A 57671-nucleotide genomic window follows, 5' to 3' on the forward strand; every position below is an offset into this window, starting at 1 on the left:
CCCCCGCCGACCACCCGGCCGACGAGGACGACGCGAACCACGACGTGGCCGACCTGGACGACCCCGACGGGGCGGACAGCCCGGTCGGGATGGACAGTGCTGGCGGCTCGGACGCCCCCACCGACTCCATGGATGACACTGCCGACCCGTACGATGCCGCGAACGCCGACGAACCCACCGACGATGCCGAGGATCACGCTGCGAACGCCGGCCACCTCACGGACCACGACGAGGCAAACGGCGCGGACGACGGCGAAGGCCACCAGGACCACGGCAGCGATGACGCCGCCCGTCGGCCGCGTGAAGGATCCGCGCACGCCTCCTCCCGGACCCGGCGCAGGCACCACGAGCAAGCGGACACTGCAGAAGCGGAACGCCGGTTGTTGCGGTGGAAGGTGCCCGGACTGTTGCTGTCTACCGGTCAACTGCTGTCGCTGGCCGACCTGGAACGGCTGGCCCGTACCTCCACGCTGGTGCGGCTGGTGATGGACGCCGACGGTCAAGTCCTCGACATGGGCCGGGGTGTACGGCTGGCCACCAAGCCGCAGCGCAAAGCCGTGTTCGCCCGATACTCCACATGCTGGATCGACGGCTGCCCGCTCCCCGCGACCCTGTGCCAGATCGACCACGCCGACAACTGGGCAGACGGCGGACTGACCGACCTCCAGCTTCTTGGACCGGCGTGCCAGCACCACAACCGTGATCGCTACCGGCATCCAGAACGCTATGTGCGGCGCAGGGAGGGCAAGGACCGGTGGGCTTTCACCTACACCGGCCCCCGCTACCGCACCAGACACCGCCGGACGACCACCAGCGGGATGACCACAGGGCCGCCCACCAGCGGAGACCCACTCTGACACCCACCGGGGCATGCGCTGCCGGTGATGATGGCGCGCCGTGTGACAGCCGCAAGGCGGGCTTGGCGGCGGCCGACACCAGACCGACCTCAATCGGTATGCAGATCCAGCCGCTACGTGCGCGTCGAGTCGCCGCCTTCGCCGAAGGGTTCGATTGTGGCTGCCGGAGGCCCACGCACTACGCGGTGAGCTCCGCGCGCGCCTTGAGGGTCGCCAGCCGGAACGCCGCCCGGAACGCCGCCCGGAACAGCGAGCCGGAACCGAGCCGGAACCGAGCCGGAACCGAGCCGGGATCGCCAGTCGAAACAGCTAGTCAGAACAGCCAGCGAAAGCCCGTGCCCAGACCCCCACCCGAGCCCTCCACGCCCCGATCCTCTCGCGCCATTGATCTCTCCGCGCGATGCGACTGGCGGGCGATGTCGCCGATGACTGCTTAGGGTGTGGCACATGGCGGTGTGGGATGACGTACGCCGGATCGCGCTGGCTCTGCCTGAGACGACTGAGCAGTCGTCGCGGGGTGTGCTCCAGTGGCGGGTCAAGGACAAGCTGTTCGCCTGGGAGCGGCCCTTGCGGCGTGGCGACCTCGAAGCGCTCGGGGAAGCCGCTCCCGACGGGCCGATCCTTGCGGTGCGCGTGCAGGATCTGGGCGTGAAGGAGGCCCTGCTGGCAAGCGGCGGGGACGCTTATTTCACTACGCCGCATTTCGACGGCTACCCGGCCGTCCTCATGCGGCTGGATCTCATGTCCGTGCCCGAGCTGGAAGAGCTGATCACCGAGTCGTGGCTGGATCGCGCGCCGAAGCGTCTTGCGGCCGCCTATTTGAGTACGTCGGGCTTCAGGGCATCGGACACGGGAGCGTCAGGCCTCAACGAGTCAGGCTGATCGCGGTGCCGCGCAGGAGACCGGTGGGGAAGTGATGCAGAGATCGCGCGCCGTCCGCGGTGATCTCGAACATCTCGCCGGTCTGCACACCGGCTTGCAGGTCGGGGGTGCAGACGTTCGGCTGTACGACGACCGTCATGCCCTCTTCGAGAGGAAGCAGGTCACGCCCGGACGGTTCGGACCGGTGGCTCAGCACAGGGGGCAGGTAGCCGCCGCCGAGTCCGTGCACGAGGTCGTCGACCGTGGTGAAACCCGCGTCGAGCACCAGGTCGGCGGCCGCGCGGAGCTCGGCAGGCCGGACACCGGGGCGGAGCAGGCCGGAGATGGCCGCGAACGCCGCGTCGGCGACGTCGTGCAGTTCCCGGTAGAGGGCGGTCGGCTCCGCGTCGACGGTGACGGTGCGAAGCAGCTGGCCCGGGTAGTCAGGGCCCCAGGTGGTGCTGAGTTCGAAGACCACGACCCATCCCGCGGCCAGCCGGCGAGAGGTGGCCCACTGGCCGGGGGCGCATCGGTCGGGGGCGTTCATCGGGGTGGAGGCCACATAGTGAATATGGTTTTCGGCCCCGGTTCCCGCGTACGCCGATTCGACCGCCGAGATCAGGTCGAGTTCGGTCGCGCCGGGCACAGCCGCCGAGACGAGCGCAGCGCCCGACAGGTCGGTGAGCGAGGCGGCATGCCGTAGCCAGGCCAGTTCCTCGCCGCTCTTGCGCGCCCGAAGCCCGCCGTACTCGGCGTCCAGCTCCACCACGGCCCCGACGGTGTCGAGCGCGGCGCGCAGGCGCACCGGCACGGGGCCGATCGTTCCGATGCGGCGTGCCGGTCCGAGGGCGGCCACGACCGTGTCCGGTGTGCGCTCGCCGAGCCCGGCGACGTGGCAGTCCCGGGCCAGCCTGCGCGCGTTCGGCACATGGTTGGGGAAGCCCACCAGGAGGGTCGGCTGCTCATCGGGCCGCAACACGACCACGGCTTCACGGGTCACCTGCCAGCCGGTCAGCCAGGGCACCGCGCTGCCGAACCGGTTGGCGCCGTAGGCGACCACCACGTCCAGTTCGTGCCGGGCGGCCAGTTCGTGCACCGCGGCGCTCCGGCGGTGGATCTCCGCGTCGGTGAACGGGGGTGGAGGCGTACCCACGCCGGGGGTGGCGATCAGCGGCATGCTCTGCACTGTAACGGCTATGCACTCGTTTGCAACAGCCCTGTTCCTGTCCCCGGGCAGGTGAGCCGGGATCAGCCCCGGCGGGCCCGGGCCCGCCGTTTCCCCTCGTGCATGGCCTGGACCCGGGCGATCGGGATGGTGTGTCCCTCCTCGATCAGGTCGGCGGGCAGCGCTTGCGGTTCGGGCATGAGATCGGCCCACGGATCGCCGTCGCCGACGAGGCGGGCCGCCGTGTGCAGGGTGAAGTCGGCGGGGGAGACCCGGTCGAGGTCGCCCCAGGCGATGGGGAACGACACCGGCACGCCGGGCCGTATGCGCGGGCTGTAGGCGGCGACCACCGTCGCGCCGCCGGCTCTGGTCGAGTCGAGGAACACCTTGCCGCCGCGGTCCTCCTTGATGAAGGCCGTCGTCGCGAGCGCGGGGTCGAGCCGCTCGGCCCGCGCGGCGAGCGCGCGGGTGGCGGCGGCCGCGTCCGCCATGTCCGTCTCCGGCGCGATCGGGACGAATACGTGCACGCCCTTGGCGCCACTGGTCTTGACCGCTCCGGCCAGGCCGGCGTCGGCCAGCGCCTGGCGCACCAGATGGGCTGCCCGTACGGCAAGGCCGAACGCGTCGCCCTCCGGAGGGTCGAGATCGAGCACGAGGTGCGTCTGCCGGTCCCACCGGCCCGCGAGCACGAGCCCGGGGTGATATTCGACCGCCCGCTGGTTGGCGAACCACAACAGGGTCCTGCGGTCGTCGCACAGGGCGTAGGAGACCTCACGTTTCGAGGTCTCCGCCCATACGGTGACCGTGCGCACCCAGGAGGGGGCGTATTTCGGGACGTTCTTCTGCATGAACGGCTCCTGCCCCGCGCGGACCCGGACCACCGAAAGCGGGCGGTCCCGGAGAGCGGCGACGACGCGGTCGCTCATGACGTCCAGGTAGTCGACCAGGTCGCGCTTGGTCGCGCCGGCCCCGTCGAACAGCGGCTGGTCGAGATTGGTGAGCGGCACGTCGTCCCGCACCTCGTCGGTCGCCATTCGTTCACCATGCCACAAGGCACCGACATGCCGTGAAACCCCCGTGAAACCGGTCCTCTGTACGTTTGCCTTGATCGCCACGGGGCGGCATCACCGGACACGGGGGTGCTGGTGATGCCTTTACGCCGCTCTCTCGGCCGCGCGTGCGGCCGGGAGAGCGGCGCGATCAAAGGCTGACCGACTCGAGAGGAACACCGATGAAGAAGAAGACGGCGGCGGCGCTACTGGCCCTCGTCGTGGCGGCGGTGCTCGGCGGGAGCGCCACCCCGGCCTCCGCGGTCGACAGCCCGTGCGCGTCCCAGAAGTACGGCTGCGACAGCCACTGGATGGAGCCCAATCCCGGCAACGGTCAGTGAGGCCGCGGGTCAGTGCGGGGAGACCGGCCGTGCCGTGCTGACGGCATGAAGCTCCTGCCTGGCACGTTCGCGCCAGACGGACAGGCCGATCTCCTCGAACGACTCGGCGGCCCGGCTGAGCAGCGTCATGGCCAAGCCGGGGTCGCCGCGAGAGGCGGCGACGCGTCCCGCGGCCAGCCTGGCCCGGGCCGCGAGGAACGGCTCGCCCACCTCGTCGGCGATCTCAAGGGCGGCCTCGAGCCGAGCGTCCGCGGCGTCGAGGTCGCCGGCCAGCAGGCGGGCCTCGCCGATCCCGAGCAGGCCGTACGCCTCGCCGATCTTGTCGCCGACCGACTGGGCGGACGTCAGGACCTCGTGGAAGGCGTCCCCCGCCTGTGCCGCCCTGCCCTGGGCCAGATGAAGCGTGCCGAGCCGGTTGAGGATCTGCGCGGCGCCCCGCACGTTGCCGAGGTCGCGGTAGATCGCCAGGGCGGTCTCCAGGAGCCCGGTGGCCTCGACGGCCCGGCCGAGCTCGATGTGAATCTGGGCGATGCTTCCGAGCACGTGGGCCTCGGCGTGCCGGTCGCGGGCCTCGCGGAGCATCCGCAGCGCGGGACGGTAACGCCGCAGCGCCGTTCCCGCCTGTCCTTCCACGCGTTCGATGAGCGCGGCGTTGCGCAGGGTCAGCGCCTGGCCGTGGCGGTCGCCGACGGTCTGGAACAGCGCGAGCGCGGCGTCCAGGTGTGGGCGGGCGGCCGTGTAGCGCTGCCGGAACAGGTCGAGTGTGCCGAGCGAATAACGCATCGCGGCCTCGCCGCGCACGTCGCCGGTGCGCCGTGCCGTGCTGAGGGCGATCTGGGAGGTGTGCCGCCAGTCGTCAAACAGGCCCTGCGCCTCGAAGAGCGTGATCGCGGTCATCGCGAGGTCCCAGCAGGTCTCGCTCAGCCCCAGTGCGGCGGCCTGCTCGACGGCGGTCACGAGGCCGAGCCGTTCCGCGCGCAGCCATCCGGCGGGGTCCTCCAGCAGCCGCGAGGCGGTGGTCTCGCCGCAACTCCAGCGCGGGCCGTCGCCGTGCAGCACCGTGTAGTCGCCGCCGTACTGCCGCCGGTGGGCCAGCTCGGCCAGCGCGAGGTAGGCCCCGGTCAGCCGGGTGAGCGCGGCGGCCGAGGCGCCCGGAGGCTCGTCGGCCTCCCCGCGTTCCCTGGCGTGCAGCCGTACCAGGTCGTGGACCCGGTAACGCGGCTCGCCGAGGTCGTCCATGCCGGCGTATTCGACGAGCCTGGCCTCCACCAGGCCTTCGAGCACGTCCTCCGCGGCACGCGTCTCGGCGTCGAGCAGCGGCCCGGCGACCCATCCCGCGAAGTCGGGGGTCTCCAGCAACCCGAGGCGGCGGAAGAGCACGCGGCTGCGCTCGGGCAACCCGGAGTAGCCGAGTGCCAGGCTCGCGCGCACCGAGAGGGTCCCATGGGTGAGCTCGTCGAGCCGGTCGCGCTCGGCGGCCAGCCGGGAGATCAGCCGTTCCACCGTCCAGTGGGGGCGCGCGGCCAGGCGTGCCCCGGCGATCCGCAGTGCGAGGGGGAGCCGTCCGCACAGCTCGGCCAGCCGGGTGGCGGCCTGCGCGTCTTCGGCCAGCTCGCCGCGCCCGGTGATCGTCGCGAGCAGTTCGACGGCGGCGGGGTCGTCCAGCACGCCGAGGACCATGCGGTGGGTGCCGGGCAGGCCGGGCACGGCCGTGAGTGCGGCCCGGCTGGTGATCAGCACCGCGCAGCCGCTTTCGGGCGGGATCAGCGGCTCGACCTGCGCCTCGTCGGCGGCGTCGTCGAGCAGCACCAGCACGCGCCGGCCGGCCAGCCGGGCGCGGAAGGCCTCGGCCCGCTCGTCGAGGCCGTCGGGGATCGCGGTGCCGGGCATGCCGAGCGCGCGCAGGAACCGGGCCAGCGCCTGCGACGTCTCGACGGGTTCGGCACTCGCCCCGCGCAGGTTCACGTACAGCTGGCCGTCGGGGAAGTCGCCGCGCACCTCGTGCGCGGCCTGTACGGCCAGGGCGGTCTTGCCCACTCCCGGCATGCCGGACACGGCGCAGATCACGGGCCCGCCGGAGGAGGGGCCGCGCACCATCGCGGTGAGCCGGCGCAGCTCGCGGCCGCGGCCTGTGAGGTCGCCGACCGGCGCGGGAAGCATGAACGGCGGCGGGTCGGGCGCGGGAGCCGGATCCTTGGTGGTCGCGGCGGGGCCGGGGGCCGGGCCGGCGTCCAGGGAGGCGTCCGCGTCGCCGCGCAGGATCGCCTGCTCGAGCGCACGCAGTTGCGCTCCCGGCTCCAGCCCCAGCTCCCCGGCCAGCGCGGCGCGGATGCGCCGGTAGGCGTCGAGCGCCTCGGTGCGCCGCCCGGCCCGGTGCATCGCCAGCATCAGCCGGGCTCCCACCGCCTCCGCCAGAGGGTTCTCCGCCACCATCGAGATCAGCTCGGGGATGATCTCGGCATGCCTGCCGAGGGCCAGGTCGGCGTCGATGCGCTCAGTCAGCAGCCGCCTTCGGTCCTGCTCCAGCCGTTCGGCGGCCTCGTCCAGCGAGGGGATGCCGTCCAGCCCCGCGAAGGGGCGGCCGTGCCACAGCGCGAGCGCGTCCCTCTGCAGATCGGCGGCGGACGGCAGGTCGCCTCGGTCGAGCGCGCGCCTGGCCTGCTCGGCCAGTTCAGCGAAGTGCCAGGCGTCCACCTCTTCGGCGAGCGCCGACAACGCGTAACCGGACCGGTCGTGCCTGATGCGGCCGGGGTCGTCGAGCGACTTGCGCAGCCGGTGTACGAGCACCTGGAGGTTCTTGCCCGCCCGCGGCCCGAAGTGGTCGCCCCACATGGCCTCGACCAGCGTCTCGGCGGGCACGACGCGTCCCCACGCGCAGACGAGCAGGGCGAGCAGTTGCTCCTGCCGCCGCGATGACAACGGGGCCGGATGCCCGTCGACGACCAGGGTCACGTCGCCGAGTACCCGGAAACGCATCGAAGCTTCCCCTCAGCCGGATTCGGCGAGGATAGCCCGGTTGATCCCGATCACGGTAGTGCGCGGAATACCGGTCAGCCGCTCCGCTTCCTCCACGCCCACACCAGCAGGGCGACGCCGATCAGCGCCACGATCGCGCCCAGCACGGCGTACTGCCCGTGGCCCGACATCATCGAGCCGCCGAGGACGCCCGTGCCCTGCGCGATCCAGATGCCCCCGACCAAGATGAAAAGGACGCCGACGACGCCGCGAACCCACATGATCCCGCTCCGATCCGCGCGGCACGCCGTGTCGCCCGCGCCAGCACACAGTACTTCCATGCTCCGGACAAACCTGGCCGAACAAGGCTTGGCGCTTCTTACAGGGTGATTACCTGTCGAGTACGACCAGGACGTGGATGCATGGGTGTAACGCGACCACCCTTTTGACCGGATTCCGTCATAACCTGTCAGGCATGGACGGCGAGAGCGTACTTGGCGAGTTCCTTCGCGCTCGGCGTCGGGTCACGACCCTCGACCAGGTGGGGCTGCGAAGCATCGGACCACGACGCCGGACGCCCGGGCTGCGCCGCGAAGAGGTGGCGATGCTGGCGGGGATCAGCATCGACTACTACACACGGCTGGAGCAGGGCAGGGAACGCAGCCCGTCCGACCAGGTCCTCGACGCCCTCGCGGTCGTCTTCCAGCTCGGGCACGAGGCGACCGAACACCTCCACGAGCTCGCGCGCGCCAAGCACTCCCGTCGCCGTCCGGCCTCCCAGGACCACGTGGTCGACTCGCGGCTCCTGCGGCTCATGGACGGCTGGACGCTCGCTCCGGCCTACGTGGTGAACCGCCGGCTCGACGTGCTGGCGAAGAACAAGGTCGCCGTCGCGCTCTACGAGGGGCTGCAGCACAGTGACAACCTGCTCCGGCTGGCCCTGCTCAACCCGGTCGCGCGCGACTTCTACCTGGACTGGGAGCACGACACCAGCTCGAAGGTGGCCCACCTGCGCGCGAACGCGGGAATGGACGGCGGCGACCCGTTCCTGCAGGAGCTGATCGACGAGCTGTCGGACGGCAGCGAGGACTTCCGCCGCATGTGGGACCGCTACGACGTGCAGGGCAGGACCCGCGCGCCCGTACGGTTCCACCACCACCGGGTAGGGGACGTGATCACCGACATGGAGGTGTTCAGCATCGACAGCGCACCCGGTCAGAAGCTGATCGTCTTCCAGGTGGAGCCGGGCAGCCCGTCGGAACGCGCGCTGGCCCGTCTGATCACGGGCCGGGGCTCGTTCACCGCGCTGCCCGGCTGAGCGTCATCGGCCGGTGAGCCGGGTCAGCAGCGTGTACGGCAGCAGCCGCACGACCGTGGCCGCCAGCTTGGCGTCCCGCCCGATGAGGAGGCGCGGCCGGAGCCGCGCTCCGGTCAGCGCGCCGACGACGAGGGCGGCGGCACGCTCGGGCGGGATCCCGCGGGCGGCGGACTTCATGGCGTCGGCGCGGGCCGCGCTGATCATCTCGGCGTAGCGTCCTGCCTCCTCCGGAAGCTCCTTGATCAGGTCGTCGCCCGCGGCCACGCCCCGATCCCAGATCGGCGTCGCGACCTTGCCGGGCTCGACCAGCACCACGCCGATCCCGGACGGGGCCAGCTCGGCCCGCAGGCTGTCGGTGAGCCCGGCCAGGCCGAACTTCGCCGCGTGATACGGCCCGAGCATCGGGCCGGCGATCCGCCCGCCGATCGAGCCGACCATCACGATCCGCGGGTGGGCGCCCGCGTCGCGGGCCTGCCGCAGCGCGGGCAGCATGACCTGGGTCACCAGGAGCTGGCCGGTCAGGTTGATCTCGATCTGCCGCCGGAAGATCTCCAGGGGCAGGTATTCCAGCGGCCCGGCCAGCGCCACGCCCGCGTTGTTCACCAACCCGTGCAACGGCCCCGCCTCCCGCACCCGCTCGCCCGCCGCGCGTACGGACGCCTCGTCGGTGAGGTCCATCCGCAGCACGCTCACCTGGCCGGGATGCTCGCGCAGCAGCGACTCCTCGTCCGCTGCGCTGCGCACCGCCGCCCACACGTGATGGCCCTGGCCGGCGAGCAGGGCGACGCAGGCGCGGCCGATGCCGGTCGAGGCGCCGGTGACCACGACCGACCGTTGTTCAGACGACATTGCGACCTGATTTCCTCGGGACTGTTGTCAGGACCCTATTTTGGGCCGTCCTGTCCCGGCCGGTCCTGTCCCGGCTGCCGCAGCGCCGTCCACAGGGTGCGGTAGAAGTCGGCGTAGGTGCGTTCGACGTGCACGGCGTAGGCCCGGGTCTCGTCGTGCCGCTCGGGCAGCCGGTTGATCGGGACGCTCATCGCGGCATGGTGCTCGATGTGGAGGTTGTTGCCGTTGGTGAACCACGTGCTCAGCCGGCTTCCGCGGATCGAGCGGGTGTTGCGCAGCACGTCGGTGCTCTCGGTGTCGCAGAGCACGTGCTCGGGCAGCTCCACGAGGAAGTGCATCGGCACGGCCACGATGAGGGGCAGCACCCACAACACCAGGGGGTACCTCCAGTAGCCCGCCAGGGCGACGCCGAGCGCCCCCAGCACGACCACGCCCAGGATCACGTGCTCGGTCACGATGCGGCGGCGCATGGCGGGGCTGACCGGGCCGAACTGGTAGGCCCAGCGGCCCGTGGCCGCGCGCACGACGTCCGCCAGCACCGAGCCGAGCCGCGGATAGTCGATCAGGCCGCGCAGCAGGTGGCCGACGGTGAGCGGCCCCCGGGTGTCGAATCCGAAGAACTCGGTGTCCTGCGGGGTGCCCAGGTAGCGGTGGTGCTGTAGGTGGCGCAGCCGGTAGTGGCTGTAGACGACCAGGAGCGGGATCCCGAGCGGCACCCCGATCAGGCGGTGCGGCCACGCCCGGCGGAAGGCAGAGTGGTGCAGGCACTGGTGCTGGAGTTCGACGGCGTGGGTGTACATGGCGGCCAGCACCACGACGCCCACGGCCACCATCAGCGGTTCGGGGCGCAGTGCCAGAACCACGCCGGCCGCGGTGAGCACGGCGAGCACGGCGAGTTTGACCACGAAGACGGCCTGGTCGGCAGAGGCCACCTTGGTCCGTGAGTACAGCAGCGCGGGGCCGGCGACGGTTGTTGCGGTCATGATTCCTCCCGATGGCGCGGAGCCGGTCAACGTCCGCTGAGCAGCACGACGTGGGTGCCGGACAGTCCGCCCGCGGCCTCGGCGTGGGCGAGCAGGCCGGCCATCGCGACCGACCCGGCGGCGGTGGGGTGGGCGCCGAAACCGGCCAGCGCGGCCCTGGCCGCGAGCAGCTGCTCGTCGTCGGCGCCGTACACCGTCCCGCCGGTGTCGGCGATCGCGGTCATCGCCTCGGCCCCCTGCAGGGCGTGCCAGTTGACCAGCGGCTGGTTGTGGTCGGTGGTGGTGACGCCGTCCGGCGGCAACATCGTGTATTCGCCGGGCCAGCTCGTCACGACCGGGTTGTTGCCCGCCGAGCACACCCCGTTGATCACCGTCGGCCAGCCGAGCGCCCGCACCTGCCGGTGCACGGCGATCGTCGTGGTGCCGTTGCCCACGGGGATCCACAGTGCGGCGGGCGGCTCGCCGAGGGCGGCACGCAGCGCGGGCACCACGACGCCGTGCCCTTCGAAGACCGCGTCCACGTACGGCCCGTCGACGTTGCCGTCGACCGCGCCGTCCGCTTCGGCGAGGCGGCGGGACTCGTCCACGGCGTCCTCGTAGCTGCCGGGCACCAGGTGCACGTTCGCGCCCTGCTCGCGCATCCACGCGCCGCCGTCGCTCCAGCCCTCGGGGAGGACGACCGTGCAGGCCATGCCCGCCGTACGGCAGGCCATCGCCATCGCCCGGCCGTAGTTGCCGCAGGTCGCGATGACGACGCGGCGGTGACCGTCGGCCGCCGCACGGGCGATGACGGCCCGGGCCGCGGGCTCCTTGTGGCTTCCGGAGGCGTAACGGGTCTCGTCCTTGACGAGGACCCGGGCGCCGGGGGCGAGCCCAGGGATGAGCGCGGAGGCGTCGATCAGTGGCGTGCCGTACGCGTCGACGGGCGCGACGGAGTTCGGCGGGGCTTGCGTGGACATGCTGCTCCTCAGATGCGGGCCCAGAGGGCCGGGGGGTTCGAAAGGAAGTCAGTCGCGGGTGGCGGCGGCGAGCAGGGCGTCCGCCTCGCGCTGCAGCTCGTCACGGTCGCCGATCTCGGCGGGCGGGAGCGCGTCGGGCAGCGCGTCCTCGACGAAGCGCAGCGGGCGGTTGAACCAGCCGCGTACGGCCCAGGCCAGCTGGAGCAGGCCGCTGACGACGACCAGCAGCGCGAGCCCGCGTCCGGGGCCGGTGCCGATCACGAGGCCGGCCGAGCCGGCGAGCGCGCCGCCGGGCTCCAGGAGGGGCTGGACGTAGTGGTCGGCAAGCGGCCCCACCACGAGGTAGCCGAGCGGCATGGTCAGCATCATCATCGTGATGAAGATCGACAGGACGCGGCCCTGCAGCTCGAAGCCGACCTTGGTCTGGATCAGCGCGATCCAGTGGCCCTCGGCCATCGACTCGCCGAAGGTCAGCAGGAACATGCCGGCCACGGCGAAGGCGGGGTGGAGGCCGACGCCGACGAGGGACATCGCCAGGCTGGCCACGCCCATGAAGACGATCATTCCGTTGGCGCGGCGCGCGGTGCCGCCCCACAGCCCCATGACCATGCTTCCGGCGAGGCCGCCGACCCCTCCCGCGGCCAGCGCGGCGCCGAGCGCGAGCGGCGACTGCTCGATCAGCAGCATCGGGGTGATCACCGCGAAGCCGAGGGTGTAGAAGGCGTGGTCGATGACGAAGAAGCGCAGGGCTGCCCGCAGGCCCGGCCTGCGGGTGATGTAGCGCCATCCGTTGGCGATCTCACGGCGGAAGGTCTCCTCCCGCCGCCGGAAGAGCAGGTCGGGGAACCGCACGGTCAGCAGGGTGGCCACGCCCACGCAGAAGGTGAGCACGTCGAGCAGGATCACCCCGGAGATGCCGATCAGGCCGATCAGCCCGGCGCCGAGCATCGGGGCGAAGACGAGTCCCACCCCGACCCCGAGTTGGGTGATGCCGGTGGCGTGCCCCAGATAGCGCTTCGGCACCAGTTGGGCCACCGCGGCGAGGTAGGCGGGGCGCTGGAACGCCCCGGCGATCGAGGTGACCGAGACGGCGAGGTAGACCTGCCAGAGCGCCAGGCCTTCGCCGAAGACCAGCAGGCCCAGCACGCCCATCGCGACGGCGGCCGTCGCGTCGCTGGCGAGCATGACCCTGCGCCGGTCCCAGCGGTCGGCCACGGCTCCGGCGAGCGGGCCCGCCAGGATGCCCGGCAGCATGCCGACGGCGCTGATCACGGAGAAGTCCGTGAGGGAACCGGTCCGCTGGAAGACCCAGATGCTCAGCACGAGCGTGCTCAGCCCGCTGCCGATCATCGAGATGAACTGCCCGAGGGCCACGATCGCGAACCGGGACAGGCTCGGCGCCACCCGCCGCGCGGGCTGCGGCGCGTCGGCGGCCGCCTCGGCGACAGGGGGTTCGGCCGGCTCCGGCTCCGTACGGCCACGCCACCGGTCGGCATGTTCGGTCAGCACGCCGGCCAGCGGCTCGGCGTGGCTCTTGACGAAGAAGTGGCCCGCCTTGGGCAGCACCGCGAGGCCGACCTCGTCGCCGAAGTGCTCCCACTCGTGGTGGCGCTCCTGGTAGTGCTCGGTCACGCGGTCGCGGGCCCCCACGACGCTGAGGATGGGCGCCCGCAGCCGCCGCTGGTCGCCGTCCTGGTAGGCCGCGGTGAAGTACTCCTCGGCGTCGCGGGCGTCGTGCCGGACGTTGCGCAGCACGAACGCCTCGTCCTCCGGGCTGTCCAGATCGGTGAAGCCCCCACGGCCCCGCAGGTAGGCCATGTATTCGCGGTCGGAGGTGAAGCGGTCGCTCGGGATGAGCCGGTAGAACCAGTCGAAGAAGCGCCCGGGCAGCCGTGCCGTCGGGAATCCGGCGCCGAGGGCGACGCCGAGGATCTCCACCCCTGACTCCTCCGCGAGCCTGGCGATCTCCACGGTGGCGGCCACACCGAGGCAGTGGCCGTACAGCAGGATCGGCCCGCTCAGCTCCTTGAGCTCGGGGAGCACCTGGGCGGCCACCTCGGCTCCCGGCAGCAGGGGCTCGTCGGGAAGGCCGCGATCGTGGCCGGGCAGCTCCAGGGCGTGCAGCGCCCACTCGTCGGGGAGTGCCGCCGCGAGGGGCTGGTAGGCGATCGCGCTGCCGCCCGAGTACGGCACGGCCACCACCGTGACGCCGCCCGGCCCGGGGTCGGCGGCGTCGGTGAGCCGGTGCAGCAGCCGCCGCGGCCGGTCGCCCGCCGCCGGGCGGGCGTCGAGCACGGCGGCAAGGCCGCGTACCGTCGGATGCTGGTAGAGCTCCACCAAAGTCGGCGCCGGCTCGATTCGCCTGACCAGCCGGAGCGCGGTGAAGGAGTCGCCGCCGAGGGCGAAGAAGCTGTCGTCGATCCCGACGTCCGGCAGGCCGAGCACCTCGCGCCACACCGCCGCGATCCGCCGTTCCGTGGCGGTGCGGGGCGCCGTTCCCGCGGGGGCCGCGCCGGTGTCGGGCGGCGCGGGGAGCGCCCGCCGGTCGAGCTTGCCGTTAGGGGTCAGCGGCAGCTTCGCCAGCGCGACCACCCGGGCGGGCACCATGTGCACCGGCAGCGTGGCGGCGAGCCCTTCGCGGACCGAGGTTTCCGTGACCTCGTCCTCCGGCCGTGCCACCACGTAGCCCACGAGCTGCGCGATGCCGGACGGCAGGGGGTGCACCGCGGCGGCGCAGGCCAGCACCCCGGGCAGCGCGCCGATGGCGGCCTCCACCTCGCCGAGCTCCACCCGGTAGCCGTTGACCTTGACCTGGTCGTCGAGGCGGCCGAGGAAGTCGACCGTGCCGTCACGGTGGAACCTCGCCGAGTCGCCGGTCCGGTACATCCGGGCGCCAGGCAACCACGGGTCGGGCACGAACCGGTCGGCGGTCAGCTCGGGGCGGTCGTGGTAGCCGGGCGCGACGCCGACGCCGCCGAGATACAGCTCGCCGACCACTCCCGGGGGCACCGGCTGCCGGTGCGCGTCCAGCACGTACACGCGGTTGTTGGGGAACGGCCGGCCGATCGGCAGTGGCGCGTCCTGAGGCAGGCCGCTCACGTCGCCGTCGAAATAGACGTTGTCGACCGTGACCTCGGTGACGCCGTACGCGTTGACCACCCGGCCGGTCTCCCCGACGAGCCTGCGGGCCAGTTCGTATTCGCCGACGTGCCATTTCTCGCCGCCGCCGATCAGCAACCTGACGAAGTCGAGCCGCTGCCCCTCGGCCTCGACGTGCCGGAGCAGGGTCCGCAGCACCGCGGGCACCAGCTCGGTGGACTCGACCCGTTCCCGGCGCATCAGCGCGTACAGGTCGGCGGGGTCGAGCAGCACCTCGCGCGGCACGACCACGAGGCGGCCTCCGGTGCACAACGCGCGCAGCGTCTCGCCGACGAACATGTCGAAGGAGAAGCTGGCCGCCTGCTGGTAGGTCCACGACGGCTCCAGCAGGTAGGCGTGCTGCCACATCGCCACCGCGTGCACGAGGTTGCCGTGACCGACCACCACGCCCTTGGCCTGCCCCGTCGAACCCGACGTGTAGATGACGTAGGCGGGGTCGGCCGCCGTGTTGACCGCCGGGAGGTCTTCACCGCCGAGCGCCTCGATCTCCGCGGCGTCGCGGTCGAGGGCGACGACCGCGACGCCGTCCGGCGCCGGGGGCGCTCCTGCCAGGTCGAGCCGGGTGATCAGGGCGAGCGACCGGCTGTCGGTCAGCATGTAGCGCAGCCGGTCGGCGGGGTAGGCAGGGTCCAGCGGCACGTAGGCGCCGCCCGCCTTGAGCACCGCCCACATCGCGACGAACAGCTCGATTCCCCGGTCGAGGCAGATCGCCACCCGCGTGCCCGGCTCGACACCGTGCGCGCGCAGCCTGCGGGCCAGCCGGTTGGCCCGCGTGTTGAGCTCCCCGTAGCCGATGGTCGTGTCGCGGTAGGTCAGCGCGGGTGCGTCCGGGGTCGCCGCGGCGCACCGCTCGAACAGCTCGTGCACGGTGACCGCCCGCGGCAGCGGGATCGCGCTGTCGTTCCACGCGTGCAGGATCGTGTCCCGCTCGGCCGCGTCGAGCAGCTCCAGCCGGGTGACCGGCGTCGAAGGCGTGGTGGCGCCCGCCGCCAGCAGGGTCAGCAGGTGGTCCAGGAGCGCGCCGGCCCGCTCGGCGTCGAACAGCTCGGCGGCGTAGTCGATGCTCATGACCGGGCCGTCCACGGGGAAGTCGAGCCCGACGGCGAGGTCGACCATGGTCGCCGCGGGAGGCACCTCGCCCGCGTACCGCAGGAGGCCGCCGGGCGCGGGCGTGTTGTGCACGGTCAGCATGACCGGGCTGAGCCGGTTGCGGTTGCCGCTGGCCGGCCGTCCCGTGGCGGTGATGACGTCCGGCAGCGCGAGGTCCTGGTGGTCGAGGTCGGCGACCACGGACGCGCGCACCCGGGCGAGCAGCTCGGTGAACGTCGGCTCGCCGCCGACGTCGCCGCGCAGCGGAAGGATGTTGAGGGCCGCCCCGATCAGCCGCTCCAGGCCGGCGTCGGTCCGCCCGGCGACGGGCGCGAGCACGGTCACATCCGACCGGCCGGTGTAGCGGTGCAGGACGGCCTGAAAACCGGCCAGCACCACCATGAAAAGACTGGCCTGATGGTCCCGCCCCACCTCGCGGAGCCGGTCGACCAGGCCGGGGTCGAGCGTCCGGGAGACCCGGCCTGCGGCGAAGGACCGCACGGGCGGACGGGGCCGGTCCGCGGGCAGTTCCAGGTCGAGGTCGGCCCCGGCGAAGCGGTCCCGCCAGTAGGCGGTGAGGGCCGCGTCCGCGGCCCGTTCGGCGTGGCGGCGGGCGAGGTCGGGCGCCAGGGCAGGAGACGCGTCGTCCGGCGTGCGGCCCGCTGCCAGGCGCTCATACAGGGCGGCCAGCTCGTCGCCGAACACCCCGGCCGACCAGCCGTCGAAGACGAGGTGGTGCACGATCAGCAGCAGTTCGTCGTCGCCGCCGGTGCGCAGCAGCAGCACGCGGGCGAGCGGGCCTTCGGCGAGGTCGATCGGCTCGCGTACGGCTCGGCGGCGCATGTCGTCGGCCTGGGCCTCCCGTTCGCCGGCGGGCAGGTCGCTCAGGTCGGCCTCGGTCAGGCGCAGGGAGCCCTCCGGATCGACGAGCATGACCGGCTCGTCGCCGTCCATCGGAAACCGCGTCCTGAACGCGGGGTGCCTGCGGGCGAGCTCGTCGAGGCACTCGGCCAGGACGTCGGCCCTGACCCGTCCCGCCCAGCGGTATCGGATGCCCAGGGTGTGCGCGGGCAGATCGGCGCACACCTGCTCGGCCACCCAGAAGTCGCGCTGCAGCGGGGCGAGCGGCCGGGGGCCCGCGTCGGACTGCGCGTCCGGCCGCGACTCCGGCGGGACGGACGCCCGCACCGGCTCCCCGACGCGCTCCACGACGCATTCCACGACGCATTCCACGACGGCGGCGAGGGTCGGCGCGGCATACAACCGGCCGAGGGTCAGCTCCGCACCGTGCTCGCGCCGCAGCGCGCTGATCATGCGGATGGCGTCGAGGGAGTCGCCGCCGAGCGCGAAGAAGTCGTCGCCGGGGGCGATGTCGCGTGCGCCGAGCAACCGCGACCACAGGGCCCGGACCCGGTCCTCGGGCGTGTCGTGTCCCGTGTCGTGTCCTGTGTCGGTTCCTGTGTCGCCGTCGACGGCGGAGTCGTCGATCGCCTCGGCCAGCGAGGCCCGGTCGACCTTGCCCTGTGCGGTCATCGGGAAGGCGGAGTGCACGGTGAACACCGAGGGCACCAGGTGGCCCGGCAGCGTCTGGGCGAGCGCCTGCCGTACGGACGCGGTGTCGAGGTCGCCGTTGAGCTCGCCGCCCCCGGCGGTCAGCAGGCGGGCGGCCAGCCTCTGCTGCCCGGCCCGGTCCTCGACCACCACGACGGCGTCGGCCACCCCCGGCAGCTCGCGCAGCCGGGCCTCGATCTCGCCCGGCTCGATACGGAAACCGCGGAGCTTCACCTGCTGGTCGAGCCGGCCGAGGTACGCGAGCCCGCCGTCGGGCAGCAGGCGGACCCGGTCGCCGGTGCGGTATTCCGCCGCGCCGTCCGGGCCGGGGACGAACCGCTCGGCCGTCAGCTCGGGGCGGCCCAGGTAACCGGTGGCGACGCCCGCTCCGCCGATGTACAGCTCTCCGGGTTCGCCCGCGGCCACCGGTTCGCCGTCCGGCGCCAGCACGCGGCACGACACACCCGGCAGCGGATGCCCGATCGGCACCGGCTCGTCACCGGCCCAGTCGGTGAGGTCGGCGACGGTGGCCACCACGGTCGTCTCGGTCGGGCCGTAGGTGTTGAGCAGGCGCACGGGTGCACCTCGACCTGGGCGGCCCGCCCGTGCCTGCCAGCGCCGGACCGCGGCCGCGTGCGCCGCCTCACCACCGATGATCACCAGGCGTACGGCCTGCGGGAGCTCCGCCTCGCCCCGGTCGAGGGCGCCGACGAGCTCGTGCCAGTAGGCGGTCGGAAGGTCGAGCACGGTAACGCCCAGCGCGGCGCACCGGTCGAGGAACAGGTCGGGGCGGCTGATCATGTCCTCGTCGCGCACCACCACGGTGGCGCCGGCGGCGAGCGTGGGGAAGATCTCCTCGACGCTCGCGTCGAAGCTGAGCGAGGCGAACTGGAGCACCCGGTCGTCCGGGGCGATGCCGTACCGCTGCGCGGCGGCCCGGCTGAAGGCCGACAGCGCGCGGCGGGGAACCACCACGCCCTTGGGCCGGCCGGTGGAGCCCGAGGTGAAGATGACGTAGGCGGGGCCGTCTGCCGGCGCCCGTGTCCCGCGGTCTTCGTCCGCGCGCTCGGGCAGCCCGGTCAGCCGCAGCACCGGCGTGCCGTCCAACTCCGGGGCCTCGCCGTCGCCGGAGGTGAGCACGAGCCGGGGCCGGGCGTCGCCGACCATGAGGTTCAGGCGGGCGGCCGGGTAGGCCGGGTCGAGCGGCACATAACCGGCCCTCGCGCGCAGGACGGCCAGCATCGCGACCACGGCCGTACGGCCACGCGGCAGGCAAAGCCCGACCAGGTCGCCCGCGCGCACCCCGGCCTCGTCGAGTGCGGCGCTCAGGCGCGCGGCCTGGTCCATGAGTTCGGCGTAGGTCAGGGAACCCGCCGTGTCGACCAGGGCCGGCGCTGCCGGGGTGTTCCTTGCCCGCTCCTCGATGAGGTCGAGAACGTCCGGCGGCGGCATCGCCTCCGATCCGTTGGAACGAACCACATCGGACACGTTGACGTCTTGCGCCGGGCTCACCGTACGTCTCCCTGATCGGGGGGCTGGGGGACTGCGGTTGAACGTTACAAAGCAGTCGACTTAGACGGGTGAACGGTGGTCAAAGCCTCAATGTGGGACGCGTGTAGATAGATCCGAATAAAATTCATCTTCTCTGAGAGTTACCTCCGTGATTCCTGGAAAGAACTGTCCGAATGGCGGCGCCGGGGTCCGGCACCGCCGGGATCACTCGGCGTCGAGCCGCACGGCCTGCCGGATGTAGTCGCGCAGGGCGTCCTTGTCCACGGCGTCGACCTTCTTGATCTTCACGTGCCGTGTCGTCTTCCCCACGCCGTCGAGCAGGCCGAAGGTGTCGTCGAAGTCCGCGCCGCGCGCGAAGGCGAACGTGATGTGCGTCTTGCTGGGACTGATGATCGCCAGGAGCTTCCTGCCCTGCCAGGCGGGCGATCCGCGGCTGATGACCTCCTCGGCGTCCGGGGCGCACTCTTTCATGAGGTCGCGCAGGAGGCCGACGATGCTCCGGTGCTCGGGCAGCACCTTGGTCTCGACGAACTCGTCGACGGCTTCACTGCTCACGGGGGACCTCCCTGAATGTCGGCTGTCTCGTCGAGTGCCATGATCGTGCAGGGCCGTGCTCGGCGGGAGGGTTTCCCTGCATGGGGCCGCGGATGCGAAAGGCCCGCCTGCCGGAGGTGACGAATCTCCTGCAGACGGGCCCCGCGTCGCCGGGCCGGCGTTCAGCCGGAGTTCGACGCTTCCGGTGACGCCGCCGCTTGTGACGGAGACGGTCACGGTGCCATTACGGTGTGCGGTCACCTTGCCGCTGACCGGATCCACCGAGGCGACCTTCGGGTTGTTGTCGCTCACCTCATAGCGGTTAAATGTCTGCTATGTGACTTTTGCTGACATCGGTCACATCGATCGCACGAACAATCAGAGGCGATCTCCCAGGCCCCGCTTCGGCCCCTCGTACTGCTTCGGAAGGGTGTAGCCCCGGGCGGCGAGCACGGTGCGCAGCCGGTCCGGGTAGTCGGTGATGAGGCCGTCGACGCCGTCGTCGATGAGCTTGTTCATCGTGGGCTCGTCGTCGACGGTCCACGGGATCACCTTCAGGCCGAGCCGGTGCGCCTCGGCGACCATCGCCTTGGTCACGTACGGCTGGTAGCCGGGGTCGGTCACCTTCCCGTTCTGCGGGAAGCCGTGGACGGGGGAGAAGGCCGAAGCGCCGAAGGACGTCACCGCCTTCAGCGGGTCGCCGCCGAAGTCGTCGATGTCGATCCCGCCCAGCCACGGCGACGCACCCGGCAGGCCGGTCTGGAGGAAGTCGTAGTTGGTGAGGGCGACGAGCGGCAGTTGCGGCTCCACCTGGCGCATGCGCATGAGCGAGCCCCAGTCGAAGCTCTGGATCGTGACCTGCCTGAGCATGTGCGCGCGCCGGATCTCCCGCACGGCCACCTGGACGAACTGCTCACGGGGGGCGGTCTCGCTGGGCGCCCCCGCCTCGACCTTGGTCTCGACGTTCAGCGTGACGTCGTGCGCGTGGAAGCGCTTGACCAGGTCGAACACCTCGCTGAGCAGCGGCATGCGGGCGCCGGGCGCGGGCCGCTGGCCGGGGAAGTCGGGCAGCGGCGTGGACCCGCAGTCGAGCGTCCTGACCTGGGCGAAGGTGAGGGTGTTCACGTATTTGCCGACGTACGGATATTCGGCGTCGCCGGGCGTCACGGGTCCGGTGTCGCGGCACTTGCGGCCGTCCACCTTGCGGTCGTGGGTGACGACGGCCTTGCCGTCCTGGGTGATCTGGATGTCGAGTTCGAGGGTGCTGACGCCGACGCGCAGCCCGTTGGCGAAGGAGTCGAGCGTGCTCTCCACCACCAGGCCCAGCCCGCCCCGGTGGGCCTGGAGGTCGAAACTCCTGCGGTGATGCCCGCCGTGGCCGGAGTCCGCGAAGGCCGGACCCGGGAGGGCGGCGAGCGGGACCACGGCGAGCGCGGCGGCGGCGATGATGCGCAATCTCATGACGCCTTCCTGACGTTAGGGGAGGGTGCGGAACGGCCCGGTCACCTCGTAGGTGATCCCGCCGCTCCCGGTGGAGTCGCCGGAGGGGCCGCGCTGTGAGGAGAAGTAGAGACGCCTGCCGTCGGGCGAGAACGCGGGCCCGGTGATCTCCGACGACGACTGGCCGAGGATGCGCAGGAACGGCGCGACGACGCCGTCGGCGGTGATGACGTTGATCTCCATGTTGCCGCCGTCCTCGGCGACGTACAGGTCGCGGCTGGTGGGTGCGCCGGTGATGTTGTCGACGCCCGTGAGCGAGGGCGTGCCACCGGTCACCTGGGTGGCGTCGTAGGCCAGGTCGAGGGTGGAGTTCGCGGCGTCGTAGGCCCACACGCGGTTGTCGCCCTTGGTGGTGAAGTAGCAGACGCCCGCGTCGTACCAGCAGCCCTCGCCGCCGTCGAAGTGCTTCGCCGCGCCGACCTGGTGGCGCGTGGGAATCGGGAAGCCGTCGCGGTCGGGGATGTCGCGCCAGGTCACCGGGCCGGTCACCTGACCGGAGGGGGCGCAGAGCACCTGCACGTGGCCGTAGCGGAGGTCACCCCAGGTGTCGGGGACGAACCGGTAGAAGCAGCCGTCCTCCTCGTCCTCGGTCATGTACACCACCTGCCGGACGGGGTCGCAGGCCGCCGCCTCATGCTTGAAGCGGCCCATCCGGGTGCGCTCCTCGCCGGCACGGCCGCCGCCGGGCCAGGTCTCGAAGATCCGGCCGAGCGCGATCTCCTCGCAGGACATCCACGTGCCCCACGGGGTGGCGCCGCCCGCGCAGTTGAGGTTGCTGCCGGACAGGATCCGGTAGGCCGAGGTGATCGTGCCGTCGGCGGCGAAGCGCACCGCCGACGCGCCGCCGATGAGCGGGATCTCAGAGTTGGAGACGTAGATCCAGCCGCTTCCGTCGGGGAAGCAGGCGCCGCCGTCCGGCGCCCAGTGCCAGGTGTGGCCGGCAACCTGCCGGCCGGAGCGGGCGATCACCCGGCTGGTGAACCCGGCCGGCAGCTGGATGCCGTTGGCGTCGGCCGCCTGCAGTGTTCCGTACGGGCCGGGACCCGGCTGGGCGACGGCTCCGAAGGCCTCGCCCCACAGCGCTCCGGAGAACGCCGTACCTCCCGCTCCGATGACGGCCGCGCGTAGTACGGTTCGACGATCCACCGATGCCTCCCGGTTGACGATCTACGGTCATCAGCCGGAACGTAGATCGGTCAAGCGACGGGAGGCATCCGGCGGCATGAACGGCCGGTGTCGCTTCCGGGGTCGGCCGGAGAAGAGGTCAGCCGGAGAAGAGCTGGGTCAGTTTCAGGATCAGCTCGTAGACGCCGTAGGCGAACGGCAGGCCCACCCACAGCCAGGCGAGGATCAGCAGGGGAGTGTGGCGGGACGCCCGCGTCGACTGGTGGGCCATCATGAGCCTCCCTGCGGCGTCGCCAGCGGCTCCGCCGATGTGAGCACGGGTTCGTGGTACTTGTCGCTGACGGGACGGATCAGCTCGTTGGCCACGAAGCCGATCACCAGCAGCCCGATCATGATGTAGAGGGACGTGGTGTAGAGGGCGGGGCCCGTCTTGCCCGCGGCCTCCTGGGAGTCGGCGATGGCGTTGACGATGAGCGGGCCGAGCACGCCCGCGATCGACCAGGCGGTGAGCAGGCGGCCGTGGATGGCGCCCACCTGGTAGGTGCCGAACAGGTCCTTGAGGTAGGCGGGGACGGTGGCGAACCCTCCGCCGTAGAACGACAGGATGCCGATGGCGCAGAGGATGAACACGAAGTTGTGGGAGTCGCCGGCCAGCGCGATGACGAGGTACAGCAGGGCGCCTGCGCCGAGGTAGACCCGGTACATGTTCTTCCGGCCGATGAGGTCGGAGGTCGACGACCACACGATGCGCCCGGTCATGTTCGCCAGCGACAGCAGCGCGACGAAGCCCGCGGCCGCTCCGGCGCTGACGGGCGTGGCCGTGTGGGCGAAGAAGTCCTGGATCATCGGGGCGGCCTTCTCCAGGATGCCGATGCCCGCGGTGACGTTGAAGCACAGGACCACCCACAGGCACCAGAACTGCGGGGTGCGGATGGCGTTGCGCGCCGAGACGTTCGCCGTGGTCACCAGGGCCCGCGTCGCGGCCGCGGCGGGGTTCCAGCCCTCGGGCAGCCAGCCGTCGCGCGGGACGCGCACCAGGAACACGCCGAGCGACATGAAGAGCGCGTAGACCAGTCCGTGCACGAGGAAGGTCTCCGCGATGCCGCCCGTGCCGGCGCCGAAGGAGCTCAGCATCTGGGTGGACCACGGCGAGGCGATGAGCGCGCCGCCGCCGAAGCCCATGATGGCGATGCCGGTCGCCATGCCGGGACGGTCGGGGAACCACTTCATCAGCGTGGAGACCGGGGAGATGTAGCCGATGCCGAGGCCGATGCCGCCGACGAACCCGTAGCCGAGCACGACCAGCCAGTACTGCCGGGTGGCCACGCCCAGGGCGGAGATCAGGAAGCCGGAGGAGAAGCAGACCATCGAGATGAACATCGCCCAGCGCGGCCCGTTGCGCTCGACCAGCGGCCCGCCGAACGCGGCCGACAGGCCGAGCATGACGATGCCGAGCTGGAAGGGCAGGGCGCTTGCCGTGCCGGACAGGTCGAGCGCCTTCTCGAGCGGAGGCTTGAAGACGCTCCATGCGTAGGCCTGCCCGATGGACAGGTGTACGGCGAGGGCGGCCGGAGGCACGAGCCACCGGCTCCATGTGGCGGGCGCCACCGTACGTGAACGGCTGAGAAACCCGCTGGAATGAGCAACTATCGGCGTTTTGCCATCTTCGGGCATGAACAGGCAGTATGTCGCAGTCAATATGACTTGTCTATGCTGACTTTTCGCAGTCAACCCGGCACTGTGTGATCGCTCACACCATATCGGGCGTACTTTTAATGCGGAACGGCCGGAAGTGAGGTCTCGGGTGGCGAAGAAGGCTCCGCGTCAGGATCCCGGTGACGAGGGACTCAAAGTCGGACCTCCGAAGGAGTCGGCCGCGGGGGTCCCCGGCGTCGCGCACTCCCTGACGACGTCCTACGCGCAGATGGGCGTCAGGCGCACGTTCCTGACGCTGGCACGGGTGAACCAGAAGGACGGCTTCGACTGCCCGGGCTGCGCCTGGCCGGAAGGCGACCACCGCAGCCACGCCGAGTTCTGCGAGAACGGCGCGAAGGCGGTCGCCGAGGAGGCCACGCTGCGCCGCGTGACCCGCGCCTTCTTCGACGAGTACGGCGTGTCCGAGCTGGCCGGCCGCACCGACTACTGGCTGGGACAGCAGGGCCGGCTCACCGAGCCGATGTACAAGCCGGCGGGCTCCGACCACTACCAGCCGGTGAGCTGGGACGAGGCGTTCTCGATCATCACCAGGGAGCTGCGCGGGCTGGAAAGCCCGGACGAGGCCCTGTTCTACACCTCGGGGCGGACCTCGAACGAGGCCGCGTTCGCCTACCAGCTCATGGTGCGCAGGTTCGGCACGAACAACCTGCCCGACTGCTCCAACATGTGTCACGAGTCCAGCGGTTCCGCGCTCACCGAGACGCTCGGCATCGGCAAGGGCACGGTGTCGCTCGACGACCTCTACAAGGCCGACCTGATCTTCGTGGTCGGGCAGAACCCCGGCACCAACCACCCGCGCATGTTGTCCGCGCTGGAGAAGGCCAAGCGCAACGGCGCCCGCATCGTCGCGGTCAACCCGTTGCCGGAGGCCGGGCTGATCCGCTTCAGGAACCCCCAGCGCGCGAGCGGGGTCGTCGGCCGCGGCACGAAGCTGGCCGACCGGTTCCTGCAGATCCGGCTCAACGGCGACATGGCGCTCTTCCAGGCGATGTCCCGGTTGCTGCTGGAGGCCGAGGACGCCGCGCCGGGGACCGTGGTCGACCGCGAGTTCGTCGAGACCCACACGCACGGGTTCCGCGAGTTCGAGAAGAACGTCCGCGAGCTCGACTGGGCGGAGGCCGAAGAGGCGACCGGGCTGCCCCGGGAGGCCATCGAGGGTGCGGCGCAGGACGTGCTCGCCGCCGACTCCGTCGTCGTGTGCTGGGCCATGGGGCTCACCCAGCACAAGAACTCCGTGGCCACGATCCGCGAGGTCGTCAACTTCCTGCTGCTGCGGGGCAACGTCGGCCGGCCCGGCGCCGGGGTCTGCCCGGTACGGGGGCACTCCAACGTCCAGGGCGACCGCACGATGGGCATCTACGAGAAGCCGCCGGCGGCCTTCCTCGACGCGTTGCGCGGGGAGTTCGGGTTCGAGCCGCCGCGCCGCCACGGCCACGACGCCGTCGAATCCATCCGCGCGCTGCGGGACGGCCAGGCCAAGGTGTTCATCGCGATGGGCGGCAACTTCGTCGCCGCCACCCCCGACACCGCCGTGACCGAGGCAGCGATGCGCGGGGCGAGGCTCACGGTGCAGGTGTCGACCAAACTCAACCGCTCCCACGCCGTGTGCGGGGAGCAGGCCCTCATCCTTCCCACGCTGGGCCGTACGGAGCGGGACGGCGACCGGTTCGTGACGGTGGAGGACTCGATGGGCCTGGTGCACGCCTCGCGCGGGCGGATGGAGCCCGCCTCGCCCGACCTCCTTTCGGAGGTGGCCATCGTCTGCCGGCTGGCCCGCAGGCTCTTCGAGCAGGACGGCCAGGCCGGCATCCCGTGGGAGCGGTTCGAGGCCGACTACGACGAGATCCGCGACAGGATCGAGCGGGTGGTGCCCGGGTTCGACGACTTCAATGCCCGGGTGCGGGTTCCCGGCGGATTCGCCCTGCCCAACGCCCCGCGCGACGAGCGGCGGTTCCCGACCGCCACTGGGAAGGCGAACTTCACCGCCAACCAGCTCGAGGTCCTGCGTGTGACGCCGGGACGGCTCCTGCTGCAGACCGTGCGCAGCCACGACCAGTACAACACCACCGTCTACGGCCTGGACGACCGCTACCGCGGCGTGCACGGCGGGCGCCGGGTCGTCTTCGTCAACCCCGACGACCTGGCCGAACGCGGCATGGCCGACGGTGACCTCGTCGACCTGATCAGCGAGTGGCCCGACGGGGAGCGCAGGGCGGAGGCGTTCCGCGTCATCGCCTACCCGACCGCGCGGGGGTGCTGCGCCGCCTACTTCCCGGAGACCAACGTGCTCGTGCCGCTGGACTCCACCGCGGACACCTCCAACACCCCCACGTCCAAGAGCGTCGTCGTACGGCTCAGGCGGCACACTCCGGCCGCCTGAGCCGCACGATCGCTCAGCCGCCGGTCAGCGGATCTCGTAGATCGCCGTGGTTCCGCTCACCTCGTGGCCGACGATGAGCAGGGGCCGGCGGGTGGGGCTGTCGCCCGCCGGGACGAACAGCACGCCCTCCGGGCCCACGTCGCCCGCGGTGCCGTCCTCGACGGAGCCGGCGAAGTCGCGGGTGTTGAGGTAACCGGCCGGCACCGGCTTGCGCGGGTCGGTGACGTCGTAGGCGACGACGCCGCTGACCCGCTCAAGCCCGGCGAACGCGTAGGTGCGTCCCCGCACCTCGCCGACGGTGACGCCCTCCGGCTCCGGCCCCTTGTTGTCGCTACGGCTGTCGAAGGAGTCGTTCTCCTCGTTGTCGGCGTTGAAGTCGGCCGGCAGTTCGCGGGCGATCAGCCGCTCCAGGTCGGCGCCCGAGTCCCAGACCAGCCGGCCGTCGGCCGACCGTACGGAGATCGACCGGCCGCCGAAGGTGTACAGCGACGTGTACGCGCCGGAGGCGTCCTTCGGCGAGTCCGCGGCCACGGTGAGGCGGCCGAGCTCGGCGTCCTTCTGGAGCGCGGCGGCGCCGGGGAACGCCTTCGCCGACAGGGTGAGGTCCTTGACCCGCACCTCGTCGGCGTAACAGTCCCAGTCGCGCCCGTCGCCCTCGTTGGCGGTGACCAGGTAGGTCGCGCCGCGTGAGCGGAAGTGGGCGACGCCGTCGGGCATGTACAGGCCCTTGACCCCGGGGTGCGTACGGATGTCGATCTTGCCGTCCTTGTCGGAGGCGTCCATGCCGACCTTCGCGTAGTCCTTCAGGCCGAGCGGGAGGATGCGCTCGACCTTGGCGCGGTCGAGGTCGACGACGGCGATCGCGTTGTTCTCCTGCAGCGTCACCCAGGCGGTGTCGCCCTCGACGGTGACGTATTCGGGCTCCAGGTCGCGGGCCACGCTCGCGCCGGGGCCGGAGATCCGCACGCCGGTCGAGCGCAGCTTGGCGGCCTGGCCGTTGAAGGCGCGGAAGTCGGCGGTGCGCACGCTGCCGCGGGCCACGTCGATGACGCTGACCGACCCCTCGGGGTCGTCGACGGCGCCCTCGCAGTAGGACGCAGGCTCGCCCTCGTTGGCGACGACCAGCCGGCGGCCGTTCTCGCTGAAGGTCACCATGTCGGGCAGCGCGCCGACCCGGAACTCCTTGAGCTTCCTGCCGGTGCGGGCCTCGAAGAGCGACACCTTCCCGGGGGAGGTCTTGTCGCCGGCCTGCTGGGCGACGGCGACCAGGCCCTTGTGCACGGCGACGCTGTTGGCGCCGGGGGCGGCCAGGGCGGTGACGCGCCGGGGCTTGCGCGGGTCCCTGATGTCGAGCACGTCGACCGTGCCGGCCTCGGCGTTCACGACGAACGCCCGGCGGGTCGCGGGGTCGTAGGAGGTGATCTCCGAGGCCCCGGTGCCGACGGCACCCGTCGTGAACCGGCCGAGGAAGGCCAGTTCGATTCCCTTGTGACCGTGTGCGCCGTGTGCGCCATGGGCTGTGGTGGCCTGGGCGGGAGCAGTCACGAGGGCCAGGGAGAGGGCAGCGGTGGAGACCGCCGCTATTTTGAGCGGATTCGTGGCATGCATATGACGATCTTCACGACGTTCGGTGGCCGATCACTGACGTGAAGATGGAGTCCCGGTTAACACGCCGGGCGTCGTGCGCCTCAGGTGAGGAGGCCGACGTGCGCGAGCGCCTGCTTGAGCAGCACGCCCTGGCCGCCCATCATCTCCTGCTGCACCATCGGCGAGGCGGCCTCGTCCGGGGTGAACCAGACGAGGTCGAGCGCGTCCTGCCGGGGGCGGCAGTCGCCCGCGACGGGCACGACGTAGGCCAGCGACACCGCGTGCTGCCGGGGGTCGTGGTAGGGCGTGACGCCCTGCGTCGGGAAGTACTCGGCGATGGTGAACGGCTGCGGCGAGGCGGGCACCCGGGGCAGCGCCGTCGGCCCGAGGTCCTTCTCCAGGTGGCGCATGAGCGCGTCGCGCACCCGCTCGTGGTGGAGGACGCGGCCGGAGACCAGGGCACGGCTCACCGTGCCGTCGGCTCCGATGCGCAGCAGCAGGCCGACGTGTGTGACCACCCCGGCGTCGTCCACCCGTACCGGTACGGCGTCGACGTAGAGGATCGGCATCCGCGCGCGGCTCAGCTCCAGTTCTTCGGGAGCGAGCCAGCCGGGCGTGGTTTCGGTCATTTCGGTCACTGAGCGATCGTACTTCGCGGGCGGGCCCGGAGGGTGGTCGTCCGGGCAACGCATCCCCAACACGCTTCCTCCATCCACCCGTCGTGTGATTTTTCATGCTTTGGGGTATTTCGTCCGGCATGGAGGTGCCGTGAGACCCCAGGAGGGCCCGCCCGACACCGCCGACGTCGTCGTCGTGGGAGCGGGTCCCACCGGGCTGCTCCTCGCGGGCGATCTCGCGGCCGCCGGCGTCTCGTGCACGGTTCTGGAGCGCCGCCAGGGCGAGTCGAACCTCAGCAGAGCCGCCGGCGTGCACGCGCGCACGCTGGAGGAACTGGACGCGCGCGGCCTGGCCGACGACCTCGTCTCCGTCGGCATGCCTGTCGACAGGCTGCGGGTCTTCGGGCGTGGCCTGCTCGACCTGTCCCGGCTGCCCGGCCGCTTCCCGTACATGCTGGCCGTCCCGCAGTTCAGGACCGAACGGCTGCTCATGGAACGCGCGCAGGCGTTCGGCGCGCGGATCGTGCCGGGGGCCGAACTGGTGGGGCTGCGGCAGGACGACGAGGGCGTGGATCTGCGGGCGCGCACCCGCGACGGCCGCGAGCGCCGGTGGCGGGCCCGCTACGTCGTGGGCGCCGACGGGGCGCACAGCGCCGTGCGGAGGGCGCTCGGGCTGCCCTTCCCCGGCCGTTCGGTGGTGCACTCGCTCATGCTGGGCGACGTGCGGATGAGCGACCCGCCGCCCGACACGCTGACCGCCGACGTCGTCAGGGACGGCCTCGCCTTCGTGCTGCCCTTCGGCGACGGGTGGTACCGCGTGATCGTGTGGGACAGGCGGAGCACGGCGCCCCACACCGCGCCCGTGGGCCTGGAGGAGATCAGGGAGATCACCCGGCGCGTGCTCGGCACCGACTTCGGCATGCACGACCCCCGCTGGTTGTCACGCTTCTCCTGCGACGAACGCCAGGTGCCGGGCTACCGCCGGGGCCGGGTCTTCCTCGCGGGCGACGCCGCCCACGTGCACTCCCCGGCGGGAGGGCTCGGCATGAACACGGGCCTGCAGGACGCGGCCAACCTCGGCTGGAAACTGGCCGCCGTGATCCGGGCCGGAGCGCCGGAACGGCTGCTGGACACCTACGACGGCGAGCGCCACGAGGCGGGCAGGGCCGCCCTGCGTACCAGTGGCAGGCTCCTGCGCGCCGCGATGGCACGCCCCCGGACGTTGCGGGCCGCCTGGCGGGAGATCCTCCGGATCGCGACGCGCGTGCGCCCGCTCGGGCGGCGCATGGCGATGGCCCTGTCCGGCATCGGCCTCGCCTATCCGGCGCCGCGCGGCGCCCACCCGCTCGCCGGGCGGCGGGCGCCCGACATCCCGCTGGCGGGCCCGGGGCCCGGCACGCTCTACCAGGCGCTGCGGGGCAGGCGGTGCCTCGTCGTCGTGCCTCCGGATTCCCCGGCGCTCGCGGAGAAGGTCGCGGAGACCGTCGCCGGGTGGGGCGACCGCGTGGGCGTCGTCACCGCGGGTGGGGTCACGCGCACGCTCGTGCTGGTCCGCCCCGACGGCTACATCGCCTGGGCGTCCGACGCGGGAGCGCTGTCGGGCTCGCCCGCCGGACCACCGCTTCGTACGGCACTGGCCGACTGGTGCGGGCCCCCGCTCACGCCGGTCGCCCGCTGACCGCGGCACGAGGGCTCACGAGCCGCAGACATCCTCCTTGGGCAGGTAGCGGATCAGCACCACGTCGCCGATGGGCCGCACCTCGGCGACGCGCATCCGGCGGGCCGCCCCGCCGGGGAAACACCCCTCGTTGAGGAACCGGGGCGCATCCGGGTCGCCGACCAGGATCGGCGCGATGGCCAGGTGGATCTCATCGGCCAGCCCCTGGGTGAGGAACTGGGTGTGGATCGTGCCGCCTCCCTCGACCATGAGGTGCCGCACGCCCCGCGCTCCCAGGTCGTCGAGCACCACGCCGAGGTCGACGGCGGGCCCGGTGCCCACGACGTCGGCCAGGCCGTCCAGGGTTCGGCGGATCTTGAGCACCGCCGCGTCGGGGCTGTAGACCACCTTCGCGCCGCCGTGGTGCCAGAAGTTGAGGCCGCGGTCCAGGTCGCCGCTCGCGGTGATCGTCACCTTGAGCGGGTAGGCGGGCAATCCGAGAGCCACCCGGCGCTCCCGCCGCTCGGCGGAGTCGACCACGAGGCGCGGATTGTCCCTGCGCACGGTGGTCGCGCCGATCAGGATGGCGTCGGTGCACGCCCTGACCTCGTCCACCCTGTCGAAATCGGCGGCGTTGGACAGCAGCAGTCGCTCCGGCGACGCGTCGTCGATGTAGCCGTCGACGGACACGGCGCAGCTGAGCAGCACATACGGGCGCGATGTCATGGAGTGATCGCCCTCCTGCGCCCGTGCACGAACAGCACCACCGCCCCGGGCAGGGTGGACACCAGTGTCAGCACGCCGTACACGACGGCGGCGGTCAGCCCCTGCGCGGCGCCCAGGCCGGTGGCGCCGAACGCCAGCGTGGAGGCGGCCTCGCGCGGCCCCCAACCGCCGATGTTCACCGGCAGGCCCATCACGAGCAGGGTGAGTACCAGCGGCGGCAGCAGTTCCGCGACCGTCGCCTGCGACCCGGCGGCGCGCGCCGCGACGAGGAACAACGCGAGGTGCCCCGCGACCGCGGCGGCCGACAGCAGCGCGACCCGCGGCCAGGTGTCGCGGGAGAGCAGGGCGACACGCCCCTCGGACCAGGCGGTCGACAGGCTCGCGGACAGGGTGCGGCGCCACGTGGCCGGTCCCCTTCTCATGAGAGCCCAGACGGCCAGCCCGAGCCCGACGAGCCCGCACACGACGAGCACGCACACGACGAGCACGGCCGCCACGGCACCGCCCGCGCTGCCGGGCACCAGGTGACGGGCCATGGCCTCGACCAGCGTGGGCTGCGACAGCAGCACAGCCGCCCCGACGGCGACCAGGACCACCTGGCCCGCGAACCGTTCGAGGACGACGGCGCGCACCCCCCGGCCGACGTTGCCCGACCGCCGGCCGTGGCTGACGGCGCGGTGCACGTCGCCGAGCACGCCGGCGGGCAGTGTCACGTTGAGGAACAACGCCCGGTAGCAGTCGGCGACGGCCCCCGGCAGCGACAACCGGAGACCCAGACGGCGGGCCACCACGCACCAGCGCCAGGCGCTGACCACGGTGGTCAGCAGGCCGATCACCAAGGCGGCGAGCGCCGACCGGCCGTCGACCACGCGCAGGCCGTCGAGGAAGGCGCCGGTGCCGAGCCGCCACACCAGGACGCCCAGGATGGCCGCGCCGCCGAGCATGCGCAGCCATGGCCACAACCGCCGGGCCGCCGTCACGAGCCGGGCACCTCCGCGGGCACCTCCGCGGACACCTCTGCGGGCAGCGCGAGCAGGTCGGCGTGGTGGAGCACCACGCTGAGCTCACCGGCCGCGCAGGCGTCGAGGCGGTGGCGCAGGTAGGCGTCCGCCTGGGGGGCGAGGTCGGGCCGCTGCTCGCGGGCGGCGCCCACCCAGCCCTCCAGCCACTCCTCGGTCAGCGCCGCATCCCCGGGCCCGAGCCGCCACAGGCTCGGCCGGCTGTCCACCGTCGCACCCCGGTGCTCGAAGGCCGTGGTGGCGGCGGCGACGGCGTCCGGACCGAGCAGGCGGCGGTCGCCGGTCGTACGCCGCTGATGGGCGTTGAAGGCCTCGGCGATCTCGGCGTCGAGCGGGTCGGCCGGGTGAAGGTCGGCCCTGCCCGTCACCGAGAGCGCCAGAAGGGCGGCGCAGCCGGCCTCGACGCACGCCGCGGCGAGCTCGTCCACCTCGTCGAAGGTCAGCAAGTCGAGCAGCGCCGACGCGGTCACCAGCGAGGTGCCGGCGAAGTCGGCGGCGCGCAGAGCGGTGAGATCTCCCTGCCGCGTCTCGACGGTGACGGGCCCCCCGCCGGACGCCGGGCCCAGCACGCTCGCACCGGCGAGCACCAGCAGGTCGGGGTCGCGGTCACGCAGGATCCAGTGCTGCGGGCCGCGCAGCCGCCCCGCCAGCCAGCGGGCCTGTGCGCCTGTGCCGCAGCCGAGATCCTGGACGACCAGCCGCTCCTCGCCCGGCGACACCTTCGCCAGGTGGTCGCGCAGCGGGCCGAGAAGGCCGGTCGCGCGGGCCTCGGCGTCCGCGCCTTCGCGCAGCGCCAGCCAGCCGGGAGTGACGCGGACCGGGCCCTCGCTCATCTTCGCTCTCCTCTGAGTTCGTCCGGCACGAGCTTCTCCAGCACGAGCTTCTCCAGCACCAGGACCATTCGCCGGGCCGTCTCGTGCCACGTTTCCAGCCGGTCGCGGCGGTGCCGGGCCGACGTCCTGAGCCTGTCGCGCAGCCCGGGCTCGCCGAACCAGCGGCGCAGACCTGTGGCGATCGACGCGCTGTCCGGAGGCACCAGGATTCCCGGTACATACCCGTGCGAATCTTCACCGAGGGTGTCCGGCACGCCGCCCACCGCCGCCGCCAGCACCGGAACCCCCCGGGCCAGCGCCTCGGCCACGACCATGCCGTACGTCTCCGAACGTGACGGCAGCACCATGAGGTCGGCCGTGCCGTACACGGCGGCGAGCTCGCCGCCGGTTTGCGGGCCGGCCAGCAGGATCCGCTCGCCGAGCCCGTGCCGCTCGATCAGCCGCCGCAGCCGGGCGACATGGCCGGGATCCCGGGTCAGCGGCCCCACGATCGTGCAGGTCCAGGCGGGCCCGGGCAGGTCCGCCAGGTCCGCCAGAGCCTCGACGAGCAGGTCGTGCCCCTTGGTGGGGGTCACGGAGCCCACCGCCAGCAACCGGGACGCGCCGTCTGTGCCGGGGGCGAGTGGGGCGGCGTCGGTGCCGGGCGAGACCACATGGACCCGGCCGGCGGGCAGCCCGTGATGGGAGATCAGCCGCCGGGCCGTGGAGGCGCCGGTCGCCACGACGGCGGAGGCCGCCCGCAGCGTCTCACGCTCGCGGGCGTCCAACTCCGCCGAGGACAGGTCCTCCGAAGCCCCCTGGGACGCCCCGATCTCGTCGGCCAGCGGCATGTGCACCAGCACGGCCAGGCGCAACCGGTCCGCGTGGGGCACGACGACCTCGGGCACGCCGCACGCGACCAGACCGTCGAGCAGCACGACCGAGCCGTCCGGCACCGCGCCGAGCGCCCGGGCCAGCGCCGCGCGGGCCTGATCGTCCGGACGCGGCCAGGAGCCCTCGGCGGCGATCTCGCGAACGGCCACGCCGTGCGCCTCCAGCGCCTGGCACAGGCGGCGGTCGTAGACGTTGCCGCCGCTGACCAGTTCCGGGTCGTCCACGTCGCCCGGAAGGACGGCGTGGACGGTCCGCAGCGGACGGGTCACAGGTCCCGCTCGTAGGCCGCCCACGCGGCGTGCGACTCGTGCAGGGTGACCGCGATCGCGCTCAGCCCGCGGGCCCCCTCGCCGAGCGCCCCCGCGTGCACACGGTCGGCGAGGCGGTCGGCGACGACCTTGGCCAGATATTCGGTCGAGGTGTTGATCCCGGCGAAGGCCGGCTCGTCGTCGAGGTTGCGGTAGTTGAGGTCCGCCAGGACCGCGCCGAGCTCCTGGGTCGCCAGGCCGATGTCTACGACGATGTTGTCGGCGTCGAGCTCGGTGCGGCGGAACGTCGCGTCCACCACGAACGTGGCGCCGTGCAACCGCTGGGCGGGACCGAAGACCTCGCCGCGGAAGCTGTGGGCGACCATGATGTGATCGCGAACGGTGATGCTGAACACGGTGTGACCTTTCAGATGTGGGCTGGGTAGACGATCCGGTGGCAGAGGGCGGGGAGGTCGCCGCCGGCGAGGCGGGACATCACCGCGGGCAACTCCTCGAACGTGTTCTCCCCGGTGACGAGCGCGTCGTAGACGGGATCGGCGAGCAGGCGCAGCGCCAGCTCCAGCCGGTCGCGGAAGGACCGGCGTGAGCGCCTGGCCGGCGACACCATCCCGACCTGGCTGGCGCGTACGGTGAGACGCCGGGAGTGGAAGAACTCGCCCAGCGGCAGGCTGACCCGGCGGTCGCCGTACCAGCTGAGCTCGATCACCTCGCCCTCGGGCGCGAGCAGCTCCAGCGAGCGGGCGAGCCCGGCCTCGGTGGCGCTGGCGTGCACCACGAGGTCGCATCCACCGTCGGCGTGCTCGGGCGGGGCGAAGCCGACACCCAGCGCCTTGGCGATCTCTGCCCGTGCGGGGTCGGCGTCGACGAGCTGAACGCGGACGCCGGGGAAACCGGCCAGCAGCGCGGCGACGGCGCAGCCGACCATCCCGCCGCCCACGACGGCGATCCGGTCGCCGACCAGCGGCGCCGCGTCCCACAGGGCGTTCACCGCGGTCTCCACCGTGCCGGCGAGGACGGCCCGCCCCGGGGGCACGTCGTCAGGCACCGGCACCACCGCCTCGGCCGCGACGACGTAGCGGGTCTGGTGGGGGTAGAGGCAGAAGACGGTACGGCCCAGCAGCTCCGGCGGGCCCTGCTCAACCACGCCCACGTTCAGGTAGCCGTACTTGACCGGTGAGGGGAAGTCGCCCTCCTGGAAGGGCGCCCGCATCGCCTCGTGCTGGCTTTCCGGCACACCGCCCCGGAACACCAGGGTCTCGGTGCCCCTGCTGACGCCCGAGAAGAGCGTGCGGACCTCCACGTCGTCCGGGCCGGGTTCCGGCAGGGCGACGGTCCGGATCTCTCCCTCGCCCGGGGAGGTGAACCAGAAGGCACGTGCCGTACGTATCACCGGAAGACCTCCTATCGGCGGGATACATAACTCATATGAGCACAGACGGGTACGGGGGCTCCGAATGACGGCACCGACTGCACGAACTACTCCAACAACACGTGCGCCGTTCCCCTTGGGTTCAATCCACTGGGAGCAGGCGGCGGGAGCGGGCGTGCAACTCGCCCTGCTCGGCCTCTTACACGCCCTCGTCGGCCTGAGCACGGCCGCCCTGGCGGCCGGCGTCGCCTACATGGCGGCCCTGTGGGCGCTTCTGGCCGCCGCCGCGCGGCGTTCCGGCACCCGCACCCTGGGTCCGGCCGATCACGTGACCCTGGCCCGGGCTCTGCTCGTCGGGGGCGTGACGGCCCTGGTGGCGGTGCTGGTGATGACGGATCACCCGGCGAAGGGCCTGCCGCTGGTGATTCTCGTCACCCTCTCCACGGTCGCCCTCATCCTGGACGCCGTCGACGGCCGGGTGGCCAGGCGGACCGGGACGGCGTCGCGGCTCGGCGCGCGCTTCGACATGGAGGTCGACGCGTTCCTCATCCTGGTGCTGAGCGTCTTCGTCGCCGCATCGCTGGGGGTGTGGGTGACGGCGATCGGCGCCATGCGCTACGCCTTCGTGGCGGCCGGGTGGGTGGCGCCCTGGTTGCGAGGATCGCTGCCGCCGAGCTTCGCCCGCAAGACCGTGGCCGCCGTCCAGGGGATCGTCCTCGTCGTGGCCGCCTCGGGCGTCCTGCCGTACGCGATCGCGGCGGCGGCGGTAGGGCTGGCCCTCGCCTCGCTCGTGTGGTCCTTCGGCCGCGACGTCGTGTGGTTGTGGCGGAACAGGACGCCTGTGCTGTGAATCACCGCGTCAGACGGTGGTGCGGCCGCGGCCCGACGGGGCGGGTGCCCTGCTGAGCCCGAGGGCCAGGGCGGGGCACATGTCGGCGGCGTGCACGGCGTCCCGTAGGTGCCGGGCCGGCACCGGGGCGTCGCTGAGCATCGGGTAACCGAAGACGTCCAATTGCACGAGTTCGGGGACGATGTGGCCGCAAAGGCCGTGACCCGCACACCGGGACCAGTCGACGGTGAGGCGCAGCCCCGACTTCGCTTCGCTCACCTCCTCACCCGGCACCTCACCCGGCACGGGAAGGAGCCCGCGCACGGGCCGGCCGCAACCGCCCTGGGCGAGGTGCGCCGCGACGTCGTCGGAGAATGTGTCGAGCGCGGACAACAGAAACCTGGTCGCGCCGTCCGGATGGTGACAGGCCCCTCGCCCGCGGACGACCGCGCTCGCCTGCTCGACCGCCACCATCGCCTCGGTGCCGCCGTTTCCCGCGGCCAACGCGGAGAAGGACCGGGCGATCGCGGGCAACCCGAGCCGGCAGGGCCCGCACTGGCCCGCCGATTCCGCGCCGAGGTAGGCCGCGACCCTGGCGACCTCCCCGAGGGGACACGTGCCCCCCTCCAAAGGCACGATGATCCCCGCGCCGAGCGCAGCGCCGGCCTCCGACATCGATTCCCGCGACACCACGGCCGCGGCGGCCTTGGCCGGGGTGAGCCACGCGCCGTGGTAGCCGCCGACCATCACGCCCTGGCCCGCGGTGACTCCGCACCGGCGCAGCACCTCGGCGAGCGGGACACCGGCAGGCGTCTCCACCACCACACGCCCACGGCCCGGGACGGTCACCGTCAGCAGAACGGTGCCGGGCTCGGCCTGCGTCCCTGCCGTCCGGTAGCCCTCGGGGCCGAGTTCGGCCAGCACGGCCAGCTGGGCGAAGGTCTCCGCGTTCGACAACAGCGTGGGCAGCCCGTCGACGCCGCTCTCCGCCGCCCGGACCTTGCGGCCCGGCGGTATGGGAGTCTCACCGTTCACTCCGCGGACCAGCGCGCCGCCCTCTCCGGTGATGAACCGCTCGGGCAGGTGGACGACCCTCATGGAGCCGGCAGTACCCGACTCCTGGACGGCGCTGCGCAGCGAGCGTTCGGGTACGCCGCCGTCGGTGACGCCCACGACGATCTCGCGTGCGCCCAGCGCCCGTGCGGCGAGCACGGCGCCGTCCAGCACGAGGTGGGGTGTCCGCGCGAGCAGCGCCTTGTCCTTGGCGCTGGCCGGCTCACCCTCGGTGGCGTTGACGAGCACGACGGGCCGTACTCCACGGCGTTCGGCGGCCTGGGCGACCGCCGTCAGCTTGCGGGCGAAGGGGAAGGCCGCCCCTCCCCGCCCGCGAAGGTCGACCTCTTCGGCCAGTGCGGCCAGTTCGCGCAGGGAGAGCCGGGGCGGCGTGCGGTGATGCGTACGGTGCGCGGAGAGGTCGAGCCGCTGCAGGCGGGTGAGGCCCTGGAAGAGCCGGGGGGCGCCGAGGGTGAGGATCTCGGGTGCACTGCTCATTTGCTACTTCCCGTCCACGATGCCGCCTCCGCCTTCAGTTCGGCCCAGAACTGTTCATCCGGCACGCCGGACGTCTCCGGAATCAGCGGGTCAGGGGCCGTGCGGCTCGGCGTGCGCGTCCCTCGCCGGCCGGTCGTCGCGCGCATGTGCGCCCAGGACAGGAACCTGGCCACGGCCAGGACGGCGACCAGCGTCAAGCAGGCCACATAGCTCATCGTCACCCAGTCCTTGGCCGCCCGGCCCGCGTTCAGCCCGTGTGCGACGGCCACCGGCCAGCACAGGTAGGCGGCGATGTGGAGAACACGCCAGGTCCAGGGGCGACCCTTGCCGATGAACCTGCCGCGGGCCACGCCGGTGGCGAAAACGATGATCATCATGTCGCTTGCGATCGTGCCGAGGCCGATCCAGAGGGCGCGGGACTGCCCGCCTTCGAACGGCACGGCGACGTCCAGCACCGATGCGTGCCCCTGCAGGACCTTGAGCAGCACGTGAGAGGCCAGGAAGCTCATCGACATGGCGGCGGCGGCCCGATGCGCTGCTTGGGCCAGGATGCGCAGCCGGATCGGCAGGAAGCGCTCGGAGGCCGCCAGGCCCGCCACTACCGCCGCGCTCAGCCCGACGAGGGCGAAGACGCCTGAATAGAACTCGAGAAAGGCCCGCAGGCGGTCCACGGCGAGGGCACCGCGTTCGGTCGACCCGCCGGCCAGGACCGCCGCCAGGGCGGCGCAGAGCAGAAAAGCCCGCAGGATCCGCGTGCCCCGGCGGGACGCTCGGCGGGCCAAGTCGTGATGTGACTCCATGGGGTCCTCAGTGCCGATGCGTTGAGGTGCGAGATGCCGCGGACGACGGTGTTGCCAAGGAAGACGGTGTTGCCCCGGGAGAGGGAGCGGCCGGGGAGGGCGGATCGCGGTCCACCCGCAGCAGACGCACGTCGGGTCGCGGGCCGTCCTGCCCGATGAGGCCTCTGATCTCCTGCTGAAGGACGGCGCACAGCGCCAGGCCGACCAGCACGGCGGTGAGTCCGCCGATCCGCATGATGCGACGGGCGGCCGGCAGCATCGAACCGCGAGCACGTGGCGATGCAGGCGTCAACGTCGGCATCGGCGCACCTCGCCACGCCGGATCAGCAGGCTGGGCGTCCCGAACAGGAGGGCCTTGCGCGCCAAGAGCCGCGTCACCGTGTCTGGCCGCCTCCGAATCTGTGCCGGGACGGCCTGCGGCGACCTGCGCCGTTGACCGCCCACTGTCAGAGATCCCACTTATGTCGATAAGGGAGATTTGGTCATGACAGATTACGCCAACGGCTGAGATTTAGTGGTTCTTCACGCATAGCAGCGTCCAGCGTGAGGCGCTCGGCTCAGCGGTGACGGGGTGATGCCGGCCTGGCTGCGGGAGAGGTCACCATGGACGGACCGCTCACCCCCAGTGGTCGCCCCAGCCCCAGAGGTTGGCCAGCGGAGGCTGCCCCGGGGGCTCGTGGCCGTCGACGCCGAACCGGCCACGGAAGAAGAGCATCGGGCGCTGCTCGATGACGTGCTCCAGTTGGACGACTCGCCCGATCACCACGTCGTGATCCCCGGCGACGTGCACGTTCTCCACCTCGGCGTGGACGCGCAGCAGTACGTCGGGCAGCGCCGGAATACCCCACGGGGACAGATCCCAGTCGAGGTCGTCGAACTTCCTGCCCCTGCTGGAGCCGAACCGGCCGCAGATGTCGACCTGGTCCTCGCCCAGCACGTTCACGCAGAAGCGCCCCGTCTTCCGGATCTTCGGCCAGGCGCGGCCGTTGTGGTCGGCGCAGAACATGATCAGCGGTGGCACGAGGGAGACGGACGCGAAGGACTGGCACGCGAAGCCCACCGGCTCCTCGTCGTCCATGCCGGTGATCACCGTGACGCCACTCGCGAACATCCCCATCGCCCGGCGGAACTCCGCCGGGGCGGGCGGAGCCACGTCGGCGGACGCCGCCGACAGCGCCGGCTCTGTCATGCGATTCACCTCGAGTTAGCCGTCTCAGCTGCGATTCGCGGGCGTCAGTCGCAACGACGCCGCATTCTGGTCTGTTCCCTGGGAAATTCTCTGCGCTCGGTGGTCGTCGGATACTTCCAACGGGGCCCTCCCATGCGCGCATAGGCGGGACACACCATCATGGACCCATATATCCGGATAAGTGACACGGAGTTCCACGCGATGACGAACGACGTCCTGGAAGCGGTCCGCACGCTGCTGCCCGTGATCGCCGAGCGGGCCCCCTCCACGGACGCGGATCGGCGCGTTCCCGACGAGACGATCGCCGAGCTCGCCGAGGCCGGGGTCTTCCGCATGTTGCAGCCCAAGCGGTACGGCGGCGCCGAGAGCGACCCCGTGGCGTTCTTCGAGGTCGTCAGGGAGATCTCCGGCGTCTGTGGTTCCACCGGATGGGTGGCGAGCGTGCTCGGCATGCACGCGTGGCATGTCGGGCTCTTCGGCGAGGCGGCCCAGGACGAGGTCTGGCAGGCCGACCACGACGCTCTCGTCGCCTCGTCGTACGCCCCCGTCGGGCGGCTGACGCCCGTCGAGGGCGGCTATGAGCTGACCGGCCGGTGGCGGTTCTCCTCCGGGTGCCAGCACGCGTCCTGGGTGCTGGTCGGCGCCCTGGTCGTGCCGCAGGGAGCGGGGGAGCAGGCGCGGCCGGTGGGTGCCGTGACCGTGCTCGTCCCCAAGGCCGACTACGCGGTCGAGGACGTCTGGGACGTCATCGGGCTGCGCGGCACCGCGAGCAACGACGTCGTCGTCGAGCGCGCCTTCGTGCCCGCGCACCGCACGATGCGGGCCGAGGACCAGGCGCGGCTGCGGGGCGCCGGTCAGGAGGTGAACGGCGGGCCGCTCTACCGCATGCCGTTCGGCACCGTGTTCACGACCGCGATCACCGCCCCGGTGATCGGCATGGCGGCCGGGTGCTACCGGTCGTACGTGTCCGCGATGCGCGACCGCGTACGGCTCAGCCTGGGCGGCGGCAGGTTCGCCGACGACCAGTTCGCCCAGGTCGCGGTGGCGCGGGCCGCCTCCGAGATCGACGCGGCGATCCTGCAGACCGACCGCAACGTGCGTGAGCTCTACGAGCACGCCGTCCGGGGCGAGTCCATCCCGATGGAGCTGCGTCTGCGCGCCCGCAGGGATCAGGTCAGGGCGACCGAGCGGGCGCTGGAGGCGATCGACATCCTTTTCAAGACGGCCGGGGGCAACTCGCTCAGGAGCGGCAACCCCATCGAGCGCGCCTGGCGGGACGCCCACGCGGGGAGCGTGCACGTGGCCAACGACGTGGAACGGGCTCTGGCGATGTACGGCAAGGGCGAGTTCGGCATGACCGTCGAGGACAACCTGGTCTGACGGATCCGGCCGGTCAGGCGGCGGCCGACGGTTCCGTCTCCGGCGAGACGGGATTGTCCGCCGCCCAGTTCAGCAGGGCGGCGGCGGTGTCGAAGCGGCGGCTGGAGACGTCCTCTCCGAGGATGACGCCGATGAGCCGGTGCCCGTCCCGGTCGGCCGCGAAGGCGAGGCAGTAGCCCGCCGCCTGCGTGAAGCCGGTCTTCACGCCGAGCGCGCCCGGCAGATCGAGCATCTCGTTGGTGTTCGTCCAGGTGTGGGCGCCATGGGTGGCGGTCGCGTCGATGGAGTACTGCTCGGTGGAGGTGACCTTCTCGAAGGTCTTGTCGCTCAGGGCCACCGCGGCCAGCTTGGCCTGGTCCGCGGCGGTGGAGTAGCCGTCGCCACCGGGCATCGGCAGCCCGTCGGGGTTGACGTAGTGGGTGTCGTTGAGCCCGAGCTGCTTGGCGGCGTCGTTCATCTTGGCGACGAAGCCGTCGACGCCCGGGCCGTAGGTGCGGGCCAGCGCATGGGCGACGTCCGCGCCGGACGGCAGCAGCAGGCCGTAGAGCGCATCCTTGATCATGACCTTGTCGCCCGGGTCCAGGTCGGCGCTGGTGCCGCCGTTGTCGTTGGCGTAGTTCACGTCGCCGCTGGTGATCGTGATGGTGTCGGTGGGCTTCGCCAGCTTCAAGGTGAGGTAGGCGGTCATCACCTTCGTGAGGCTGGCGACCGGCATGCGCTTGTGCGCGCCGTCGTCGAGCCGGACCGTCCCCGTCGAGGCGTCGAGGAGATAGGTGGCCCGGCCGTACACGGGGGGTGCGTCGCTGTCCGCGACGCGGGACGCCGAGGCCGGGGCCTGGGTTGATCGCGCCAGCGCCGGTGCGCTCAGCCCGGTGACCAGGGTGAACACGGCAACGCATACGGCGGGGATTGATGTCCTGTTATGCATGCCTTTTAGGCTTGCATGACGTTTATGCCAGTTATCAACCCTTTTAAGGTAAAAACGTGGCGTTTGGATGATGGCCTTGTGGCCACTGTGAACGCAGTGCACTCTGCGCGCCGAGCGATTTCTCGCCCATGGTCGGACCATTGCCTTGTATGACCGGGGACGTCGCCTGTGTGAATTGTGACCTGGGTTGAGCAGTGGATCGCGTGACGTCGCTTGCGCGCAGGGTGACCGGCACGGATCATCGAGGTGTCCCGGAGGCGGTGGGATGGAAGGGGCGGCCACATGAGCCCAGGAGGCTCCCGACCGGCGGGCGACGCTGATCGTTGGGAGTTCTGCTTCTTCTGCCGACGATGCCGACATGCCTTTGGTCCAGTGAGCAGGCCGCCGGCTCGTTGCAGATGCAGTCAGTGCCCCGACTGCCCGGGGGATGAAGATGACCTGCGGGACGCTGTAAACGGAGATCCTTCGCCGCAGAGGCCACGCTGAAGAGGAATTGTGTTAGACCAGTTCACCCAGCAGATTGCCGGATCTTTTCCGAGACGGTTCTTGTTCAATGCGCTGCTTCCTACATTTGTCTTCGTCAGTCTGACCACTTCGCTTGTGGCAGCGTCTCTGACGACCTTTGTGCAGTTATCGACTTGGTGGGCGGGGCTGGACGCGATAACGAAGATCATCGTTCTGCTGGGTTACCTGGCGACCGTCTGGTTTCTGGCCGCAGCGGTATCGAGCCAGTGGCGTGGCATCGTCCGTCTCTATGAGGGGTATCCACTGCGACGGCTCAGTGCGCATCTTGGCTGTGAGAACGTTCCGGGAGTGCGGTGGCACGCGGAGCGTATGCGGGATCTGCTCAATGACCTAGATGGGTCGGAGCCGGACACGGTCACCGCTTACTATCGCTATCCGAATAAAGAAGAAAATGTTTTCCCCACAAGATTGGGTAACGTCCTTCAAGCTGCGGAGAGCTATCCAAGAGACCGGTACGGCATTGACACGATAATTTTCTGGCCGAGGCTGTTCGCGCTGCTCCCGGAGCAGTTTCAGCGCGATTATGAAGAGTATGTAGCGAACTATGAGTTTCCGCTGGTCGTCTCATTTCAAGCCTCACTCGCCACTACGATTTCCGGGGTGACCCTTCTGCTGACGGGTCAGTCGCCTTTGCTGTACATCCTGGTCGTAGGCGGCGGGTACATCAGTGCCTATGCCTCCTACCGTTTTGCTTTGAGTGGGGCAGAGGAGTTGGGTGAGCAGCAACGGACTGCATTCGATCTTTATCGGGATCGACTCCTGGAGACGTGGCCGACGCCAGAAGATGTGCGTGACGAACGGGACGCGTTCAAGACAATAACCAGATTCGTCGTCATAGGCGGGTCACCCGGATGGTCGCACGGGCAGAGTCGGCATCGTTCCCGCCGAGCAGGTGACTCAAGGGCGGGCGTAGGCCCTCAGACGAACGATGGAGATGCGGTTGGTGCCCAGGGCCCGTAATAAGGTCTTCGATTGGGCCGGGGTTATGCCGATCACCACGACCTCCTTTGTCACATCCACTACAAGGACATCGGTAAGCTCTGCTGATGTCGGTTTGTCGGTGGTGCTCGACAACAATACGTTGACGCGGTCGCCGCGCGTTAGTCGATTTCCCAAGGTGGATTCGGGAGTCGCTTCGACCGGCGCGAACAACAAGCCGTCGAGGCTTCCGGGTGCCAATAGCGGCCCGAGTGAAGGTTCATCGAACGGTTTGTCCTTGGCCAGGCGTGTGAGGGTGTATCTCCCGACCAGTGAGTCCAAGTTTTTCATCGATCCTTGTGGAAGGTCGCCTTCGGGCATCTCCTGCAGGCGGACATCCCGCTCCGTGATCCGATGGAACGCAGGCAGGTCCGCAGTCGCCACATAAACCTTTGAGGGGTGACGGAACCCGATAAGAACGGCGACGCCGCCAACTATGATCACGCATGCCAGAGTGAATGCCACGCGTGACAAACTCCAGGGCCGGCGGGGAGAGGCGACAGATCCTAACAAGGGCACGGTCGTTAACGTAGCGTTGTTGGCTTGTCTCCGCGCTCGCTCACGGACCCCGAAATTTTCTGCGCTCAGTTCATGGGTTTCAGCCTCGATGAGACGTCCTGCCATCGCTCAGATCTCTGTCGATCAGATGCCTGGATCGGGCGTGACTGGCTCGTGAAGCCGGGAATGACCGATGCCTTCTAGCGCGCCGACGCGCTGATCACCTCCGAGACCAGGGCACGCGAGGTGACCTGGCGCACGTATTCGGGCCGGCGCAGCTCCCCGCCCATGAACGGATACGGGTTGCGATGGACGGCGGGGCTCTCCTCGTCCACCAGGGCGGCGAAGTGGATCTCACGCGCCCCGGTCGCCTCCACCACGCGGCTCACGTTGCGGGGCGTGATGCCTCCGCCCGGCATGACGATCAGGCGGTCGCCGGCCCGCTCGACCAGCGACGCGATCAGCGGCGCGCCTTCCAGGGCCGAGCTGTCCTGGCCCGAGGTGAGCACCCGGTCGACGCCCAGCCCGACCAGCGTCTCCAGCGAGGCGAAGGGGTCGGCCGCCATGTCGAAGGCGCGGTGGAAGGTGACCGAGAGCCCTTCGGCCGCGGCGATGAGCCGCTTGGCGACGTCGGCGTCCACCTCGCCGGACGGCGTGAGCGCGCCGATCACCACACCGTGCGCCCCCGCTTCCCGGATCGTGGCCACATCGCGTTCCATGGCCGCGATCTCGTGGGCGTCGTAGACGAAGTCGCCGCCCCGCGGCCGGATGATGACGTGCACCCGGATCGACGAGACGGCCGCCAGGGTCGTCTCCACTGTGCCGAGCGTCGGCGTCAGCCCGCCGTCGAAGAGCGCCGAGCAGAGCTCGACCCGGTGGGCCCCGGCACGCTCGGCCGCCAGCGCGCCCGCCGTGCTGTCGATGCAGATCTCGTAGGTGAGACTCACGATTCCCCCAGAGCGTGGATCTCGCCGACCGGGATTCCCCCGCCCAGCACCGGAACGGTCGCGAACTCGGCAGCGGATGCGACGTCGCCGCCCGCGGCCCGCAGCGTCGCCAGGGCGATCGCCGTCGTGGCCCGCGGGCTCCCGTCGATGACCTTGACCGCCGCCGCGTGTCCTGAGGCGAGCGCGACGACGAGCACGCCCTCGGCCCCGCCCTTCGCCACCGCGCCCGGAAGGGCCACCATCAGCGAGGTGTTCACGTGGCCGGTTCCGCCGACGTATTCGGGATGCTCGCGCATGGCGTCGGCCACGGCCCGCGGCGCCGTTCCGGGGTCGGCGAGAACCAGGGCCTGTACGGCTCGCGCGAGCCCCTCCAGCGAGAGGCCGAACAGCGGCGCCCCGCACCCGTCGACGGCGACGTGGGCCGCCTTCTCCCCGGACAGCTCTTCCACGACGGCCCGTACCCGCCGCTGCAGGGGGTGGTCGGCGTCGAGATAGGAGTCGACGGCCCAGCCGGAGGCCACCGACGCCGCGAGCATCGCGGCGTGCTTGCCCGAGCAGTTCATGCGCTCGCGCGCCGGCCCGTGGCCGCCGCGGATGAGCGTGAGGCGGGTCTTCTCGTCCTCCGGCCAGTCGGCGGGGCAGCCGAGGGCGTCGAAGCCGAGCCCGGCCTCGCCGAGCATCTCGGCGACCAGTCGCACGTGGAGGTCCTCGCCGGTGTGGCTTCCCGCCGCGATCGCCAGGCGCGGACCCTGGAGGTCGGCTCCGGACAACAGACAGGCCAGGGCCTGGAACGGCTTGGCGGACGAGCGCGGCAGCACCGGCGCGCCGACGGGCCCGCGCGCGACGACGGCGCGTCCGTCGGGCCCGAGGCCGACGGCGCTGCCGAAGTGCACGCTCTCCACGAACCCCGACCGCACGACCTCGGCGAGCGGGACGAACTCAGGCACGGGAAGGCCTCCTTCGCGGCTGGCGCGCCTCCAGCGTGCGGGCCAGCTTGGACAGGGACGCGTTGACCACCAGATAGACCAGCGCGACGACGATGTAGGTCTGAATGAGCAGGCCGTTGTAGGCCGCGAGCACCTTGCCGCTGTAGAGCAGCTCCGCGTAGCTGACGACGAAGCCGAGCGAGGTGTCCTTGAGCAGCCCGACCGACTGGCTGACGATCGAGGGGAGCACGCGCCGCGCCGCCTGCGGCAGCACGATCAGGCGCATGGTCTGCCCGTGTGTCAGCCCGACCGCGAGCCCGGCCTCACCCTGACCTCGCTCGATGGACAGGATTCCCGCACGGAAGACCTCCGCGAACAACGAGGCGTTCGAGACGGTCAGCGGCGCCACGAGCTTCCAGAACAGCGGCAGGTCCAGGCCGTACCGGGGCAGCGCGAACAGCACGACGTAGACCAGCAGCAGCGCGGGGATCGTGCGCACGACCTCCACGTAGGCGGCGGACGGCCGGCGGACCCACGGGCGGCGCGACAGCCGTCCGAGTGCGAGGGCGAGCCCGGCCGCCATGGCGAGCGCCGCCGACACCAGCGCCGCGAGAACGGTGGACCACAGCCCGCCGAGCAGGTAGCGCCACATCGGCCAGGTCGCGTACGGCTCCCAGCGGGCGGCGGCGAGCTGACCGTTCGCGGCGAACTGGCGGACGGCCAGCGCCGCCAAGGCGAGCAGGAAGAGCGCGCCCACGACGGTCGCCGCCCTGATGCGGCGACGTGCCCGAGGGCCGGGTTCGTCGAACAACGCGCTGCTCACCGGATCACCGCCAGCCGCCGTTCGAGCCGTCCGGTCACGAAGCCTGCGCAGGCCGCGATCAGGGCGTACGCCAGGCCGGCGCCGACGAAGATCGGGATGGGCTGGGCTTCGAGGAGGTTGACCCGGTTGGCGGTCGCGGTCAGGTCGACCACGCCGATCGCGGCCGCCAGCGAGGTGTTCATCGTCAGCGCGATGAAGATGTTCCCGATCGGCTGGACCACCGTCCGCAGAGCCTGGGGGAGGATCACGTGGCGCAGGGACTGGCCGAAGGTGAGCCCGAGCGCGCGCGCCGCCTCGCCCTGCCCGGCGGAGACCGCGTTGACGCCGGAACGCAGGGCCTCGGCGATGTAGGCCCCCTCGTAGAGCGCGATGACGACGATGGCGGTGACCAGCAGGCCGGCCTTGATCCCGATCTCCGGCAGGCCGAAGACGGCGAGCACCAGCAGCACGAGGAGCGGCAGGTTCTGCAGGGTCTCCACGTAGGCCGTCCCGATCCCGCGCAGAACGGGAACGGGGCTCACCCGCAACGCGGTGACGACCAGCCCCATGACCGCGGCGCCGGCGAACGACGCCGCGGTCAGTTGGAGGGTCACGATCAGCCCCTGCCAGAACTCGGGCAGATGATCGAGGAGCGCGGACATCAGGAACCCGGGACCGATCCGATCTGCGGCGGGGCCGGCGCCTCACCCTGCACGACCGTGCCGAGCGAGTTCTTCCAGATCTGCTGCCAGACGCCCTGGGCCTGCATCTTCGTGAGCCAGTCGTTGACGAACTTCTTGAACTGGTCGTCGCCGTGCTTGAGGCCGATGCCGTACGGGTCGGTCGTGAACGGCGAGCCGACGACCTGGATGGTGGGGTCCTTCTGGGCGTCGGCGACCAGGAGGGTCTCGTCCTGCACGTAGGCGACGCCGCGGTCCTGCTTGAGGGCCTGGATGCACTCGGGGTCGCTGCCGAACGTCACGATGTCCGCCTGCGGCGCGATCTGCTTGATGGCGGGGATGGCGGGCGTGTTGGCGCCCGCGATGACGGTCTTGCCGTTCAGGTCCTCCGGCTTGGCGATCCCCGTCGTGCCCTTCTTCACGGCGATGGTCAGCCCGGACGAGTAGTACGGCCCGGCGAACGCGACCTGCTCGGCGCGCTCCGGCGTGATCGTGTAGGTCTGGAAGACGACGTCGACGGTGCCGTTGCTCAGCAGGGCCTCACGGGTCTCCGACGCCGAGTTGACGATCTTCACCTTGGGCTGGCCGATGATGTACTTCGCCAGGGCCTTGCCCATGTCGGCGTCGAACCCCTCGACCTGTCCGGTGACCGGGTTCTGCTGGGAGAGCAGCGGCGCGTCGAGCGAGCCGCCGACGATCAGCTCGCCCCGCTGCTTGATCTTCTCCATCGTCGAGCCGGGGAGGATGTCCGCGGCGGCGGCGACCGGAGCGTTCGCGATCACGCTGTTGTCCTTGGGCGGCGCGCCCGGCACCGCGGAGTTCGCCGAATCCGTTCCGGAACAGGCCGAAAGGCCGATCATCGACACGGCGGCGACAGCGGCCACCCGCCTCATGGACACCATCGGGCCCACCATCCTTTGCGATCAGTGTGTGAGTACCTTGGCCAGGAAGCTCCTGGCGCGGTCCGTCGTGGGGGATTCGAAGAAGGCGTTCGGCTTCGCCGTCTCGACGATCTGACCGTCGTCCATGAACACCACGCGGTCGGCCGCGCGGCGGGCGAAGCCCATCTCGTGGGTGACGACGACCATGGTCATGCCGTCGGCGGCGAGCTGGACCATCACGTCGAGCACCTCGCCGACCATCTCGGGGTCCAGGGCCGAGGTCGGCTCGTCGAACAGCATCACCTTGGGCCGCATGGCAAGGGCCCGGGCGATGGCCGCCCGCTGCTGCTGCCCGCCCGACAGCTGGGCGGGCATCTTGCCGGCCTGGTCGGCGATGCCCACGCGGGCCAGCAGTTCACGGGCGGTCTTCTCCGCCTCCGTACGGCTGACGCCGCGCACCTTCATCGGCGCGAGCATGACGTTGTCCAGCACGCTCTTGTGCTGGAAAAGGTTGAAGGACTGGAAGACCATGCCGACGTCGGCCCGCAGCCGCGCCAGTGCACGTCCCTCCACCGGGGCCGGCACGCCGTCGATGAGGATCTCCCCGGAACCGGCCAACTCCAGCCGGTTGAGGCACCGGCACAGCGTGGACTTGCCGGAGCCGGACGGGCCGATCACCACGACGACCTCACCCTGTGCGACCTCGAGATCGATGTCGCGGAGCACGTGGTGATCGCCGAACCACTTGTTGAGGCCTTGAACTCGGATCATCGCCAACTTCTTTCGAAATCGAAGATAAAGCGGAACGTAATCTATGATTCCGGCGCAGGTCAACGTATTGCCGTAGAAAGTTCATGCGTGGTATTCCTCTGTCCATGTCAGGCAAAGAGCGGCTGCCGGTCCGGGGAGCGCAGGGCGACCTCCTGCGGCTCGTCGCCGGCGGGCAGGCGGAGTCACGCGCCGAGTTGGCCCGTCTCTCCGGCCTGGCGGCGTCGAGCGTCTCCCTGCGGGTCGAGGAGCTGATCGGCAGCGGTCTCCTCGTGGAGGAGGGCTCGGGCAGTTCGCGGGGCGGCCGCCGCCCCCGGCGGCTGCGGGTCAGCCCCTCCGCCGGTCTGCTCGCGGTCGCCGACCTCGGAGGCCGTCACGCGCGTCTCGGCCTGCTCGACCTCAGCGGCTCCCCGCTGGTCGTCGAAGAGCGTCCCTGCGACATCGCCCTCGGCCCTGAGGCGACGCTGGACTGGATCGCGGCCTCCTTCGAGGAGTTGCTCGCCACGCATGCGCCGCCCGGAGTGCCGCTGCGCGGAATCGCCACCGGTGTGCCCGGACCCGTAGACCCGGCCACCGGCCGCGTCGTGTCGCCCTCACGCATGCCCGGATGGAACAACTTCCCCGTCGCCGAGCACCTCGGCGCCCACTACGACCTGCCGGTGCTGGTGGAGAACGACGCCAACCTCCTCGCCGTGGGGGAGGCTCGTGCGTGGCCGGACGCCGAGACCCTCATGGTGCTGAAGGCCGGCAGCGGCATCGGCTGCGGCGTCATCGTCAACGGATCCCTGCACCGCGGGCGCGGCGCCGCCGGCGACATCAGTCACGTCCGCGTCAGGACCGACTCGTCGGTCACGTGCTCGTGCGGGCACCTCGACTGCCTGGAGGCCTACGCGAGCGGGGCCGCGTTGATGAGCGTGCTCGCCGAGCAGGGGATCGCCGTGGGGCGGCCCTCCGACGTCGTCGCCCTCGTCGACGACGGCATCCCCGAGGCGACCGCCCTGGTGCGGAACGCCGGCCGCCTCATCGGCGAGGTGCTCACCGTCCTGGTCAACTTCCTCAACCCCGACGCGATCGTCGTCGGCGGCAGCCTGTCCAGGGCCGAACCGTTGATCTCTGCTATCCGCGCCGCCGTGTACGAGCGCTGCCTGCCCCTGGCCACCCGCGACCTCGAGATCGCCGTATCCCGCTCGGGACCCGACGCCGCGCTACTCGGCGCCGGCACCCTGCTCCTCGACGCCGTGCTCCGCTGACCGGCTGCGAAGGGGGTCGCAGCGGGGCTGACGAACAGTCATCATGCGTTCATGGCCGGTGACGAGTCCTTCACCTGGAACGCGAAGTATCTGCGCTGGGGATTCCTTCAGGGAGCGTTCACCTGGCTGAGCCTCTCGTTGATCATGGGGCTCGTCCTGGCCGTATTTCTCCCCGTGGGCGTGTGGTGGGCCTACTACATCGGGGGCATGGTCGTCGTCGGCGGAGTCCTGGGGGCCGTGCTGGGCAGGAGGGAGGTGCTGACCGCCGAGTTCACACCGCAGCAGGTACGTCTCGTGAGCCGTGTCTCCTCCCGCACCGTCGCCGTCACCGACCTGACCTCGGTGGAGGTCGCACACTCCGGCGACACCGAGAAGGGCTACACCATGACGTCGCTACAGCTGACCTGGCCGGGTGGCACCAGGGAGATCGACGGGGACCACACCCCCGCATTGCCCTCGTCGCTGGCCGAGGTGCTCGGGCCGTCCGTCCAGGTGCGGGAGACGTGGAAGAAGCTCGAGGAGCCGCCCGCCTCGGCCTGACGGCCTCTGATCCGGTCAGTTCCTCAGGTAGCGCGCGTCTTCGGAATGTTGCGAGCCGGGCGCCCCGAGCAGGCGGGAGATGCTGCGGGCGGTCGACAGCACCAGCGGCACCAGGTAGGCGGGCTCGGCGCCCTGGTGATTGACCACCAGGGACAACGCCGCCACGACTTCGTCGCTGAGGCCGTAGATGGGCGCCGCGACCGTGAAGGCGTCCTCGGTGACCTGGCGGTCGCTGAGCGCGTAACCCCTGAGCCTGACCTCGGCCAGCACCCGGCGCAGCTTGGACGGGCTGTCGATCGTGTACCGCGTGAACTTCTGCAGCGTCTCCGACAGCACCTGCTCCTGAATCTCCGGCGGAGCGTGCGCCAGAAGCACCAGGCCGCCGCCCGTCGCGTGGATGGCGAAGCGCCCGCCCACTCGGGTCAGGGTGGGCACCGCCCCGCGCCCGCAGATCCGCTCGACGAACACCACGGCCGCGCCTTCACGCACCGAGAGCTGGACGTTCTCGTGCGTCGCCTCGTACAGGTCCTCCATCAGGGGCAGCGCGACCTCGCGCAGCGGGAGGCCGCGAGGGGCGAGCGAGCCGAGCTCCCACAACTTCAGCCCGATGCGGTATCTGCCGTCGGCGCCGCGCTCCAGCGCCCCCCAGGCCGACAGCTCGCCGAGCAGCCGGTGCGCGGTGCTGAGGGGCACCCCGGCCAGCCTGCTGATCTCGGACAGGGTGAGCTGCGGCTGGGCCGCGGTGAACACGTCGAGCAGCGCGAGCAGCCGCGAGCTGACGGTCCTGCTTCCATCCGTGCCTGGGCCGCCGCTCCTCGACGGCGAGGGGTATGCCATGCCACCGATCTCCTCATCTGCGTCGGACGGTGGCCTTGTCCACCTGTATCGGCGCGCTGGAGAACCCGCGCAGGGTGTTGTTCGGCCGCAGCACCGGCGCAGCCGTCGGGGTGAGCGTGGCCGCGCGCTCGGCGAGCGCGGACAGGACCACGTCGCCTTCGAGACGGGCGATCTGCTGGCCGACACAGCCGTGCACGCCCATCCCGAACCCGACGTGCCCCGCAGCCCGGCGAGTGATCTCGAGTGTATGGGGGTTCTCCCATTTGCGTGGGTCGCGATTGGCTGCACCGAGGAAGAGAAGGATCTTCTCCCCAGGCCCGATCCACACGCCGCCGAGGTCGGTCGTCCTGGTCGTCGTACGGAAGAAGGTCTGCACGGGGGACTCGTACCGGATCGCCTCCTCGAAGGCGTGCTTGGCCAGCGTGGGGTCGTCGTGGAGCCGCGCCCACTGGCCGGGGTGTGCGGTGAGCGCGGCAAGCGCGTTCCCGATGGCGTACACCGTGGTGTCGACCCCGGCGCTGAGCAGCGAGCGAACCAGCATCGCCGCCTGTTCCTGAGTGATCGTGCCGGTGTCGGCGAAGGCCCAGATGTCGCGGCCCAGCCCGCCGGCCGCGAGGTTCTCCCGGCGGCAGGCCGCCGTGATCCACGCCTGGACCTGTTCGGCGTCCGCCATCGCCCGGCCGAACAGGTCGTTGCGGGGGCCGAAGCCGTTGAAGGCCATGTCGCCGTACCGCAACAGGTGCTCCCGGCCTTCCTCCGGCAGCCCGACGGCGTCGGGGAAGACCCGCAGCGGGAAGACCTCGGCGAGGTCGCGGACGGCGTCGAAGGAGCCGCGCTCGACCAGGTCGCTCACGAGTTCGTCCGCCACGGGCGCGAACCTCTCGCGCAGGCCGCGCACCCGGCGAGGCGACAGCACCTGGGCCATGACCTCGCGCACCTGGGTGTGGCCGGGCGGGTCGGCTTCGAGCAGCAGGCTCGGCACGCGCCACGGCTTCTCCTTGCGGAAGTCGGCCAGCCCGACGCCTGATGCCGACGAGAAGGTGCGCCAGTCGGTCAGCGCGGCGAAGACCTGTTCGTGGCGGGCGGACGCCCATATGCCGTACCGCGAGAGCCGTACGACGGGGCCGGCGTCGCGGATGCGCTCGTGCCGGGGATAGGGGTCGGCCAGGAAGTCGTCGCTGAACGGATCGTCGTCCAGCACAGGGGCAGGGTCGGTCAACGTTGTCCTCGCTCTGCTGGTGGGGGGTCAAAGGTCGAGCACGAGCCGTTCACCCAGGCAGCGGGAGACGCAGATCATCATCGTCGTCCCTTCGGCGCGCTCGTCCTCGGTGAGCAGCGAGTCGCGGTGGTCGGGCGTGCCCTCCAACACGTCGGTCTCGCAGGTGCCGCAGGTTCCCTCCTGGCAGGACGACAGCACGTTGACGCCCGCGGCCTCGACGCGCTCCAGGACGGTCTGCCCGGGGCCGACCTTGACGGTGAGGCCGGACCGCGCCAGCACCACGTCGAAGGCGCCGTCGCCGCCGGTGTGGACCTCCTCCTTCGGGGAGAATCGCTCAACGCGCAGGATCTCCCGCGCCCGGACGCCGCAGGCGTCCTCCAGCGCGGCGAGCATCGGCTCGGGGCCGCAGCCGTACACGAGGGTGCCGTTTGTGCAGCCGGCGACGAATCCGCGCAGGTCGAGCAGCCCGGAAGTGTCCTGCGGGTGCACCAGGACGCGGTCGCCGTACCGCTCGAGCACGTCGAGGAAGGCCATGGACCGGCGGGTGCGCCCGCCGTACAGCAGGCTCCAGCGGGAGTTCCGGGTGTCCGCCTCCACGATCATCGGCAACAGGGGGGTGATGCCGATGCCTCCGGCGACGAAGAGGTAAGAGGGGGCATCGTCGAGCGCGAAGTGGTTGCGCGGGCCGCGTGTCAGCACGCGGTCGCCCACGGCCAGCGTGTCGTGCACGTACGCGGACCCGCCCCGGCCGGCCGGCTCGCGCAGCACACCGACGCGGTAGGCCGACAGGTCGGCCGGGTCCCCGCACAGGGAGTACTGCCGTACGAGCCCGCGGTCCAGGATGAGATCGACGTGGGCTCCGGGTCGCCACGGCGGCAGGGGGCTCCCGTCGGGGCGGCCGAGCTCCAGGGTCACCACGCCGTCGGCGACGACGGTCTTGTCCCGGACGACGGAGACGAACTCCTTCTCCGCGGCGGGCCCGCCCATCGCGATCATGCCCGGCGGGTGAGGGCCGGTTCGGGGGCGGGATCCGCGGGGCTCCGGTGGCCCTCCGGATGCCCGAGCATCCAGTCCCACAGCTCGATGGGGTCCTCGAACCGCCGCCGCGCGCCGCAGTGGCAGATCCCGAGCAGCAGGTCGGTGCCAGGAACCCATTCGACCGTGTAGATCGAGCCCGTCCTGCCGGTGCGGCCGTCCACCGCCGTCATCCCGTGGCCGCGGCGCTCGGGGCGCGGGCGGGCTCGGCCCCCGCGCCCTGCGCGATCTGCGCCGCGATCAGGCGCCGCGCGGCCAGGCCGCCGGTATCGATGTTGATGCTCAACTCCTGGTAGCCGTCGCGTTCGGTCTCCAGCACCTTCGCCAGCGTGTTGAGCGCGACGACGTCCTGGAGCACGACGGTCCTGTTGCTCTCGCGCAGGAAGTCGGAGACGCCGTCGTCGTCCCCGGCGAAGTCGCGCGCGACCGCCCAGAAGTCGTGCGTGGAGTTCTCCGTCTCCGGGGTGATCGCGTACACGACTTCGACGTGGAAGCCGCCGGGGTCGGAGCCGTCGGCGTTGGGGAGCACGCCCACCGGGGCGACCCTGCTGTGCAGCAGGTAGAGGCACGGCGGGTGGTATTCGATGTCCTGCCAGCGCACGATGCGCCCGGTGATGCCGGTGGAGTTGGCGTAGAACGGCGGGCAGGCCGCGTCGTCCATGTGCCTGCTGACGTAGACGATCTGCCGTTCCTCGTCGACCTCGGTCTTGATGGGCGTCTCGGCGACTTCGGGCGTGCCGATGTAGCCGCCGTGCAGATAGGTCTCGTGGGACAGGTCCAGGAGGTTGTCGACCAGCAGGCCGTACGGCGCGTCCAGCGGCTCGCGGCCGTGGACGGCGGTCCAGTCGGGGTGGTCCAGCCACGGCGCGCGGGGGATGCCGGCCGGATCGGCCTCGGCCGCGTCGCCGATCCACACCCACACGAACGAGTCCTGCTCCACGACCGGAAAGGCGGGCACGCGGGCCGTACGGGGGATGCGCCGCTGGCCGGGCACGGCCACGCACGTGCCGGACGTGTCATAGGTGAACCCGTGGTAACCGCACACCACGTTGTCGCCGTCGAGGTGGCTTTCGGACAGCGGAAACCTGCGGTGCACGCAGCGGTCCGACAACGCGACGACCTGACCGGCCTGAGTCCGGTAGAAGACCAGGGCCTCGCCGCAGATCGTGCGGGGCAGGAGCTCGCGGGTCACCTCACTGGTGTAGGCGGCGACGTACCACCGGTTCCTGGCGAATTTGACTGGAAAGCCCACGATGCACGTCCGATCTCGTCGGGTTCGTCGATGCCTTGAGGATCGGTCGTGGGGACACTCGGATGAAACATGACTTCCGGCATCCGGAAGTCGTATCGAGACCTACATCACTTTCCGGGACGCTTCCACCAACCAGAAGGGCGGCCAGCCGTGGCCGTCCGACGCGAGACCGGCGGGTGGGGTGTGAACCACGGAATGCAGGCCTTCGTAGAGGTGCGCGATCTGACATTGCGTTTCAGCGGGGTGACGGCGCTGGAGGACGTCGGCTTCGACGTCGGCGGCGGGCAGATCTGCGGGCTCGTCGGCCCCAATGGAGCGGGCAAGTCATCGCTGTTCAACTGTGTCAGCGGATACTACCGGCCGTCGGCGGGGAGCATCCGCGTGGCCGGGCAGGACGTGCTCGGCGTTCCCGCCCACCGGAAGGTGCGGCTCGGCATCGCCCGCACGTTTCAGCACCCGGCGTTGCAGCCGGAGCGCACCGTCCTGGACAACGTGCTGCTCGGCGGGCACAGCACGCTGCCGGGCTCGGTGCTGTCGGCCATGCTCGCCCTGCCCGGCGGCAGGAGGCGCGAACGCGCGCTCGCCGCCGAGGCCCGCGAACTGCTCGCCTTGCTCGGCCTGGCCGGCGTGGAGCGCACTCCCGCGGGAGACCTTCCGTACGGCTCGCAGAAGCGGGTCGAGATCGCCCGCGCGCTGCTGAGCAGGCCGCGGTTGCTGCTCCTCGACGAGCCTGCCAGCGGGCTCACGCACGCCGAGGTCGGCGAGCTGGGCGAGCTGATCACCCGCATCCGCGCCGACCACGACCTGACCGTGATCGTCGTCGAGCACCACATGGGCCTGATCTCCGCCGTCACCGACCACGTCGTCGCCCTGGTCGGCGGCAGGAAGGTCGCCGAGGGCACCGCGCAGGCCGTGCAGTCCGACCCCGTCGTCGTCTCCGCCTACCTGGGGGTCGCGTGAGCACGCTCGAACTGCACGGCGTGCACGCCGGGTACGGCAAGGCCCAGGTGCTGCACGACGTGAGCCTGCGCGTCGGCGACGGCTCGATCACGACCCTGCTGGGCGCAAACGGCGCCGGCAAGACGACGACGCTGCGCGCCGTCAGCGGCCTGGTCCGCTTCACCGGACAGATCCTCCTCGACGGACGGCAGGTGCCCGCGGCTCCCGACGCCGTCGCCCGCCTGGGCGTTGCGCACGTGCCCCAGGGCCGCGGGACCATCGGGCGGCTCAGCGTCGACGACAACCTGCATGCCGGGGCGCTGCTGCGGCGCGACCGGGCGCAGGTGCGCGCAGACCTGCGCCGCTTGCGCGAGCTGTTCCCCGTGCTGGCCGAGCGGGCCCGCTCCCAGGCGGCCGGTCTGTCCGGCGGGGAACAGCAGATGCTGGCCATCGCCCGGGCGTTAATGGGCCGCCCGTCCCTGCTGCTGCTCGACGAGCCGTCGCTCGGGCTGGCCCCGCTTGTCACGAAGGAGGTGTTCGTCCTGCTGCCCCGGCTCCGCGACGAGTGGGCGCTCACCGTGCTCGTGGTCGAGCAGAACGCCGACCTCGCGCTGCGCGTCGCCGACCACGCCGTCGTGCTCGAGTCGGGGCGGGTCGCACTGGCGGGCACCGCCGCGGAGATCGCCGGCCATGACGAAATCCGCCGCGCCTACCTGGGGAACTGACCGATGAACCTCGTGCAGCAGATACTCGACGGACTCAGCTCCGGATCGGTGTACGCCACGCTCGCCCTGGCCCTCGTGCTGGTCCACCAGTCGACCGGCATCGTGAACTTCGCGCAGGGCCAGATGGCGGTCATCTCCACATACGTCGCGTGGACCCTCTACGACGCCGGGGTGCCCGTCTGGGCGGCGATCGTGGCCGCGATCGCCGGCTCCTTGGTCGCGGGCGCCCTGGCCGAGCGCCTCCTGATCCGCAGGTTCGAAAAGGGCGAGCCGCTCGCCGCGATCGTTGTCACCGTCGGGCTGCTCATCTCCATCAACGGGGTGGTCAGTCTGATCTGGGGCACCGTGCTCAAGCAGTTCCCCTCTGCCTTTCCCCGGGGCGGCGTCGGCTCGGGGAACGGCGGCACGATCGGGTTCGGCACGCTCGGCACGATCGCCGTCCTGCTCGTGGTCGTGCTGGCGCTCGGCTGGCTGTTCCGGCACACCCGGCTCGGGCTCGCCTTCCGAGCGGTCGCCGCCAACCCCGAGTCGAGCGCTCTGCTGGGCCTTCCGGTGGGCCGGCTGCTCATGCTCGGCTGGGGGCTCGCCGCCGCGGTGGGCGCGCTCGCCGGCTGCCTGGTCGCCCCGAAGTTGTACCTCGCGCCGGAGATGATGGACTCCGTCCTCACCTACGCGCTCGCGGCGGCCGTGCTCGGCGGGCTCAACTCGGCGATCGGCACCGTGCTGGCCGCCTGGTTCATCGGCGTGGTGGAGAACCTCGCCGGCACGTACATCTCGTTCGTCGGCGGCGACATGAAGATCGCCGTGCCTCTCGTGCTGATGATCCTCATCCTGCTGTTCAAGCCCGAAGGCGTCTTCGGCCACAAGGAGGTGCGGCGGGTATGAGCCTCATGATCGATCTGGTCAAGCCGGACGGCGGAGCCGCCCGCCGGCCGTACGGGCGGATGCTCACCGGGGCCGCCCTGGTCATCGTGCTCGCGGTCTTCCCACTGGTCATGAGCCCGTTCGCCAACCTCCAGGTGACGCTGACCCTCGTCTACGCGGTCGCGATCCTCGGGCTGGACATCCTCGTCGGCTGGACCGGCCAGGTCTCGCTCGGGCAGAGCGCGTTCTTCGGCATCGGCGCCTACGGCGTCGCGGTCTGCGCCGACCGCGGCTGGCCCGTGTGGGCCGGGCTGCTGTTCGGCGTGGTCCTCGCCGGCGTGGTGGGATGCCTGGTGGCCGTTCCCGCCGCACGCCTGCGCGGCTACGCCCTCGGCATGATCACCTTGACGTTGCCCGTCGTGGCGGTGCCTCTCGCCAAACGCCTGGAGGTCGTCACAGGGGGAGCTCAGGGCCT

Annotated in this window: 52 protein-coding genes and 1 pseudogene (1 of these 53 running past the window's edge); 15 read left to right on the forward strand and 38 right to left on the reverse strand. The window is 71.3% G+C overall.

Features of this window, described 5'->3' with window-relative positions; all coding sequences use genetic code 11:
- Positions 1-857, forward strand: an 857-nt coding sequence (locus Pth03_RS34865; RefSeq protein WP_505874491.1) for an HNH endonuclease signature motif containing protein, incomplete at its 5' end; no start/stop codon positions are given.
- 447 nt (positions 858-1304) lie between these two features.
- Positions 1305-1739, forward strand: a complete 435-nt coding sequence (locus Pth03_RS34870) for an MmcQ/YjbR family DNA-binding protein (protein WP_203948741.1) — start codon at positions 1305-1307, stop codon at positions 1737-1739.
- On the opposite strand, the gene Pth03_RS34875 is transcribed toward Pth03_RS34870, so the two are convergent.
- Together Pth03_RS34875 and Pth03_RS34880 are read right to left on the reverse strand one after the other, a co-directional pair.
- Positions 1723-2895, reverse strand: a complete 1173-nt coding sequence (locus Pth03_RS34875; protein ID WP_203948742.1) for a M24 family metallopeptidase — start codon at positions 2893-2895, stop codon at positions 1723-1725. The two genes, Pth03_RS34870 and Pth03_RS34875, sit on opposite strands and share 17 nt — an antisense overlap.
- Before the next feature lie 71 nt (positions 2896-2966).
- Positions 2967-3917, reverse strand: a complete 951-nt coding sequence (locus Pth03_RS34880; protein WP_203948743.1) for a DNA polymerase domain-containing protein — start codon at positions 3915-3917, stop codon at positions 2967-2969.
- A gap of 197 nt (positions 3918-4114) precedes the next feature.
- Between Pth03_RS34880 and Pth03_RS34885 the strand changes: the two genes are divergently transcribed.
- Positions 4115-4273, forward strand: coding sequence for a hypothetical protein (locus Pth03_RS34885; protein ID WP_203948744.1), 159 nt, complete (start codon positions 4115-4117; stop codon positions 4271-4273).
- 9 nt (positions 4274-4282) lie between these two features.
- Here Pth03_RS34885 and Pth03_RS34890 read toward each other — a convergent pair whose 3' ends face one another.
- Both Pth03_RS34890 and Pth03_RS34895 read right to left on the reverse strand, forming a co-directional pair.
- Positions 4283-7249 carry an AfsR/SARP family transcriptional regulator gene (locus tag Pth03_RS34890; RefSeq protein ID WP_203948745.1) on the reverse strand — a complete coding sequence of 989 codons (2967 nt, stop codon included), beginning with the start codon at positions 7247-7249 and terminating at the stop codon, positions 4283-4285.
- 74 nt (positions 7250-7323) lie between these two features.
- Entirely contained in the window at positions 7324-7509 is a 186-nt protein-coding gene (locus Pth03_RS34895) for a hypothetical protein (protein ID WP_203948746.1), read from the reverse strand.
- A gap of 194 nt (positions 7510-7703) precedes the next feature.
- Here Pth03_RS34895 and Pth03_RS34900 point away from each other — a divergent pair, with 194 nt between their 5' ends.
- Positions 7704-8546, forward strand: a complete 843-nt coding sequence (locus Pth03_RS34900; RefSeq protein WP_203948747.1) for a helix-turn-helix transcriptional regulator — start codon at positions 7704-7706, stop codon at positions 8544-8546.
- Between the two features lie 3 nt (positions 8547-8549).
- Here the strand turns inward: Pth03_RS34900 and Pth03_RS34905 are convergent, their stop codons facing one another.
- From Pth03_RS34905 to Pth03_RS34940, 10 genes and pseudogenes are all read right to left on the reverse strand, one after another.
- Entirely contained in the window at positions 8550-9395 is an 846-nt protein-coding gene (locus Pth03_RS34905) for an SDR family NAD(P)-dependent oxidoreductase (RefSeq protein ID WP_203948748.1), read from the reverse strand.
- Positions 9396-9430: 35 nt separating this feature from the next.
- Entirely contained in the window at positions 9431-10378 is a 948-nt protein-coding gene (locus tag Pth03_RS34910) for a fatty acid desaturase family protein (RefSeq protein WP_203948749.1), read from the reverse strand.
- A gap of 26 nt (positions 10379-10404) precedes the next feature.
- On the reverse strand, positions 10405-11337 hold the full coding sequence (locus Pth03_RS34915) for a pyridoxal-phosphate dependent enzyme (RefSeq protein ID WP_203948750.1): 933 nt from the start codon (positions 11335-11337) through the stop codon (positions 10405-10407).
- A gap of 48 nt (positions 11338-11385) precedes the next feature.
- Positions 11386-18648 (reverse strand): non-ribosomal peptide synthetase/MFS transporter, encoded by a 7263-nt coding sequence (locus tag Pth03_RS34920; protein ID WP_203948751.1) that lies wholly within the window; start codon positions 18646-18648, stop codon positions 11386-11388.
- 204 nt (positions 18649-18852) lie between these two features.
- Positions 18853-19203, reverse strand: coding sequence for a DUF1801 domain-containing protein (locus Pth03_RS41805; RefSeq protein ID WP_239119596.1), 351 nt, complete (start codon positions 19201-19203; stop codon positions 18853-18855).
- Positions 19204-19386: 183 nt separating this feature from the next.
- Positions 19387-19494: pseudogene (locus Pth03_RS42665) on the reverse strand (immunoglobulin-like domain-containing protein); the annotation flags it as partial.
- A gap of 66 nt (positions 19495-19560) precedes the next feature.
- Positions 19561-20643, reverse strand: coding sequence for a glycerophosphodiester phosphodiesterase family protein (locus Pth03_RS34930; RefSeq protein ID WP_203948753.1), 1083 nt, complete (start codon positions 20641-20643; stop codon positions 19561-19563).
- 15 nt (positions 20644-20658) lie between these two features.
- Entirely contained in the window at positions 20659-21828 is a 1170-nt protein-coding gene (locus tag Pth03_RS34935; protein WP_203948754.1) for an alkaline phosphatase PhoX, read from the reverse strand.
- Between the two features lie 118 nt (positions 21829-21946).
- Positions 21947-22081 (reverse strand): MFS transporter small subunit, encoded by a 135-nt coding sequence (locus tag Pth03_RS42260; protein WP_275413270.1) that lies wholly within the window; start codon positions 22079-22081, stop codon positions 21947-21949.
- A complete protein-coding gene (locus Pth03_RS34940) occupies positions 22078-23385 on the reverse strand; it encodes an L-lactate MFS transporter (RefSeq protein WP_444544182.1) in 1308 nt (435 codons plus the stop codon). The genes Pth03_RS42260 and Pth03_RS34940 overlap by 4 nt, the downstream gene beginning before the upstream one ends.
- Before the next feature lie 226 nt (positions 23386-23611).
- Between Pth03_RS34940 and Pth03_RS34945 the strand changes: the two genes are divergently transcribed.
- Positions 23612-25903 carry an FdhF/YdeP family oxidoreductase gene (locus Pth03_RS34945; protein ID WP_203948756.1) on the forward strand — a complete coding sequence of 764 codons (2292 nt, stop codon included), beginning with the start codon at positions 23612-23614 and terminating at the stop codon, positions 25901-25903.
- A gap of 24 nt (positions 25904-25927) precedes the next feature.
- Here the strand turns inward: Pth03_RS34945 and Pth03_RS34950 are convergent, their stop codons facing one another.
- Together Pth03_RS34950 and Pth03_RS34955 are read right to left on the reverse strand one after the other, a co-directional pair.
- Positions 25928-27511: a choice-of-anchor I family protein gene (locus tag Pth03_RS34950; protein WP_203948757.1), complete on the reverse strand. Its 1584-nt coding sequence runs from the start codon at positions 27509-27511 to the stop codon at positions 25928-25930.
- An 80-nt stretch (positions 27512-27591) separates the two neighbouring features.
- Complete coding sequence (locus tag Pth03_RS34955) at positions 27592-28128, reverse strand: NUDIX hydrolase family protein (protein ID WP_275413271.1); 537 nt, start codon at positions 28126-28128, stop codon at positions 27592-27594.
- A 130-nt stretch (positions 28129-28258) separates the two neighbouring features.
- On the opposite strand from Pth03_RS34955, the gene Pth03_RS34960 reads away from it, so the two are divergent.
- On the forward strand, positions 28259-29785 hold the full coding sequence (locus tag Pth03_RS34960) for an FAD-dependent monooxygenase (protein WP_203948758.1): 1527 nt from the start codon (positions 28259-28261) through the stop codon (positions 29783-29785).
- A gap of 15 nt (positions 29786-29800) precedes the next feature.
- Here Pth03_RS34960 and Pth03_RS34965 read toward each other — a convergent pair whose 3' ends face one another.
- Genes Pth03_RS34965 through Pth03_RS34990 form a run of 6 tightly spaced genes read right to left on the reverse strand, consistent with a single transcriptional unit; the run spans position 29801 to position 34874 of the window.
- Positions 29801-30490: a RibD family protein gene (locus Pth03_RS34965; RefSeq protein ID WP_203948759.1), complete on the reverse strand. Its 690-nt coding sequence runs from the start codon at positions 30488-30490 to the stop codon at positions 29801-29803.
- Positions 30487-31470 carry a lysylphosphatidylglycerol synthase transmembrane domain-containing protein gene (locus Pth03_RS34970; protein WP_239119597.1) on the reverse strand — a complete coding sequence of 328 codons (984 nt, stop codon included), beginning with the start codon at positions 31468-31470 and terminating at the stop codon, positions 30487-30489. Before Pth03_RS34970 ends, Pth03_RS34965 begins: the two co-directional genes overlap by 4 nt.
- Positions 31467-32342 carry a small ribosomal subunit Rsm22 family protein gene (locus Pth03_RS34975; RefSeq protein ID WP_203948760.1) on the reverse strand — a complete coding sequence of 292 codons (876 nt, stop codon included), beginning with the start codon at positions 32340-32342 and terminating at the stop codon, positions 31467-31469. Before Pth03_RS34975 ends, Pth03_RS34970 begins: the two co-directional genes overlap by 4 nt.
- Entirely contained in the window at positions 32339-33484 is a 1146-nt protein-coding gene (locus Pth03_RS34980) for a glycosyltransferase family 4 protein (RefSeq protein WP_239119598.1), read from the reverse strand. The genes Pth03_RS34975 and Pth03_RS34980 overlap by 4 nt, the downstream gene beginning before the upstream one ends.
- Positions 33481-33879: a 6-pyruvoyl trahydropterin synthase family protein gene (locus Pth03_RS34985; protein ID WP_203948761.1), complete on the reverse strand. Its 399-nt coding sequence runs from the start codon at positions 33877-33879 to the stop codon at positions 33481-33483. Before Pth03_RS34985 ends, Pth03_RS34980 begins: the two co-directional genes overlap by 4 nt.
- An 11-nt stretch (positions 33880-33890) precedes the next feature.
- Entirely contained in the window at positions 33891-34874 is a 984-nt protein-coding gene (locus Pth03_RS34990) for a zinc-dependent alcohol dehydrogenase (RefSeq protein ID WP_203948762.1), read from the reverse strand.
- Positions 34875-34989: 115 nt separating this feature from the next.
- Between Pth03_RS34990 and Pth03_RS34995 the strand changes: the two genes are divergently transcribed.
- Complete coding sequence (locus Pth03_RS34995) at positions 34990-35703, forward strand: CDP-alcohol phosphatidyltransferase family protein (RefSeq protein ID WP_308442406.1); 714 nt, start codon at positions 34990-34992, stop codon at positions 35701-35703.
- 9 nt (positions 35704-35712) lie between these two features.
- Here the strand turns inward: Pth03_RS34995 and Pth03_RS35000 are convergent, their stop codons facing one another.
- From Pth03_RS35000 to Pth03_RS35010, 3 genes are all read right to left on the reverse strand, one after another.
- Complete coding sequence (locus Pth03_RS35000) at positions 35713-37233, reverse strand: NADH-quinone oxidoreductase subunit NuoF family protein (RefSeq protein WP_203948764.1); 1521 nt, start codon at positions 37231-37233, stop codon at positions 35713-35715.
- Complete coding sequence (locus Pth03_RS35005; RefSeq protein ID WP_203948765.1) at positions 37230-38015, reverse strand: hypothetical protein; 786 nt, start codon at positions 38013-38015, stop codon at positions 37230-37232. The genes Pth03_RS35000 and Pth03_RS35005 overlap by 4 nt, the downstream gene beginning before the upstream one ends.
- A gap of 634 nt (positions 38016-38649) precedes the next feature.
- Positions 38650-39222, reverse strand: a complete 573-nt coding sequence (locus Pth03_RS35010) for a flavin reductase family protein (protein ID WP_203948766.1) — start codon at positions 39220-39222, stop codon at positions 38650-38652.
- A gap of 201 nt (positions 39223-39423) precedes the next feature.
- Here Pth03_RS35010 and hsaA point away from each other — a divergent pair, with 201 nt between their 5' ends.
- Positions 39424-40602, forward strand: coding sequence for a 3-hydroxy-9,10-secoandrosta-1,3,5(10)-triene-9,17-dione monooxygenase oxygenase subunit (gene hsaA, locus Pth03_RS35015; protein ID WP_203948767.1), 1179 nt, complete (start codon positions 39424-39426; stop codon positions 40600-40602).
- A gap of 13 nt (positions 40603-40615) precedes the next feature.
- On the opposite strand, the gene Pth03_RS35020 is transcribed toward hsaA, so the two are convergent.
- Positions 40616-41530 carry a D-alanyl-D-alanine carboxypeptidase family protein gene (locus Pth03_RS35020; protein WP_203948768.1) on the reverse strand — a complete coding sequence of 305 codons (915 nt, stop codon included), beginning with the start codon at positions 41528-41530 and terminating at the stop codon, positions 40616-40618.
- Positions 41531-42025: 495 nt separating this feature from the next.
- Here Pth03_RS35020 and Pth03_RS35025 point away from each other — a divergent pair, with 495 nt between their 5' ends.
- Entirely contained in the window at positions 42026-43015 is a 990-nt protein-coding gene (locus Pth03_RS35025) for a hypothetical protein (protein ID WP_203948769.1), read from the forward strand.
- Here Pth03_RS35025 and Pth03_RS35030 read toward each other — a convergent pair.
- The 7 genes from Pth03_RS35030 to Pth03_RS35060 all read right to left on the reverse strand — a co-directional run bounded on the left by Pth03_RS35030 (position 42953) and on the right by Pth03_RS35060 (position 48538).
- Positions 42953-43498 carry an SAF domain-containing protein gene (locus Pth03_RS35030; protein WP_203948770.1) on the reverse strand — a complete coding sequence of 182 codons (546 nt, stop codon included), beginning with the start codon at positions 43496-43498 and terminating at the stop codon, positions 42953-42955. The two genes, Pth03_RS35025 and Pth03_RS35030, sit on opposite strands and share 63 nt — an antisense overlap.
- Positions 43499-43731: 233 nt before the next feature.
- Positions 43732-44478, reverse strand: a complete 747-nt coding sequence (locus Pth03_RS35035; RefSeq protein ID WP_203948771.1) for a copper homeostasis protein CutC — start codon at positions 44476-44478, stop codon at positions 43732-43734.
- Positions 44475-45425 (reverse strand): asparaginase, encoded by a 951-nt coding sequence (locus tag Pth03_RS35040; protein WP_203948772.1) that lies wholly within the window; start codon positions 45423-45425, stop codon positions 44475-44477. Before Pth03_RS35040 ends, Pth03_RS35035 begins: the two co-directional genes overlap by 4 nt.
- Positions 45418-46227 carry an amino acid ABC transporter permease gene (locus Pth03_RS35045; RefSeq protein ID WP_203948773.1) on the reverse strand — a complete coding sequence of 270 codons (810 nt, stop codon included), beginning with the start codon at positions 46225-46227 and terminating at the stop codon, positions 45418-45420. Before Pth03_RS35045 ends, Pth03_RS35040 begins: the two co-directional genes overlap by 8 nt.
- Entirely contained in the window at positions 46224-46868 is a 645-nt protein-coding gene (locus tag Pth03_RS35050; RefSeq protein WP_203948774.1) for an amino acid ABC transporter permease, read from the reverse strand. The genes Pth03_RS35045 and Pth03_RS35050 overlap by 4 nt, the downstream gene beginning before the upstream one ends.
- Complete coding sequence (locus Pth03_RS35055; RefSeq protein ID WP_203948775.1) at positions 46868-47788, reverse strand: glutamate ABC transporter substrate-binding protein; 921 nt, start codon at positions 47786-47788, stop codon at positions 46868-46870. The genes Pth03_RS35050 and Pth03_RS35055 overlap by 1 nt, the downstream gene beginning before the upstream one ends.
- Positions 47789-47809: 21 nt before the next feature.
- Positions 47810-48538, reverse strand: a complete 729-nt coding sequence (locus Pth03_RS35060; protein WP_203948776.1) for an amino acid ABC transporter ATP-binding protein — start codon at positions 48536-48538, stop codon at positions 47810-47812.
- Positions 48539-48642: 104 nt separating this feature from the next.
- On the opposite strand from Pth03_RS35060, the gene Pth03_RS35065 reads away from it, so the two are divergent.
- Complete coding sequence (locus Pth03_RS35065; RefSeq protein WP_203948777.1) at positions 48643-49785, forward strand: ROK family protein; 1143 nt, start codon at positions 48643-48645, stop codon at positions 49783-49785.
- A gap of 51 nt (positions 49786-49836) precedes the next feature.
- On the forward strand, positions 49837-50325 hold the full coding sequence (locus Pth03_RS35070) for a hypothetical protein (protein ID WP_203948778.1): 489 nt from the start codon (positions 49837-49839) through the stop codon (positions 50323-50325).
- A gap of 15 nt (positions 50326-50340) precedes the next feature.
- Here Pth03_RS35070 and Pth03_RS35075 read toward each other — a convergent pair whose 3' ends face one another.
- The 5 genes from Pth03_RS35075 to Pth03_RS35095 are packed head-to-tail and all read right to left on the reverse strand — an operon-like array spanning position 50341 to position 54668.
- Positions 50341-51162, reverse strand: coding sequence for an IclR family transcriptional regulator (locus Pth03_RS35075; protein WP_203948779.1), 822 nt, complete (start codon positions 51160-51162; stop codon positions 50341-50343).
- Positions 51163-51175: 13 nt separating this feature from the next.
- Positions 51176-52363, reverse strand: a complete 1188-nt coding sequence (locus tag Pth03_RS35080; RefSeq protein WP_239119599.1) for a cytochrome P450 — start codon at positions 52361-52363, stop codon at positions 51176-51178.
- Between the two features lie 45 nt (positions 52364-52408).
- Positions 52409-53377, reverse strand: coding sequence for a PDR/VanB family oxidoreductase (locus tag Pth03_RS35085; protein ID WP_239119600.1), 969 nt, complete (start codon positions 53375-53377; stop codon positions 52409-52411).
- Complete coding sequence (locus Pth03_RS35090; RefSeq protein ID WP_203948781.1) at positions 53374-53580, reverse strand: hypothetical protein; 207 nt, start codon at positions 53578-53580, stop codon at positions 53374-53376. Before Pth03_RS35090 ends, Pth03_RS35085 begins: the two co-directional genes overlap by 4 nt.
- Positions 53581-53585: 5 nt before the next feature.
- The gene (locus Pth03_RS35095) at positions 53586-54668 is read right to left on the reverse strand and encodes an aromatic ring-hydroxylating dioxygenase subunit alpha (RefSeq protein ID WP_203948782.1); all 1083 of its coding nucleotides are present in this window, start codon (positions 54666-54668) and stop codon (positions 53586-53588) included.
- Positions 54669-54818: 150 nt separating this feature from the next.
- Between Pth03_RS35095 and Pth03_RS35100 the strand changes: the two genes are divergently transcribed.
- The 4 genes in view from Pth03_RS35100 to Pth03_RS35115 are tightly spaced (at most 3 nt apart) and all read left to right on the forward strand, a layout consistent with a single transcriptional unit that may run on beyond the window.
- On the forward strand, positions 54819-55628 hold the full coding sequence (locus Pth03_RS35100) for an ABC transporter ATP-binding protein (protein ID WP_239119601.1): 810 nt from the start codon (positions 54819-54821) through the stop codon (positions 55626-55628).
- Positions 55625-56332, forward strand: a complete 708-nt coding sequence (locus Pth03_RS35105) for an ABC transporter ATP-binding protein (protein ID WP_203948783.1) — start codon at positions 55625-55627, stop codon at positions 56330-56332. The genes Pth03_RS35100 and Pth03_RS35105 overlap by 4 nt, the downstream gene beginning before the upstream one ends.
- A 3-nt stretch (positions 56333-56335) precedes the next feature.
- A complete protein-coding gene (locus Pth03_RS35110) occupies positions 56336-57217 on the forward strand; it encodes a branched-chain amino acid ABC transporter permease (protein WP_203948784.1) in 882 nt (293 codons plus the stop codon).
- Positions 57214-57671 carry the start of a branched-chain amino acid ABC transporter permease gene (locus Pth03_RS35115; protein WP_203948785.1) on the forward strand. It continues 556 nt past the right edge of the window, so 458 of the gene's 1014 nt are visible here — the first part of the coding sequence; the start codon lies at positions 57214-57216; its stop codon lies off the right edge, out of view. The genes Pth03_RS35110 and Pth03_RS35115 overlap by 4 nt, the downstream gene beginning before the upstream one ends.

Origin of the sequence: Planotetraspora thailandica, from assembly GCF_016863335.1 — a bacterium.
Lineage (GTDB): Bacteria > Actinomycetota > Actinomycetes > Streptosporangiales > Streptosporangiaceae > Planotetraspora > Planotetraspora thailandica.

Coding starts and splice junctions, on each gene's coding strand:
- Pth03_RS34870 (WP_203948741.1), top strand. CDS start 1,305: ATGGCGGTGTGGGATGACGTACGCCGGATCGCGCTGGCTCTGCCTGAG.
- Pth03_RS34875 (WP_203948742.1), bottom strand. CDS start 2,895: ATGCCGCTGATCGCCACCCCCGGCGTGGGTACGCCTCCACCCCCGTTC.
- Pth03_RS34880 (WP_203948743.1), bottom strand. CDS start 3,917: ATGGCGACCGACGAGGTGCGGGACGACGTGCCGCTCACCAATCTCGAC.
- Pth03_RS34885 (WP_203948744.1), top strand. CDS start 4,115: ATGAAGAAGAAGACGGCGGCGGCGCTACTGGCCCTCGTCGTGGCGGCG.
- Pth03_RS34890 (WP_203948745.1), bottom strand. CDS start 7,249: ATGCGTTTCCGGGTACTCGGCGACGTGACCCTGGTCGTCGACGGGCAT.
- Pth03_RS34895 (WP_203948746.1), bottom strand. CDS start 7,509: ATGTGGGTTCGCGGCGTCGTCGGCGTCCTTTTCATCTTGGTCGGGGGC.
- Pth03_RS34900 (WP_203948747.1), top strand. CDS start 7,704: ATGGACGGCGAGAGCGTACTTGGCGAGTTCCTTCGCGCTCGGCGTCGG.
- Pth03_RS34905 (WP_203948748.1), bottom strand. CDS start 9,395: ATGTCGTCTGAACAACGGTCGGTCGTGGTCACCGGCGCCTCGACCGGC.
- Pth03_RS34910 (WP_203948749.1), bottom strand. CDS start 10,378: ATGACCGCAACAACCGTCGCCGGCCCCGCGCTGCTGTACTCACGGACC.
- Pth03_RS34915 (WP_203948750.1), bottom strand. CDS start 11,337: ATGTCCACGCAAGCCCCGCCGAACTCCGTCGCGCCCGTCGACGCGTAC.
- Pth03_RS34930 (WP_203948753.1), bottom strand. CDS start 20,643: ATGAGATTGCGCATCATCGCCGCCGCCGCGCTCGCCGTGGTCCCGCTC.
- Pth03_RS42260 (WP_275413270.1), bottom strand. CDS start 22,081: ATGATGGCCCACCAGTCGACGCGGGCGTCCCGCCACACTCCCCTGCTG.
- Pth03_RS34950 (WP_203948757.1), bottom strand. CDS start 27,511: ATGCATGCCACGAATCCGCTCAAAATAGCGGCGGTCTCCACCGCTGCC.
- Pth03_RS34965 (WP_203948759.1), bottom strand. CDS start 30,490: ATGACATCGCGCCCGTATGTGCTGCTCAGCTGCGCCGTGTCCGTCGAC.
- Pth03_RS34975 (WP_203948760.1), bottom strand. CDS start 32,342: ATGAGCGAGGGCCCGGTCCGCGTCACTCCCGGCTGGCTGGCGCTGCGC.
- Pth03_RS35000 (WP_203948764.1), bottom strand. CDS start 37,233: ATGAGCAGTGCACCCGAGATCCTCACCCTCGGCGCCCCCCGGCTCTTC.
- Pth03_RS35010 (WP_203948766.1), bottom strand. CDS start 39,222: ATGACAGAGCCGGCGCTGTCGGCGGCGTCCGCCGACGTGGCTCCGCCC.
- hsaA (WP_203948767.1), top strand. CDS start 39,424: ATGACGAACGACGTCCTGGAAGCGGTCCGCACGCTGCTGCCCGTGATC.
- Pth03_RS35020 (WP_203948768.1), bottom strand. CDS start 41,530: ATGCATAACAGGACATCAATCCCCGCCGTATGCGTTGCCGTGTTCACC.
- Pth03_RS35050 (WP_203948774.1), bottom strand. CDS start 46,868: ATGTCCGCGCTCCTCGATCATCTGCCCGAGTTCTGGCAGGGGCTGATC.
- Pth03_RS35055 (WP_203948775.1), bottom strand. CDS start 47,788: ATGGTGTCCATGAGGCGGGTGGCCGCTGTCGCCGCCGTGTCGATGATC.
- Pth03_RS35060 (WP_203948776.1), bottom strand. CDS start 48,538: ATGATCCGAGTTCAAGGCCTCAACAAGTGGTTCGGCGATCACCACGTG.
- Pth03_RS35065 (WP_203948777.1), top strand. CDS start 48,643: ATGTCAGGCAAAGAGCGGCTGCCGGTCCGGGGAGCGCAGGGCGACCTC.
- Pth03_RS35070 (WP_203948778.1), top strand. CDS start 49,837: ATGGCCGGTGACGAGTCCTTCACCTGGAACGCGAAGTATCTGCGCTGG.
- Pth03_RS35075 (WP_203948779.1), bottom strand. CDS start 51,162: ATGGCATACCCCTCGCCGTCGAGGAGCGGCGGCCCAGGCACGGATGGA.
- Pth03_RS35085 (WP_239119600.1), bottom strand. CDS start 53,377: ATGATCGCGATGGGCGGGCCCGCCGCGGAGAAGGAGTTCGTCTCCGTC.
- Pth03_RS35110 (WP_203948784.1), top strand. CDS start 56,336: ATGAACCTCGTGCAGCAGATACTCGACGGACTCAGCTCCGGATCGGTG.